Origin of the sequence: Sphingobium algorifonticola, from assembly GCF_004005485.1 — a bacterium.
In the GTDB taxonomy this organism is placed as follows: domain Bacteria; phylum Pseudomonadota; class Alphaproteobacteria; order Sphingomonadales; family Sphingomonadaceae; genus Sphingobium; species Sphingobium algorifonticola.
On record NZ_RZUL01000003.1, the window covers coordinates 457749 to 515419 of the forward strand.

Genomic DNA, 57671 nt, shown 5'->3' on the forward strand with positions numbered 1-57671 from the left:
TGAAAATCTATTGAATTAGCCAATTGGCGTCCGGCATTCCCGATGCGATGAGCTTGGGTTGGATTATCACGAAGCCAATTTATTTTTTCGATCAGATCCGACAGATCTGGCTCAACAGGAACATAATTCTCCCAAGGAACCAACAAATCATAATACCATTGCTTGAATCCAAGTTCAGACTTAACTTTCAATACTGGCGACCCTGTAAGCAACTTCAGAAAAAGTCCGCTCCAAGTATTGGTATTTCCGTCGATATCAACTTGATATTTATAATCCAATATTTTTGATTGAGGCTCGCCGTCGCCTATCAGGCACTCGGACTCATAATAGGCGCGCTTTGCATCGCGGTCTGGCCGAGGCTCAACATCGGTAATCTTCGCATCCAGGATATCGGGATGTCGCAACGCTAGCTTTGCAACTGCAACACGCGGTGCATCATCGATATTGCGATATCGAAATACGCCCGTGTCCGTTCCACGCCAATAAGCTCGATCGAGACGCTGGTGCCAGGGGGCGGCTTGCGCATAAGTTGTACGGGCTTCCGCGTAACCTTGGCTGGCTACAAACATGATGTCGGGCACCAAGAATTGCTCAAGCTGTGACGAAAATCCGAGCACTCTGCCCAGCACAGCTTCATCTCCGAGAGACACGTCAAAGGCGCCGTCGAGATCGCAACGCTCCAAATAAGGTATGATGAAGGGAAACGTGGCGAGCAATCTCGGCGCATAGACACTTGGAAGGCCAGTCATCAAACGACATGTCGCGCCCGAGCCATTGATTGTGAACTCGGCAAGTTCGTTCAACACATGCTCGGTCGATGGCGGGCGAACGAACTCGACACGGACCTTCAGCATCCGTTCCACCTGGCCGTTGCGAAAAGACGCCATGGCACGGATAATGCCGCCTTCGTGCGCCATTTTACCCCAAAGCCCGTCGGGACCTTCCACCGGCAGGGCGCTTTCAAACGCATCCAGAAAGCCCACGGCGGCCGCGCAATCCAAACAAGACTCGGCATAGTCGGCAAGGGCACTGTGAAGGCTCCGTCCCACATGGACCGCAGTGTCGTTCAACAGAAAAAGCGGACGAAGATTCTCGATATCTTCGTGGGACAGTGTTTTTGACAAACGGTAATGCGCTACTTGAGCATCACGGTTCAGGGGATGCGCAAAAACTGCCTTGCGCAGACTATCCCCGTCGCCATCCGCATGTGCAAGAGCATCGGGATGATCGTCACCAAATAGCAGTCTAGCAAGGTCAGTTCTATGTTCCAATTAACGATCCAATACCGCCGTCGAGAAGTAGATTAACTTCAATTATAGTAAAAATGGAAGGCTTCATCCATATCATCAAAATTATAAAGAATACCATCGTGCAAGACCGATAGTCTTTCACACCTATCACGCATAAAACCTGGATCATGCGAAACAAAAATCATGGCATGATTGGCTCTCTTTTCAAATAACTCCACATGACAGCGTTCATGAAACCGATGGTCACCTACAGCCATGACTTCATCAATCAGAAAGCAGTCGAAGTCGATAACCATTGACAATGCGAACGCTAGGCGAGAGCGCATGCCTGATGAATAGGTGCCTAGCGGTTCCCGAAGAAATGCACCAAGTTCAGTAAAGTCCTGCACAAAATCGACGTGCTTTCGCCAGTCTTCTCGATATATCCTGCATATAAACCGGAGATTATCGAGACCAGTCAGCGAACCCTGAAAGCCCCCTGAAAACGCGAGAGGCCACGAAACCGACATTCTGCGGATTATCTTGCCGGCATCAGGCTGCTCCGCACCACTGATGAGGCGTATCAGTGTGGATTTCCCCGCACCGTTTTTACCGATTATTCCTACCTTCTCACCCCGGGCGATCGAAAAATTGACATCCTTCAGAACTGTGACTTGTCCATGAAGCGTCTTGTAGCGCCGCTGAATATGTTCGAGCGTGATCATCCGGGAACCACCCGCTTTGAAACGATACGCAACAGCAGCAGGCCCACGAATGTCATGCCCAAAGTGACATTCACCATGTAACCGATGTCGTAGATACTGTGGACCTTCGATCCGAAATATCCTTCGCGCAACAGCTCAATGCCGTGAACCATTGGCAAAATCAGAACAAATTCCTGCGCTCTGGGCGGCAGCACCTCCACGAGGAACGCCGATCCTGAAAGGGGGAAGATAATATAGGACATTGGATGCCATAGCTTTTCCACCGTTTCCGAAAAGAATGCCATCGTGCCGATGCACAGTGCCAAGGCGCCCCCGAACCACGTCAAGAGCAGCCAGGCCAATATGACCTTCAGAACATCTTCCGGAACAGCGATCAGATCGAGCGAGAGGTAAACAATGCTCAGAACTGTAAAGGACATCGTTGCCCCAGCGCCTTCCAGCAATATGCGGGCAGCATAGACATCGATCAGCTTGACCTGCCGGTGATAAAGCAGCGACTGGTTTGGTTCGATCGCCGAAACACATCGCGCAGGCATGTTTCGCCACAACAAAACGCTAGAATAGCCCGTCAACGCAAATGCCACGATCGGCAGATTCGAACCATGATTCGCGTTAGCGAAATACCACAGTGCCGTGACACCCAAGGTGAACATCATCGGTTCGACGAAAAGCCACAAGAACCCTATGTTATGCCGACCGAAACGCGTGACGATCTCACGCATGAATAGCGCGCCCAGAACACGACCTTGGACGTCAAGGCCTGAAAAAAGGCCCCTGTTTTGCGAGATCGCTTCATCTTTCATATTAGCCATTGTGCTCACGCACACCAACGAGCAGCATCGAGAGGATACCCCAGGTCACTAACCCCAATGCAAAGGTGGCGAGAATGCCACGCATCCTTCTGGGCTCACGTGGCATATCGGGTTTGTTTGGTTGGACTATCCGTTCGACGTAGGCCTGCTTCCGCCGCGCATCGTTTTTCGCGCTTTCGAATGATGCCATCGCCCCGGCAAGTTGTTTGTCAGCGAATTGGCTTTCAAGCTGCAACCTCTGATATTGCGCCACAGCACTCGATAACGACTTCTGATCGCCTGCCGCCTTACCCAACTGCCTGTCAATTTCCTGCGACAGTTCTCGAACGCGCACATCCAATACGCTTATCTGCGGGTTTTCGGGCGTAAACGCACGGAGTTGCAACAATTGCATTTTCGTAGATATCATTTCGTCCTGCAGCTTGGAAACCATCTGCAACTGCACCGTGGCTTGCTGTTCAGGATCGATTATCCCTTCCGAGTTGCGATATCTTGACAAAGCCAGTGCTGCCGAAGCGGCCTTTTTCTCGGCGTCCTCAACCTCCGCCTCGGCAAAACGGATCAAATCCGCCCGAGCGCGCTCGCTAAGACGGTTAACCAGCCCCTCCGATAGCTCCAGCAAGCGGAGATTAATCCTAAACGCATCCTCAGCCGAGTAGGCCCGCACAGTCATCTTGGTAATTGTCGAGGCGGACTCGTGCTCGATTTCGACCTTTTTGCGAAAATACTTGTACAGATTTTCAAATGATCGCGTCTGACCTAGCGATCCATAGCGATCGAAAATGGAAATATCCGCCCTGGTATATGCCTGTTCTATGGCGCCACGCCGATTCAGTTCGGCAAGCGCATCGCGCGATGAGACATAACTTTGCGCTGCAAATATCTCATCGCCGGCATTTCCGAAGCCCGATGACTTGAGCAATATTCCCAGTCCGGTGGGCGCCTGCTTGTCCGGACTTCTAACGACGAATTGCGATTCCGACAGATAGACGTCTGAGGCAAAGATGCCGAAATACAACAATGCACAAGCCGTCGGAAGAGAAACACAGAGGTGAAAAATTGCACCTAAGTGTTTGATTTTATTTATAATAGAGGAAAGCATTTATGAACCGAGCCTACTGATTTAGCTGTGCTGCATAGGGGATAGCCGACACGATGAAAAGGCTAATCGTGCCGCTCTGCTCCATCGGCACACCACTTACAAACAGGCCATTGCGTTGGCGCCAGATCCCGCTACGCCCGTCTAGAAGCACAAACCGGACAGGTGGGTCGGTTGAAAAGGATTTTGTCGGGCCGCGGGATCGTCCGGCAGGATTTACAAAGGGTTGAATGGCGAAGCCCTTTAGAATGCAGGCTCGCTATTTGGTCTTGAGCGATGCATCGACCAACGTGCACGTGATAGTGAACGCATTGATCCATACCGATGGCACGAACGGATGGCTGGTACATGGATAATGGGGCCAGCGGCTATTGCCTCCAGCACCAGAAATCGGCGGACGATGGTAAAGCTGACTGCCGCCAACTCGAAAATTGGGCGGGGCACAAAATGACACCGCATCGGTGGTCCGTCACCGTGCAGCGCAGCACGCCTAATTGTTCGGCCATGCGACGGGAGAGAAAGCGCCGACGCCCAGCGTCACCGCGCGGCGAACTGCTGCTTTTTGGGCAGTGGCGCCGCTTTGGCCCATTTCATGTCGGGCGTGGTCGCCCGCACGAAGCATGCGCCGCCTCTGCTACGGACGATACGGCACATCTGGTCGGCCGCAGCACGATCGGCAAAGCCGCCCAGCGCCAGCCGGTGATACAGTCGCCCATGCACATTGGCGGCGCTGTAAGAGACCGGGAAGCGAGCCAGTTGCGCGTTGCTGCGCGCCATCCGCTGCCACCTCTCCCGTGCCACCGCGACACTATCATAGGCACCCAGTTGCACCGCATAGGCTGTGGTTGCACCAGGCACCGGCAGCATAAGCGCCACTTTGCGCATCATCGTCGTCGCCCGTGCAACCGGGGTGGAACCGATGTCGGCCGTACGCAACGGCGTCACCGGCGCGCGTATGACGGGCACTTCGTCGGCGGAGATTTCGGAAGGTGCGGCGCTCGTCTCGGTGGACGCAGCCGCCAACATAGCCGGCGCGGATTTAGCTGTCGGTTCAGCTGTCGGCTCGGCGACCGGTTCGGCCACTGGCATTTCGGCCTGCGCCACCTGCACGGCGGGCACGTCCGGCGCGCCAAGTGCCAAGCGTGCGGGCAGTCCGCCGTCGTCGGCACGGATGGGTGCGCCAATCAGCGCGGCAACGCGGGCGGGTTCCCCGCCCTGTCCAGCCGTCTGCGCCCACGCGACCACGCGCTGCGTCGCCGCCAGCGGAGCGAGATCCTGCGCCGCCATCAGCCGCGCCTCGCGCCATTGGCCAGCCAGTGCATAGGCATAGGCCAGATTCTGGCGTGTTTTTGCGTCGGCTTCCCGGTCCTGCGCGGCGGCAGTCAATATGCGGATCGCTTCGAGCGGATCGCCCGCCATCGCCATCGCCAGACCATAGTCGGCAGCAGGAACGCTATCCATATGCGTCACCAGCAATGCGCGTCCGTCGGCAGACTTGCCCAGCGCAACTTTGGCGAGGCTGAGGCTGACGATCGTGCGCGCGCCGGTATCGCCCAGCGTCATCGCGTCGGTAAAGGCACTCTCCGCCGATGTCATGCGCCCGTCGCCCAGATAGGCCCGACCCAGCAGTACGCGATAGCCGGCATTGCGCGGATCGAGCGACACGAGCGTTTCCGCCGCAGTGATCGCCGTCGTCGTATCCCGCCTGGCCAGTGCCGCTTCAGCCTGACGGGCGAGCGTTACGAGCTGGCCGTCGGCCTTCGCGCCGCTTTCGCCAGCGCGCGCCATCATGGCATTGCCGCTCGTGCAACCTGCCAGGGTCAGCCCGATGATCAGCGAGGATGCTGCCATGTGCAGCAGGGGCATGTTGGTCATGGATGTGCGCATGGTCCGGTCCACTGTTCAAATGGTCTTGCCGCAGGGGCGCGGCAGTTGATCGGCCAGCGCCTCGATCTGCGGCTGGCTGTCGAGAAAGGCGTCGAGCGCCTGGGTAACGATTTGCTGTGCCGAGCGATTGCCGACGGCGCAGGCGAGGCGCAGTCGCAGATGCCGCTCCGGGTCGAGCCGCAAGGTGAAAGCGGCCTTGGAGCGCGCGGGCATCGCAATGGATACAGGTGCTTCCAATGCAGGTAGTTCTGGAGCCGTCGCGACAGGCGGCGGCGACGTCTCCGCCTGCTGGACACGCTCGGCAAGCGTGCGGCGCTGCTCGACGACGGGCGGCGGCGGCATATCTTCGGCGACGGGCATGTCCTCGACGATCGGCGAGGGCGCGACCGGCAAGGCGCTGGCCCCCATCGGCGTCAGGCCGATCGACGTGGGCGCATCGGCAGCGCGATGCTGATCCTCGCCCATATCGTTCCAGCCCAGGTCATCCTGAACCTGAGCCGGGTCGAAGCCATGATGACTGTTGCCGCCCAGCATCACCTGACGGCGCATTGCGGGCACGGCGGCCCCCTTGCGGGCCAGCAAGCCGGATGTGAGCGAAGCGAAAGGCTTGGGTTCGGCCATGGGATGGTCTCTCACTGGCCGATGACGCGACGGCCGAAGCCGCCGCCCAGGGGGCGCAGCACGCCGCTTTGCGCATTGCCGTTCTGCGGCACGGAAAAGACGGTGCGACGGAAGTTCTTTTCCAGCCGGTCGGAAATGTAGGTCCACAGATGCACCACTTCCTGGGCAGAGCGGCCGTTGGGATCGACTTCCATCACGGTGCGGCCATCGATCATCGATGCGGCATAATCGACGCGATGGTGCAGCGTGATCGGTGCCACCGTGCCATGCTGCGACAGCGCAATGGCGGCTTCGGATGTGATCTTGGCTTTCGGCGTGGCGGCATTGACGACAAAGATCAGCGGCTTTCCCGCGCGCTCGCACAGATCGACCGTCGCCCCCACGGCCCGCAGATCATGCGGGCTGGGGCGCGTCGGCACGACGACGAGTTCGGCGACGGATATGACGCTCTGGATTGCCATGGTGATCGCCGGCGGCGTGTCGATGACGGCCAGCTTGAACCCCTGCTGGCGCAGCACTTCCAGATCGGCGGCAAGACGCGCCACGGTGGTCTGGGCAAAGGCGGGATATTCGGCCTCGCGCTCGTTCCACCAGTCCGCAAGCGACCCTTGCGGATCGATGTCGATCAGAACGACGGGGCCTGCGCCCGCGCGCTGTGCCTGAACGGCAAGATGCCCCGAAAGCGTGGTTTTGCCCGAGCCACCTTTCTGCGATGCCAGTGCCAATACGCGCACGAAATACCCCCGCAACCATGGAATTGGCCACAGGATTGCCATGCGCGCCCCTAAGAAATGGTTAACTCCGCGGCGATGCTTTCATGTGCGTCACAATCCTTTGGACGGCTGGCCTTCGCAACGCTGGCAAAAGTGCCGTGCAGGCGGTAAGCATTCGTTAAGCATATTTCGCGAGTAAGGTCGCTTCACGCATGGTGTCGACCAAAGCTTTCTGGAAGTGACTATGAAACATGTCATCATCGGCGCGGCAGTCGCGCTGGCCGGACCGGTCTCAGCGATCCTGCTCGATGGCGCGATGTTCGCGGCCCCGGCGCAGGCCGATGTCAAGACCGGCGTCGATGCCTGGACCCAGGGCGACTATGTGAAGGCCGTGAATGAATGGCGTCCACTGGCCAACAGCGGCGACGCCGATGCACAGTTCAACATGGGTCAAGCGTACAAGCTGGGGCGCGGCGTTCCGACGGATCTGCCGATCGCGATGGAATGGTTCCGCAAGGCCGCAGAAAAAGGCCATTTGCGGGCGGAGGACAATTACGGGCTGCTGCTGTTCCAGCAGAACCGGCGCGAAGAGGCCCTGCCCTTCCTGCGTCGCTCCGCGAACCGTGGCGAAGCGCGGGCGCAATATATTCTGGGCACCGCGATGTTCAACGGCGAGCTGGTGAAGAAGGATTGGGTCGAAGCCTATGCGCTGATGACGCGCGCCGCTGCATCCGGCCTTGCGCCTGCGGTTGCAAGCCTGACGCAGATGAACAATTACATTCCCGCCGATCAGCGCAAGCAGGGCCTCGCCCGGGCCGATGCGCTGGCCAAGAAGAATGCAATGACATTGGCGGCGGCGACGGAAGATGGCAACCGGCCGGAGCCTGCCCCCAAAGTCGCACCCGCGCGCCCCGCGCCGACACCCGTAAAAACGGCCGCCGTGCCCCCGTCAAAGCCATCGCCAACACCATCGCCAGCGAGTGAAAAGCCGGTCGTCGCCATCGCAGCCAGGCAGCCGGCACCCACAAAGCCGCCAGCGAAGCCAACGACGAAACCGACTGTTGCTGCGCCCTCCGCAAAGGCGGATGCGCCGTCCCCCGCCCTTGCGGCGACCGGCGGCTGGCGTGTTCAACTCGGCGCGTTCAGCGAAGAGGCGCGCGCGTCCGCACTCTGGGCCAGCCTGTCGAAAAAGGTCGACGGTTTGTCCGCCTATCGCCCTTTCTATGTCAAGGGCGGCGCGGTCACACGTCTTCAGGTCGGCCCGCTCGGCAGCGCGGCGGACGCCGAGAAACTGTGCCGCAGCATCAAGGCCGCTGGCACCGACTGCATTCCGAAGAAGGGGTGAAGGGGACGTATTGCCTTCAAACCCAATCGTCATTCCCGCGAAGGCGGGAACCTATGTACCGTCCTGGTGACGGCCTTTAGTTGGAGAGATGGGTTCCCGCTTTCACGGGAACGACGAGATTGTTTTGCTTTGGCAATCGTCTATCTGCGCCAAAGGCCAGATCACCCTACGCCAGTTCGACCGGCGACACTTCATAGCCCGCAGCGCCGATCGCGGCGATCAGCCTTTCCAGATGCGCTGCATCGCGGGTTTCGCATTCGACGTCGAGGCTGAGCCCCTTGGCGGGCAGGTTCGTGAAAATGCGCTGGTGCGACAATTCCAGAATGTTCACGCCCTGCTGATCGAAGATGCGGGCAATTGCGAACAATGCGCCGGGCCGATCCTGCAAGATGATCCGCAGCCGCGCCAGCCGACCCGAACGCGCTAGATCACGCAGCAACACGTTGGCCAGCAGACGCGTGTCGATATTGCCGCCGCACAGCACCAGACCCACCGTGCGCCCGGCAAACAGCGCCTTGTGCTCCAGCAAAGCGGCAAGACCGGCGGCACCAGCACCTTCCACCACGGTCTTTTCGATCTGGAGCAGTAGGCTGACAGCCTGTTCGAGTGACCGCTCGCTCACCAGCACAATGTCGTCGGCCAGCCGCTCGACGAATCGGCGTGTCAGCAAACCCGGCTCCTTCACCGCGATGCCTTCCGCGAGCGTATCGCCGTCGCAGGCGAGCGACGCGCCCTTCAGCACATCATACATCGAGGGATAAAGTTCCGCCTGCACACCGATCAGCCGCATATCCGGCTTCATTGCGCGCGCGGCGGTTCCCATGCCGGAAAACAGCCCCCCGCCGCCGATCGGGATCACCAGCGTATCGATGTCGGGCGCATCCTCCAGCATTTCGAGCGCGACGGTGCCCTGGCCCGCAATGATGTCCGGCTCATCAAACGGATGAACGAACGTCAACCCGCGCTCCTGCTCCAGCATGCGGGCATGGGCATAGGCATCGTCGAACTTTTCGCCATGCAGCACCACGGTGGCGCCATGCCCCTCGGTCTGCATCACTTTGACCGTCGGTGTGGTCGTCGGCATCACGATCGTGACGGGTACACCCAGGCGCGCGCCATGATAGGCGAGGCCCTGCGCATGATTGCCCGCAGACGCGGCGATCACGCCCTTCTGCCGTGCAGACTCGCCCAGCAGGGTCAGGCGGTTGAGCGCCCCACGCTCCTTGTAAGCCGCGGTGAACTGAAGATTTTCGAACTTCAGATAGACGCTTGCGCCTAGCATAGCCGACAATGTCTTGCTGACCAGCGTCGGCGTTCGCACGATCGCGCCGGAAATGCGGGCGCGCGCGGCCAATATATCGTCAACGGTTACAGGCAGCGGCAATGCGCCCTCGATCTTGCTGAGCGTAGTCATGCGCCGCCCCTACCGCATCGGCGCACAAGAAGAAACTGGCTCTTGCCCGAAACTGGCCTTATGCCGGACAGAACAATTCTCCGACTTTCTTCCAAGCAGGTGCAATGGCGAACATAGCTTTTATCGGCCTTGGCGTGATGGGGTCTCCGATCGCCGGGCATCTGGCGCGCGCGGGCCACAGCCTGAGCGTGTTCAACCGCTCGATCGGCAAGGCCAAAGCCTGGGCAGAAGCCTATGGCGGCACCGTGGCGGTAAGCCCGATGCAGGCGGCGGAAGGCGCGGATGTCGTCATCACCTGCGTAGGTACCGACGATGATCTGGCGGCAGTAACGTTTGGCCGGGACGGCGCTTTCCGGGCGATGCGCAAGGGCAGCCTGCTGATCGATCACACCACCGTATCGGCGCGGATCGCCCGACAACTGTTCGTTGAAGGCGAAAGCAAGGGCATTCATTGCGTCGATGCGCCGGTATCCGGCGGTCAGGCCGGGGCGGAAAACGGCAAGTTGTCGATCATGTGCGGCGGCGCGGCTCCGGCGGTCGAAGCGGCGCGGATCGTGATGCAATGCTATGCCGCGCGGATCGTGCATGTCGGTGTCGCGGGTGCGGGGCAGACGGCAAAGATGGTGAACCAGATATGCATCGCGGGCGTGTTGCAGGGCCTTTCGGAGGCGCTGCGCTTCGCGCAGGCCGCCGACCTCGATCTCGACAAGGTTTTCGAGGCGATTTCCGGCGGCGCGGCGCAAAGCTGGCAGATGGACAATCGCTGGAAAACGATGGCGCAGGACAGTTTCGACTTCGGCTTCGCGGTCGACTGGATGCGCAAGGATCTGGGACTGGCGCTTGAGGAAGCACGCTCCAACGGCGCGACCTTGCCGATGACCGCGCAAGTCGATCAATTCTATGCCGACATCCAGGCCATGGGTGGCCACCGGCAGGATACCAGCGCGCTGGTGCGACGCGTGACGCGCGTATGACGCGCATCCGTACATCAGTCGTCAGGCAGAACCTGTTGCAGCTTCCATCAGCTCTGAACTCGCAGGAAAGCGCCATTACAGCACCAACGAATCCTGACGTACGTCAGGCTGACGAGGAGCGAGATGACAGACGCCGGTTCCACCCCAAATGGCATGTCCTTGCCGCGCTTCTGCTGTCCGGCCTCGCCGCTCCCGCCTTTGCTTCAGGCCTCGTCGATGACGTGAACGGCATCGCGCTGGATGACAAGGGCAAGCTGCTGTCGTTCAACGGCCTCGTCATTTCCGACGACGGCAAGGTCGAAAAATTGTTGCAGCCCAAGGACAAGCGGCCGGAGCGGCCGACGTTTCGGCTCGACGGCAAGGGACGCACACTCATCCCCGGCATGATCGACGGCCATGGCCATGTCATGGGCCTGGGCCTTGCGCTCCTTACCCTCGACCTGTCGGACACCCGGTCGCTGGCCGAAGCACAAGCCAAGATCAGGGCCTATGCGAGCGAAAACGCTGGCCGAAAATGGATTATCGGGACCGGATGGAACCAGGAATTATGGGGTCTCGGCCGATTTCCCACCGCCGCCGAACTGGATGCCGCCGTGGCCGATATCCCCGTGTGGCTGGAGCGCGTGGACGGTCATGCAGGCTGGGCCAACAGTGCCGCGATGCAGGCCGCGGGCATAACGGCTGCGACCAAAGCGCCGCCCGGGGGCCGTATCGAAAGCGCCGGGGGTAAGCCGTCCGGCGTGTTCGTTGATGCCGCCAAGGCACTGATCGAGCGCGTCGTGCCGCCGCCCGCGCCGAAGGACCGCGACCTGGCCTTTGCCAAGGCACAGGACAAGCTGCTGTCGCTCGGCATCACGGCCATTGCCGACATGGGCACGACAATGGACGACTGGCAGACATTTCGCCGGTCTGGCGATCGTGGGGTGCTCCGTGTGCGGATCATGGCCTATGCGGCGGGCATCGATCAGATGGTGGCGATCGCCGGGCCGGAGCCTACGCCCTGGCTCTATGACGATCGGCTGCGCCTCACGGGCGTGAAGCTCTATCTCGATGGCGCGCTTGGATCGCGCGGGGCATGGCTCAAGGCGGATTACAGCGACGCGCCCGGCCAGCGCGGCCTGCCGCTGACCGGATCGACGCAATTGCGCAACCAGATGAGCCGCGCGGCGATGGACAATTTCCAGGTCGCCATCCATGCCATCGGCGATCAGGCCAATGCCGAGGTGCTCGACGCGATCGAGGAACTCTCCGGCACATACAGGGGCGACCGACGCTGGCGGATCGAACATGCACAAATCGTGGACCCGGTGGACCTACCCCGCTTTGCCACACACGGCACGATCGCGTCGATGCAGCCGGTGCATGAAGCGTCCGACTGGCGGATGGCCCTTGCGCGTATGGGCGAGGCCCGCCTGCAAGGGGCATATGCCTGGCGGACGATGCTCGACAACAAGGTGCCACTGGCCTTCGGCTCGGACGTGCCGGTCGAATCCGCCAATCCCTTTCCCGGCCTTGCCGTTGCCATGACGCGGGAGGATGCAAAGGGCGAACCCTTCGGGGGCTGGATGCCGCAGCAGCGCATCAGGTTAGAGGAAGCACTGGCGGCCTTCACGCGCGGCGCGGCCTATGCCGGCTTTGCGGAACAACGCTTCGGTGCGCTGGCGCCCGGGCAGCAAGCCGATTTTCTGCTGATCGACCGCGACATCACGCTTGCCCGGCCCACGGAAATCCGGGAGACGCAGGTGCTCGAAACATGGGTGGGCGGTCAGCGGGCCTATGTGCGGCGATAGACGCAGAGCGCTATGCGCAAATGCAAGTGCCGCCGGACGTCATATGTCGGCGGCACTTCTTCCTCCCAAGATAGTTGACCTTCCGAGTCAACGCGCGGCGTAAGTTGTGCGCGGCAGGCGCTTGAGCGCCATTCTGGCGACCGTGCGCGATGAGGCGATGCTGCCGTCGGCCATCTGGAGATCGACCGGCATGGCCTTGATGGCCGCACGATAGGCCGCGTCCGCGTCCTTGATACGGCCCATGCCGGCATAGGCATGACCAAGGTTGATAAGACGCGCGGGATCGCCCGCCGTCGTGCCGTCCAGGCTGTTCAGCCGTGCCGCAGCCCTGTCATATTGACCATCCATCAAGGCGGCGACACCCAGGCTGCCGGTGCCATAGCCGATCTCGGTCGGTGCCGCGGCACCTTGCGCATGGGCCGATACCGGCGCGGAGAAAAGAACCGTTGCGACCGCTGCTCCCGACAGCAGATAGCGATATTTTCCCATAATTTCCTCCAAAAAAACTTTCTAATATAGCCGTGAGTATTTCACTTTTATGACATGTCGGCAATATGAGAAATGTCTAGTCGGATGAAGATTTATAATGCCATTTTCAATGCGTTAACATGACGGAGCTATCGCGCAGATGCAGCATAAGATGTTTGTCATTAAACTGCAACAAACATCGGATCGGTAGTGATTCGCCGTGCGGTGCACGACCGCGATAGCGCAAAACGTGACGCCGCACCCGATCCGAAGCGTGGCCGGCTGCTTGTTCGTTGAGCGAAGATCGGGACGATAGGGTCCGGAGGATTCTGTTGCCCGGCTCCTCCGGAGGCCGCTGTAACCCTTCTGTTGCCCGGTGGGTCCAACCGCGTTCTTTTAGAGTAATCTCGGCCGTTAGGCCTTAATTACGCTGCGAGAGCGAGTGCTTCGTTATCGTTGGCACTTATGGGTTTTGAACAGTTTTACGGCTTACTCGGGCCGGGCGAAAATACCGTCTTTGAACACACGTCGATCCTGGTTCGGCCCCGTCAGGTGCCTCGCCGCAATGCTGCGCCGGGGCATATGGTGGAGCCGGCGGGTACTGCCCCCGCGTCCGCTGCGTCTATTACACGGCACAATTTATCGCCATAGTCGGGCGAACCCGACAGAACTCATATAGGCGCAAATGGCTGAATGAAAAGTGACTCATTGCACGCCGTTCGGCCAGATCGCGATCTGGCAACAAGAAAGGGGCGCAGTGCCATGTCGCACCGCGCCCCTTTGCGGGGATAACGAACGCGCCAGCCGCGCGAACATATTCCCATCCTTACATGGCGTTGTCGGCGCGATCCTCGGCCTTCTCGGCTGCCACTTCGCCCGCCTTGCGCGTGGCGTCGGCCTTCTCTTCCAGCGCCTCGCTCATGTTTTCCGCGGCATCAGCAGCGTTGCCGGTCAAGTTGTCGGCACGATCTTCCATGGCGTCGGCCTGATTTTCCATATTGTCAGCGGCGTTTTCATAGGCGTTTTCCACCTTGTTTTCCTGGGCGGAATCGCAGGCCGCAAGAGCCATCAGGCTGGCGGCACCAAGCACCGTTGCAAAGGTTTTCACGATCAATTCTCCTGTTACGCCCCCTGGGGCTGGCATGGCATCATGGACGAGAGGGGGCGATGATCGCGCACTTCGTCCAAGCCGCAACAACAGGCATCCGTCCTTATGGTTCCACGGGTCGTCGCATCCGTAACCTTGGCAGGGTCGGCAACAGGCTAAACGTCGGCCGCCCCCTTCCGCAGCGAATCGCGGATTTCGCGCAAGAGCACCACTTCTTCAGGCGTCGGCGCTGCCTCAGCTTCCGCTTCTTTTTTGTGCGCGGCTAGCAGAGCATTCACGCCCTTCATCAACAGGAAGATGATAAACGCCAGAATCAGGAAATTGACGACGACCGTCAAAAACGCACCCCAGCCGAGCATGGCGACACCCGCTGTCTTCAGGTCGGCATAGCTATCCGGCGAACCTTTGAAACCCTCTGGAATGGCGCCCAGCCGTATGAAATAGGCAGAAAAATCGACGCCGCCGAAAATATAGCCGACGAGCGGCATGATGAGGTCGTCCGTCACCGACTTGGTGATCGTCGCGAAGGCACCGCCGATGATGACGCCGATCGCCAGATCCAGCACATTGCCGCGTGCAACGAACGCCTTGAACTCGGAAGCTATGCTCATCTGTCATCCTTTTGCTGTAGGTTCGTGCCTGAAAGCGAACGTGAAGGATGGCGAACCCGCCTGCCAAAGTCCAGTTGCGCAAGAACCGTTGCAGGCGGGCAATACAGCGCCTACCTGTGTCGCATCCAGCTTGTGGGGAGTCTCGCCATGTTGCCACGTTCCGTCCGCCGTTTTCTTCCCGCCGCCTTCGCAGCCATTGCGGCGCTCACGCTGGCGTCCTGCGGCATCAACAGCGTACCGACGGCGGAGGAAGCGGCCAAGGCGAAATGGGCCGATGTGCAGGCCCAATACCAGCGCCGGTCGAACCTCATTGGCAATCTCGTCGCAACGGTGAAGGGGGCCGCCAAGCAGGAGCAGGATACGCTGGTACAGGTGACCGAGGCGCGCGCGAAAGCGACATCGGTTCAGGTCAATGCGGCCGATCTGTCCGACCCGGCGAAGGTCGCCGCATTTCAGCAGGCGCAAGGCGCGCTGACGCAGGGTCTGGGCCGCCTGCTCGCTTCGGTGGAAGCTTATCCGGACCTCAAGTCCAACGCCAATTTCCTTGAGCTGCAATCGCAACTTGAAGGAACGGAAAACCGCATTGCCGTCGCGATCCGCGACTATAACGAAGCGGTCCGCGCCTACAATACGCGCATCCGCACCTTCCCCGATGCGATCGGTGCCAAGCTCATCCACGGCGCAAAACCGATGACCCCCTATCAGGCGACGACGCCAGGGGCCGAGGAAGCGCCCAAGGTCGATTTCGGCGGCTGACATCCTTTCCGTGAAACATATCCTGCGCCTGTGCGTCCTCTGGGCGCTGATTGCCCTTGCTCCGGCAGCATGGGCGCAGGATTTTCCGAAGCTTACGGGCCGCGTGGTCGATGCGGCCAACTTGCTCGATCCCGCGCGCGAGCAGGCATTGACCGCACGGCTGGCGCAGCTCGAACAGCAAAGCGGCCGACAGCTCGTTGTCGCCACCGTCCCCAGCCTCCAGGATTATGACATTGCCGATTATGGCTATCGCCTGGGCCGCGCCTGGGGCATCGGCGAGAAGGACAAGAATAGCGGTGCGCTGCTGATCGTCGCGCCAAATGAACGCAAGGTGCGGATCGAATCCGGTTATGGGCTGGAGGGGATATTGACCGACGCGTTGGCGTCCCGGATCATCCGCGAGACGATCATCCCGCGTTTCAAGTCCAATGATTATCCCGGCGGGATAGAAGCAGGCACAAACGCCCTGATTACCCTGCTGACCTTGCCACCCGACGAGGCGCGGGCGCAGGCCGTTGCCGCGGAAAAGGGCGAAAAGCGCGGCGGCGGCGATGGCTTCATTCTGATATTCTGGATCGTCATCCTGCTTTTCTTCATTCTGCCGATGCTCTTCGGGCGACGGGGCGGTCGGCGGCATCGCCGTGGCGGCATGCCCGTCGTGATATGGGGACCGGGCCTGGGTGGCGGTGGTTCCGATTGGGGCGGCGGCGGTGGTTGGGGTGGCGGCTTCGGTGGCGGTGGAGGCGGCTTTTCCGGTGGCGGCGGCAGCTTCGGCGGTGGCGGGGCATCGGGGGACTGGTGATGGCGGACAGGTTCACGCTCACTCCGGCCGATCACGATCGCGTGACACAGGCGGTCGCCGCTGCCGAAGCGCAGAGCGATGGGGAAATCGTCACGATCATAGCGCGCCGGTCAGACAGCTATCATGATGTGGGCCTGCACTGGGCCATTGCGACGATGCTGGCGTCGCTCGCCGGGATCGCCGCCTTCCCGTCTGTTTTCAAAGACCTGTTCCTGGATATTCTCGGATCATGGGACTATTATCTGGAGGACTGGCGCTTTCTCGTGTGCATCCTGTGCGTCTTGATTGCTACGTTCCTGATCGTCCGCTACATCGCCGCCATCCCGCCGGTACGGATGCTGTTGACGCCCAGAGCGACCAAGGCGCGCCGCGTGCGCCGCCGCGCCATCACCCTGTTTCGCGCCGCTGTCGAGGCGCGTACCCGTGCGCGCACCGGCGTGCTGATCTATCTATCGCTCGACGAACATCGCGCCGAACTGGTCGCCGACGCCTCGATCAACGAAAAGGTCGATCCGGCGATATGGGGCGATGCGATGGCTGCTCTCGTGACCCATCTGCGCGCAGGGCGCCCCGGTGAAGGGATGGCGCAGGCGGTCACGCTGGTCGGCGCCGTCATCGCCGAACATTTTCCCCGCAGTGCCGATGACCGCAACGAGCTGCCCGACCGGCTGATCGAACTATGAACGACGACACGCCGGAAGAAATCATGTGGGAAGGCCGCTTCATCACGGCCAAGCGTCGGGGCAGGTGGGAATATGTCAGCCGGGCGCGCGGCATTCGCGCCGCCGTCATCCTCGCGATCGACGACGGCCATGTCCTGCTGGTCGATCAATATCGTGTCCCGCTGGGTCAGCGATGTCTCGAACTGCCGGCGGGTCTGGTGGGCGACGGCGCTATGCCGGATGAGGATGCGGCCATGGCTGCGATCCGCGAACTGGAAGAGGAAACGGGCTATCGCGCGGCGCGCATGGACAGCCTTGGCACCTATTTCAGCTCGCCGGGCATGGTATCGGAGAGCTTCACACTGTTTCGGGCGGGCGGCCTTCGCCAAACCGGCCCGGGCGGCGGTGTGGATGGCGAGGATATCATCGTCCATCGGCTGCCGCTCGCCACGCTTCACGACGAGATCGAACGGATGCGCGGCAAAGGCTATGCGATCGACGTCAAGCTGCTGCTGCTGCTCGGCCCGACGATCCTCGCAGCGGTAGCGCCTTAGCGGAAATTATCCGCATAAGCCTGTAATTTCAGAGTCTTCGGTGGTGTATTGATGACGGAATAGGCGATATTTTCGCGCCTGGCATAGGCTTCCGCAGCCGCCTGCGAAGGGAAACGCAGGACGACCTGTTCGGCAGTGTAGCCCGATCCTGCCCAGCCGGTCAGCGGATCGGCGCGCTTCGGTTCGTCAGGCCTGAACTCCAGTACCCAACTGCTCGTGCGCGCCTTGCCGGACTGCATCGCATTCTTGGGCATCTGGTAAATCCGTGCAGTCACGCTCATCTCCGGTCGTCGGGTTCCGCGTCGGCCATGCCCCGGAACAGCCCGGCCCGTCAAGATTTCCCGCGCGCGTCGGCTCTTTTCGTGCGCAGCGTCGCCGCCGCCGCGGAGGGGTCATCCGGCCAGGGATGGCGCGGATAACGACCGCGCATTTCCTTCGCCACATCCGCCCAGTTGCCGCGCCAAAATCCAGGCAAGTCCCGCGTCGTCTGGATGGGGCGCCCCGCCGGTGACGTCAGGCTCAGGACCAGCGGCACCTGCGCTTCGCCGATGCACGGATGGTCAGACAGGCCGAAAAGCGCCTGAACGCGCAATTCGACACGCGGGCCACCCTCGGCATCATAATCGATCGCATGGCGGCTACCGGCCGGTGACACGAATTCGGCCGGAGCCAGCCGATCGATCCTCTGACGGCCATCCCAGCCAAGACGGTCTTCGAGCATCTGCGACAAGGCGGAAGCTGTTATGTCCGAAAGCCGTCGCTTGTCCGTCAGCAGCGGGGCCAGCCAATCGTCCAGATCAGCGAGCAAAGCGGAATCGCTGAGCCTGTCGCTGCCCGCAAAGACAGCCCGCATGCGCAGCCCCCGTGCGGCCTCCGACCAGGGCAGGAGATTGAGCCCCCCCGCCCTGACCCCGTCCACCAGCGCCGCCACGACCGCGCCGGCATCAGGACTGTCGTCAGACCCTGATGTCAGCCGTACCGCCCCGATCCGCCGTTCCCGCAGCGCCTCGACGCCGCCGGTCTCCTTTCGAAAGCGCACGATGCGGTGCTCCTCCACCCGTCCGTCAAACAGCGCCAATACATCGGTCTCGCGGATCGACGCGGCCGACACTATCCGCGCGCCTGACGCCCGGCCTTGCACCTCGCCGATCGCCAGCCAGTCCTCCCGCGCGAGGGGGCTGAGCGGATCGAGCGTAAAGCCGCGGCCACCGACGCTCGCCCATTGCGTACCATCGGCCGACCGACGCTTCGCCACACGATCGGGAAACGCAAGCGCCAGACACCGGCCAACCGAATCCGGCCCCTCGCTTTCGCCCTTGGGGGGGCCACCCGCCATATCGGCCCAGCGCCGGACCAACCGTCTTCCGGCATCGGCCCGTTGACCGGCTTCCCGGCGCCAGCGCGTAAGCCGCTGTGTCATATCCACATCATTGCCGCCGAGGACACGCTCGCCAAGCAGCAAGGCAACCTCCGCAGCCGTGCTTGCCATCCCGAGCGCGCCCGCGCGCACCAGCATATGCCCTATGCGCGGCGCAAGCGGCAGCTTGGCAATGTCCCGTCCATGCCCGGTGATGCGTCCCTCGGCGTCCAGTGCGTCGAGCGACTGAAGACGCTGACGCGCTTCGGCCAGAGCGGCCTCTGGCGGCGGATCTATCCAGCGCAGGCACGCCGGGTCGGTAACGCCCCATAATGCGCAATCGAGCAGCAGCGCCGAGAGATCGCTCTCGACGATTTCGGGCGGATCGAACGGCGGCATCCCGGCGGTCGCCGCGGCTTCCCACAATCGATAGACGACACCCGGCCGCTGGCGGGCGGCACGACCGGCGCGCTGGGTCGCGGCGGCCTGGCTCGCCTTTTCCGTCGTCAGCCGCGTTACCCCCGCCGCCCGGTCATAGCGCGGTCGCCGGGCAAGGCCGCTATCCACGACGATCCGCACGCCGTCGATGGTCAGGCTGGTCTCGGCAATGCTCGTGGCCAGAATGACCTTGCGCTCGCCCAGCGCGGCAGGTCTGAGCGCGAGGCGTTGCGCGGCCGGGTCGAGCGATCCGTGCAGCCGGTGGACTCGCACCGAAGCGGGCAGCGCAACCAGCCGCTCGGCCGTCCGCTCGATCTCGGCAACGCCGGGCAGGAATACCAGCACGTCGCCTTCGCTTTCCTCGGCCAGCGCACGCTTGACCGCCGCGGCTACACTGTCCTCGATACGCTGTTCGGCGGCGCGCCCGATATGGCGCACGTCGAGCGGGTACATGCGCCCCTGGCTCTCGATCACGGGGCAACGGTCCATCAGTGCCGCAAAGCGCGCGCCGTCTAGCGTAGCGGACATGGCAACCAGTCGCAGATCGGGCCGCAACGCCGCCTGCGCATCCAGCGCAAGCGCCAGCCCGAAATCGCTGTCGAGACTGCGCTCATGCACTTCGTCAAACAGCACGACGGAAACCCCAGACAGCTCGGGATCATCCTGAATACGGTTGCGAAATATGCCTTCGGTCAGAACAAGCAGGCGCGTGCCGGAGGACTGGCGACTGTCCATGCGCGTGGCATAACCGACCGTGCCGCCCGGCGTCTCGCCGCACATCGCTGCGATCCGTTCCGCCGCTGCCCGCGCCGCCAGACGCCGGGGCGAAAGCAGCAGAACCTGCCCGGTGCACCAGTCCTGCCGCAGTATTTCAGGTGCCACCGCCGTCGTTTTTCCGGCACCCGGCGGCGCGACGAGAACGGCATTGCTGCTGGCGCGCAGACTGGCCATCAGGTCGGCCATCACGGCATGGATGGGAAGCGGCGGCAGTTCGGACATCGCTTACTCCGAAAAGCCCCCAACCTTCGTCAAACCGATAAGGCCCGCATGCCGTGCTAACCGGCCGTGACGGTCAATAGGCTCTGGCGATCGCAAAGGCCACAGCCTCGGTCAGCGCGGCTTTCGCCTGTCCGTTGGCGAAGGGGCCAAGCGCGTCGATCGCGCGCTGGCCATAATGGCGGGCGCGGGCCATCGTATCGGCAATCGCCCCGGTTTCCCGCAACAGCCGCGTAGCATGCGCCAGATCGTCGTCCGACGTCTTGTGCCCCGCGATTGCGGCTTTCCAGAAGGCGCGATCGTCCGCGTCGCCGCGGGCATAGGCCAGGATGACCGGCAAGGTTACTTTGCCGTCGCGGAAATCGTCGCCGGCATCCTTGCCCATGGTCGCGCCGTCCGAATCATAATCGATCGCATCGTCGACAAGCTGGAAGGCGATGCCCAGATTTCGGCCATAGGCGTCGAGTGCCATTTCCTGCGCTTCATCCCGCTCCGCCACCACTGCCGATATACGGCAAGCAGCGGCGAACAGCGCCGCTGTCTTGGCACCGATGATATCGAGATAATGGCTTTCGTCCGTCTCGATCCGGCGCTGTGCCGTCAACTGGCTGACTTCGCCCTCGGCAATCACGGCAGACGCGTTCGACAGGATTTTCAGGACCTTCAGGCTGCCATCCTCGACCATCAGTTCGAAAGAGCGGCTGAAGAGAAAATCGCCGACCAGAACGCTGGCGCTGTTCCCCCATATGATGTTCGCGGTGCGCCGCCCGCGCCGCATGCCCGATCCATCGACGACATCGTCATGCAACAGCGTGGCAGTGTGGATGAACTCCACGGCGGCGGCGAGCTTGTGATGGCGCGTGCCGGGATATTGCAGCAACTCCGCACAGGCCAGCGTCAGCATGGGCCGCATCCGTTTGCCCCCGCCCGCTATCAGATGCCCGGCAAGCTCGGGGATGAGGGGAATACGTGATTGCATCCGATCGAGGATCACGCTGTTGACGCTGTTCATGCCGTTGGCGACGAGCGCCATGATCGGATCGAGCGACGGCGCACCGTTGCGGTCGATGGGCACTACATTTCCGGGGGACGTTGCGGTCATGACAGGAGGGTAAGTGGCGATGCGGAAGGGATTCCGCAACAGCTAATTGCCGCAAAGCATGCGCGATGGCACTTGCCACGGCGACGCGATCCGGCAAAAGGCGTCAACCGGTGCCGGAAGGCAAGGCAAGGAGCTGGGCATGGACGAAACGCTGCAACGCTATCGGCAGAGCATCGACAACATCGATGCCGCGCTGGTGTTCATGCTGGCCGAGCGGTTCAAGGTGACGCAGGCGGTAGGCCAGCACAAGGCGCGCCATGCCCTGCCTCCCGCCGATCCCGGACGCGAGGAACGGCAGATCGCGCGATTGCGGCAGCTGGCGCTCGAAGCCGATCTCGACCCCGATTTCACCGAAAAGTTCCTGCGTTTCATCATCGATGAAGTCATCCGCCATCACGAGCGCGCTCGCGACGCGTGAAGCACATCGCGGCCTTGGGTGCCTATGTGTGGCGCCAGCCCTATCTGCTGCTCGGGCTGACGATCCTGTTCTGGTCCGGCAACAGCATCATCGGCCGTGCCGTGCGCGACGATATTCCACCGCTTACCCTTGCGGCGCTGCGCTGGATCGGCGCGACAGCCATCCTCCTGCCTTTTGCCGTTGGTCCTGGTCGTCGCGACTGGCCGGTGCTGCGTGACCACTGGCAAATCATCCTCGTTCTCGGCCTGTCGGGTGTGGCGGCGTTCAATACGCTGCTGTACCTGGGTCTGGGTCGCACCACCGCAAGCAATGCGCTGCTGATCCAGGCTTCGACGCCGCCCTTCATTCTGTTGATCGCCTGGATGCTGGAAGGGCAGCGAACGTCCGTTGCGCGCCTCGTCGGCACAGCGTTGTCGATGGCAGGCGTCATGATCGTTGTCACGCAGGGGCAAGTCGAAACGCTGCTTCATCTGCGCCTGAATGTGGGTGATATATTTGTCTTGATTGCCTCGGTGCTGTGGGCTGTCTACACGGTCCTGCTGCCAAGACGCCCCGATCTGCATCCGCTGAGCTTTCTGTGCGCGACGTTCGTGGTCGGTGTCGCCGTGGTCACGCCACTTGCCGCATGGGAGCTGTCGCATGGCGCGCGGATCGTCTGGACGCCCATGGCGATCGGAGCCGCGTTCTATGTCGCGCTGTTTCCCTCAGTCATCGCCTATGTGTTCTATACGCGCGGCGTATCGCTGGTTGGGGGGGCTGTAGCAGGACAGTTCATCAACGCGATGCCACTGGTGGGTGCGTTACTTGCCGTACTGGCATTGGGCGAGCCGCTCGCCGCCTATCATCTGGTCGGCATGGCGACGATTCTGTTGGGCATTATCTGGTTCACACGAACGCAATAAGCGACCGCCCGCTTAGGCAGCGACCGGCAGACTGAGACGCACGAGCAGTCCGCCCAGGTCCTCGCTTTCCTCCAGCGTCACCGTGCCACCGTATATCTCGGCCACGTAGCGCACGATGGCAAGGCCAAGGCCGGTGCCCGGCTTGCCCGAATCGAGCCGTACCCCACGATCGAAAATGCGTTCGCGGTCGCCCTCCGCTATGCCGCGCCCGTCATCTTCCACCAGCACATCGACCATGTCGCCCGCACGCCGAACAGTCGCAAAAACGCTTCCGCCGCCATATTTTGCGGCATTTTCCACAAGGTTGCCGAGCAATTCATCCAGATCCTGCCGCTCGACGCGCACGGCCGCCGTCTTGTCGCCATCCATGTCGATGCGCACATAGGGATAGAGCCGCGCCACAGCACGCTCGACGGCTTGGAGGCTGGCCCATACTTCTGCCCGGCTCTGTGCCGAACCGCGACGGCCGACTGCCCGCGCGCGCGCCAGATGATGATCGACCTGCCTTCGCATCGTCGTCGCCTCGCGGATCACGGTGTCGGCGAGATCGGCCGCCTGGGCGGTCGCCGCGTTCATGATGACGGTCAACGGTGTCTTGAGCGCGTGCGCAAGATTACCGGCATGGGTCCGTGCCTCTTCCGCTTGCCGCTCATTATGCGCCAGTAGCGCATTCAACTCTTCGACCATCGGCCGCACTTCGGTCGGCATCGGCGCGTCCACGCGGCTCTTGCTGCCCGCACGCATCGCCACGATTTCCAGCCGTACCCGGCGCAGCGGCAACAGGCCGATGAAGGTCTGCAACACCACCATCATAATTAGGCCCGCGCCCAGCAGCGCGAAACTTTTGACCAGCGTCGACCGGAGCGTCTCGATCTGGGCGTCGAGACCCGATCGCGCCTGCGCCACCATGAACATCCAGCGCAGGTTCGATCCGGGCAGGACCACCCGCCGCTCCATCACGCGCAGATCCTCGTCGGGAAACTGTTTGCTGTCATAGACATGATATTCCCGATCGCGATGACCGGCATCGACCTTAAGGGCGCGGTCCCACAACGAGCGGGAGCGCCAATCCTCGCGGCCAGGCGCGCTGATCTGATAATAAAGCCCGCTGTTCGGCTCCAGGAACCGCTGGTCGGCCAGCGGGCGGTTGAACAGCACTTCGCCATCCGGTCCGATTTCCGCCGAGGCGATCATGGCGGTGAGCACATAGCTCATCCCGTCATCGAAATTGCGTGTAACAGCATCACTCAGCACACGATCCAGCGCGATGCCCCCACCTAGCAGCAGCAGCCCGATCCACAGAGCCGCAATGCCGATCATCCGGCGGCTGAGCGATCCGGTGGAGCGTTGTGGGCGCGCGGGGGCAGGTTCGTCAGTCATGAATGCACAGCGTAGCGGTCCGTTCGAACCGGACGAGGCATGATGTCAGCCACTCACCCGACCGGCTCATCAAGACTGTAGCCCAGACCCCGGATGGTGGTGATGACATCGGCGCCCAGTTTCTTGCGGATGCGCGTCACGAACACTTCGATCGTGTTCGAATCCCGGTCGAAGTCCTGATCGTAGATATGCTCGATCAGTTCGGTACGGCTCACCACCTTGCCCTTATGATGCAGCAGATAGGACAGGAGCTTATATTCCTGCGCCGTCAGCTTCACCGGTTCGCCGTTCAGCGTCACCTTGCCCGACCGCGTGTCGAGGCGTACGTCACCGGCCGTCAACTCGCTGGACGCATTGCCCGACGCGCGGCGGATAAGGGCGCGTAAGCGCGCGATCAGTTCCTCGCTCTGAAACGGCTTGGCGAGATAATCGTCCGCCCCCGCATCCAGCCCCGCCACCTTGTCCGACCAGCTATCGCGGGCCGTCAACACCAGAACGGGAAACGTCTTCCCATCCTTGCGCCAGCGATCGAGCACAGTCAGCCCATCGATTTCCGGCAGGCCCAAATCGAGCACCACGGCGTCATAGGCTTCGGTCGAGCCAAGAAAATGCCCGTCCTCGCCATCGGTGGCAAGATCGACGGCGTATCCTGCGCCTTCCAGCGTATTTTTGAGCTGCTGGCCCAGGCTAGGCTCGTCCTCAACGATCAACAGACGCATGATGCCCTCTTTTCTCTCTTTGTCGTATCAAAACCCGGGTCAGCGCGCCCAGCCGATGATGTCGCCGGTCCGTCCGTCCACATCAACCCAGACGACCTTGCCGTCCTTAACATATTTCAAACGATAACGGTTGGCCCCGGCATTGAACTCCGAGCCCAGGTACGTCGCGTCGCCCATTTCGGATTCGACCCGACGCTTCAGGATGGAAAAGGGCATGACATGGCCGTCGAGCATCGCCCGGCGCGCGGCATCCTGCTCGTCGCGGCGGCCCAACGCATGCGCGTCCGGCAGGGCAAAGCCGATGGACAGCATGACGGCAAGCGCAAGGGAAACGGACGACCGGGCAAACATGGACATGCGTCATGGCATAGAGAACCAGCATTGAACAGGTGGTGAATAAGCGCAAAAACAAACATCCAGCCCATCCGATCCGTCGAAAATCGTGCATATTGATCAACATGCCGACCGAATAGTCGACGGATAGGATCGGACATCCACTGGCAGTCAGGCAAGAAGGCTGTTACCTTCAGTTGATGTCTGAACCTAATTTGGCGCCTGCGCCTGGCCGTCCCGGCATTTACGTGCGCGGCACCGAAACTGTTGAAACCATTTTGAAAGCGGCGCTGGCCGTATTGATTGATGAAGGCGCGGGTGCTTTCACGATACGCAGGATCGCGGCAGCATGCGGCGTGAAGGTCGGCAATGTCAGCTATCATTTTCCGCGCAAGGAAATGCTGATTCAGGTGCTGCTCGACGAACTTGTCGACTCGTACGACAAGCTGCTGGACGATACCGTGCGCAAGCCCGGCCTTTCGACCGACGAGCGCCTGCGGCTCATCATCATTCTTTGCCTCGACGACATCGGGTCCAAGCGAACAAGCCATCTGTTCACGGAGTTATGGGCGCTTGCCAATCACAACGCCTTCGTCGCGGAACGCGTCGGCAGCTTCTATCAGAAAGTGCATGATCTCATCGGGCAATATGTCGCCGAACTCAATCCCGCGCTGTCGGCCGAGGACGTTCACAGCGTGGCGCTCTACATCAGCGCGTCGATGGAAGGTGCGACGCCCTTCGTCGGCTATCGCAAGCCCTGGGCGCACAAGATGGGTGCCTTCACGCATATCGCCGTGAAGGCGCTGGTGACCATGGTCAAGACGATCACACCGCAGGATATTGCCGGATTGACACAGCCCGAGCGATAGGAAAACATGCTGACGGGGGATAGGATGGTCTGAACGGCACAGGCGCAGCCATGCGTATTTGTTGCCGTGGGGAATGATGTCCGCCGAACGCCCAGATCAGCGCTGCATCGCAGGAGCCGGCATTGCCGCCGCCGCCCTGGCATGCCTTCAGCCCGGCATCGACCCGGTTTTTCTGACTTTGCTGACGTCTGCGGGCATCGCCGATCCCGCAGATCACGGCTGGATCGTCGGCGCAACGCAGACGGGGATGGCCATAGGCGCGGTCGTTGCGTGGCGCATGAGCGACCGTTTGCCACGCAGCAGTATAAGCTTGGCCGCCATCTGCGCCACGCTCGCAGCACTGGCAACGCTCCAAGCGGCGTCATTCTGGGCGCTGATTGCTCTGCGGACGCTCTATGGTGCTGCAATGGGGCTGATTTATACCCATGTGATGGCCGTCATAGCCGCTGTCCGCCCGACCAGCGCCTATGGGATCGTGTTCCTCGTGCAGCTCGCGCTTTCCACACTCGTGGCGCTGTTGCTTCCGCTGATGGCACACATGTTTTCGCCTTCGGTCGCCATAACGGCCTGTGCATGCGTTCCACTCGCCCTGATGGTGCTAGGGCAAGTCAGGATCGCCGATGAAACACGCCCGCCCGCCATCGATCGGACAGCAGGCCCGCAGCAGGCGACGAAGACGGCCTGGGCACTGCTTGGCGCGACTTTCTGGTTCGTCTGCACCACGATGATCGTTTGGAGCTTCGTCGGCACCTTGGCGATCAATGCCGGTATCGGCGAGACAACCATTGGCTATGCCGTCGCGCTCGGATCGGTCGCGGGCGTCGTTACTGCGGCCATAGTGGCACGCGACCGCCCTTCCCTCCCCCTGACGATCAGCGGCCCGATCGCGGGTATGGCCATGCTCGCGCCGCTTTTCATGACCTATCCAGGCCAGAACGCTGCATTCATATTGTCCGTCATTTTCCTCAACATCGGCTCGACGGCCATGGTCATCCGCTGTTCCGGCGCGGCGAGCGCAAAAGGCGGCACGGCGCTGTTTCGCCGCATGGTCGCCGCCAGCCATAGCCTTGGTATGATCGCGGGGCCGGTGATCGGCGCAACACTCGCGGCACTGCTGGGCCCTGAAGGCCTTGCGAGCGGCGCTTTGGGAACATTCGGCGGGGCCTGTCTGGCGCTGATGGCGGCAGCCCGGTGGACGCGCCTGTCGCCAGTCTTGGATAGTCAGACAGCAGACGAATCGCGGCCTCTGCGCGATGCGCCTTGGGGAGCATGATGATAGCCGACCGCATTCGCCGAAAAAATTGCTGCGCTGCATCGAATCGCTTGACCAATTCTGGACATCTGTCCAGACTTGACAACATCGTTATCGGCAAGGGACAACGCGCATAGCGTAGAGCCTGCGCAACAGGGGGATCAGGGATGAAAACGGTCGCCACAATCTGTCGGTCTTTGCCGGTTCGCGCCTTGGCGCTAGCGCTGACTCTCGCGGGGTCGAGCCTGAGCGCCGCGCCTGCCGATACCGTTGCTTCGGTCGAGCCGGAAGAAGCGAATGTCGCGACGATCCCGCCCCCGGCGCTCAACTGGTTCTATGTCGATGGCGGCTGGGGCACGACCGGCACGTCGATCTTCGATGGCGAAACCGGAAAGATGCGAGGCATGGTGGATACCAGTCATCTTTCCGACATGGCGATCGACCCCGCAGGAAAATATTACTATGTCGCCGAAAGCATCTGGTCGAAAGGCGGCCGTGGCACCCGGCAGGACATGGTTTCCGTCTACGACAGCGCCGAACTGAAGCTCCAGGCTGAAATCGCTATCCCCGAACGCATCTTGATCGGCGGACGCAAACAGACCTTCGTGCTGAGCGACGATGGCAAGATAGCGTTCGTATACAACCTCAGCCCCGCTTCGTCCGTCAACGTGGTCGATCTGGTCAAGCGCAAGTTCGTCCGCAATATCGAATTGCCCGGCTGCGCCAGCTTGATTCCCAATCCGGGCGTCGGCTTTTCCGCGCTCTGTTCGGACGGATCGCTCGCAACCGTCGCACTTGGCGGCGCAAAGCCGCAGATTACCCGCACAGCGCCTTTCTTCGCGGCGACCGACAATCCGATCTTTGACAATTTCGTGTACGACAAGAGCAAGCGCGAAGCGATCTTCCTGACCTACACGGGTGACATCTACACCGCGAAGATGGGTGCCACCCCGGTCATTTCGAAACCTTTCTCACTACAGGCCGCAGCTGGCATTCGCCCCGGCGAAACCAAGCCGCTCGATCTCAACTGGTATCCCGGTGGTGGCCAGATGACGGCGCTGCATCGCCCGACCGGGCATCTCTACGTGCTGATGCACATGGGTGAATATTGGTCGCACAAGGCGGAAGGCACGGAAATCTGGAAAGTCGATGTCGCCGCGCAGAAAGTGGTCAAGCGGATCCCGCTGAAGGATCCCATGGTAAATGTCGCGATCAGCCAGGAGGAAAAACCCCTTCTGTTCCTGAACAACCGCAAGGGTGACGGCATCATCCTGGACGGGACGACCTTCGAAGAAAAGCACAAGATCGAAAACGCCGGAAGCGGTCTCATCACCGTGGCCGAGCCGGGCTGACGATGCTGATCGACACACTCGTCGCCACGATGGCGATGGCTGCATGCACCGGCACGGGTATTATCTTCGTCGCCGCTGCGATCGGCAAGCTGCGGCATCGGGATGTCTTTCCCGGTGTCGTCGCAAATTACCGCCTGCTTGATGCGCGGCTTGTCGGCGCGGTCGCGATGCTTCTTCCGGTCGTCGAGTTGATCGTCGGCTTTGCGTTGATTGCGAACCTCTCCGGCCATGCCGCCGCGGCAGCTATCGTCCTGCTGATCCTGTTTGCCGCCGCGATGGCGATCAATATCCGCCGCGGGCGAACCTATATCGATTGCGGTTGCGGGCTGTCGCATTTGCGCCAGCCGCTCGGTTGGTCGCTCGTTGGCCGCAATCTCCTGCTCGCTGCAATGTTGCTTCCGGCGACTGCGAACACCGTGTCGCTCACACCGGCGGCCAAGGCGGTCGCTTTGGCGGCGGGTCTCGCAGTCGCACTGATATATGTCCTGTTCAATGCAATCGCGGCAGTGGATGCCCATGCCCGTTTGGCTTTCGGGAAACAGATATGATGATGACGGTTCTTGTCGTTTCGCAGCTCTTGTCCTGGGTGGGGATCTTGGCGCTGGGTGTGCTGCTGCTCGCGATCGCGCGCCAGGTCGGCGTCCTGCACATGCGCGTGGCCCCCGCCGGCGCGCTGACGACGGCGGGCGGCCCGCAAGCAGGCGATGTCTCCGCCGCCGTGGAGGCGCGATTGCTGAACGGCGTGACGACGACCATCGGCGGCCCGGCACCAGGCACTGCGCTGCGCTTGCTGATGTTCGTGTCTGCCCAATGCCCGTTGTGCAAGGGGCTTATTCCCGTCGCAAAATCCTTCGCCAGCGATGAGCGTCTTTCGCTTGTCTTCGTTGGGGACGATGATCCGGCCACACAGCAGGCGATGATCGCCCGCCATGGACTGGACGCCTATCCGTTCGTCAACGGGCCGGAAGTCGGCCAGGCTTTCGCGGTCGGCAAGCTGCCCTTCGCGGTGCTGCTCGATGCGGAAGGCACGGTCTTGTCCAAGGGGCTGGTCAACAGCCGCGAGCATCTGGAAAGCCTGATCGTCGCCCATGAAATGGGCATCCGGTCGGTGCAGGATTATATCGCCCAGCGCACCGTCGCTGCGGCCTGAACCTAGTGATTTGGGGGCCTGACATGAAAAAGTTCGATACGGACGCCATCGGCGAAACCCTGTTGCGAAAGTTCGCCGGTCGCACGTCGCGCCGGGGCATCCTCTCGCGTCTCGGCCTTGCGGTGGTGGCTGCGCCGGTCTTCCCGCTGCTGCCCGTCAGCCGCGCCGATGCGGCAAAGCCTGATCGCTCCCCCGAAGCCAAGACCGCCTTCGCCCGCAACGCGCAGACGAAGGACGATACGAAGTGCGATTATTGGCGGTATTGCGCGATTGACGGTGCGCTCTGCACCTGTTGCGGCGGCGGCATGCACACCTGCCCGGCTGGCGCAGAGCCCTCGCCGGTTTCCTGGGTGGGCACCTGCATCAACCCGGATGACGGCAAGGCCTATCTGATCGCCTATCGCGACTGCTGCGGCAAGCCTGCGTGCGGCCAGTGCGGCTGCGACAATACCGATCGCGAAACGCAGATCTACGTGCCGCAGTTCAACAACAATATCATCTGGTGTTTCGGCACGAGCAGCATGGAATATCACTGCTCCACTGCCGTTTTGGTCGGCCCTGCCGGATGATCTCGCCCTTTGGGTGCTGACATGAGACGAAGTGCTGTCCTGCGCGTTGCCCTGGCCGCAGTCGCTCTTTTAGCGGGTGTCGTACCGGTCGTTCGGGCGATATCGGGTGCCTTGCCGGAGCGCCCGCTTCCGGCTGCGATTACCGATCCGGTGCTGGCACGTTCCGACTATCTGGAAAATTGCGGCGGATGCCACGGCATCCATGGCCTGTCGGCACCGGCGCAGTTGCCTGAATTGCGCAATCGGGTCGGCTGGTTCATGTGCACGCCGGGTGCCCGCGCTTATCTCGTCCGTCTGCCGAACATCGCGCACAGCCGAATAAGCGACAATCAGCAATTGGCAGACCTGCTGAATTTCGTGGTTTTCGGTCTGGGCGGGGATAGCGTACCGCCCGGAACGCAGCCCTATACCGCTGCGGAGGTGACGCGGGAACGGCAATTCGCCCTGTCGGCCGCTTCCCTGAAAAAGGAGCGGGCGCGCTATGTCGAGGAGGCGATCCGCATGTGTCGCGCGCCCGTGGCCATGCGGCTGCTCTTTCCACAGGCCGCTGCCGACAAGATACGGCGCTAGGGCCTGCTGAGACGCTATTTTCGCAGCATGAAGGGTTGCGGATCGCTATCCCTGTGCATGTCGGCCGATGTGATGGTCACCGCCAGATCGACCAATGCCTTGACTGCGATGCTGCGGATAACCGGCATGTCATTCTGCCACGGCTTGCCATGGCCAAGAAATGGCGTGGTCCCCTCCATCGACGCGCTGATATAGAGGGCCACCAGGCGCACGTCCTGCGGCGCCAAGGCCGGATTAAGCACCTGGACGAAATCGCCGATGATGGCATGCACCCTGCGGTAAAAGCTCTCTACCCGCTCCGCGATTACCTGGTCATGATTGGCGAGCGCCCACAGCTCGGTAAACAGATGCGTCGTCCGCTTGGTCATGATGTCGTCGAGGCATAATGTAACAATGCGTTCCAGACGGTCCCGCGGCGAGAGCCCAGGCTGACGAACCCCGCTGTCAAGCACCACCTCATAGCTATCCAGCATTTCCTCCAGCATCAGTTGCACCAACACATCCTTGCGCGGGAAATGATAGCTCAGATTGCCTACCGTCATGCCGCAGCGCGCTGCGATACGCCGGAGCGAAAACGCCGATGCGCCTTCGTCGATCAGGACATCCAGTGCCGCCTTCAGGATAAGATCGACCTTCGCCGTACCGCGCGCATAGATGCCCGGTCGGCGCGCCGAAGGTTTTACAGGGTCGGCGGGCATGGCACAGTCCAGTCAAGTCATCGAGGGGACCTTGCAGCTAATGTCGCGAGGCGACCGCTTCAACCCGCGATGCGTCAGGACCAGGTACGTCGGGATAGTTATCGACCAACGACCCTAATGTGGTAATTAGCGGTGAAAGCCATTCGGCATAATGTTTCCATTGGCCCACACCATCGGTGAAAATCGGCTGGCGGACCTGTTCCGAACTGGCGGTGCGCACCGCGCGCTCCGTACGCCAGAAGGCGAGGCACCCTTCCTCGAACGGCAGACCGAGCGCAGCAAGCAGACGCGCGACTTCACCCGGCGTGTCGGCAACCATATGTTCGTAGATCACCCGATGCACACGGCCCGGCAGCGCCCGGTCAAACGCCGCCATGAGCGCCACATAGTCGCGATAATAGCGTCCAATTTCCACCAGATCATAGGAAAACGTCTGCCCACGCGCGAAATGCTGCTTCCATCCCGACAGGCAACAACCGATCGGATGACGCCGCGCATCGACGATTTTCGCTTGCGGCAGGATGAGGTGGATCAGCCCGACATGCTGCCAGTTGTTTGGCATTTTGTCGATGAAGTAGGGGCGGTCGGTCTGGCGATGAATGCGGGTGCGCTCGATATATTCTTCCCCCAGCCGCTGGCGATCGGCCGGGGTCAGCGACGCTACCATCGCCCGGAAGTCCGCAAACTCGCCTTCCTCCACACGCGATTGCAGGCGACTGGCAATCATCATCATGTCGGGCAGTTCCATCGTCCCTTCGATCTGGCTGTGGCTCGCCAGAATCTGCTCGACCAGTGTTGATCCCGATCGTGGCAGGCCCACGATGAAAATCGGATCCGGCGCGGGACATCCGCCCTCCCCGCGCTGCGCGATGAAGGCGCTGGTAAAGACGTCGGCGGCAGCGGCGACCTCGGCGGAAAAGCCGTCTGCGTCATGAAGGATCATGGCACGGCGCAAAGCATTGCCTGCCGCATAATGGCGAAACGATGCCGCATGGTCCTTGGCGTCCTCGAACGCCTTGCCCAGCGAAAAATGCAGGTGGAAGATATCGTCCCTGTCCTTCTCCGCCGTTGCATCGAGGGCGAGCAGCGCCTGTTCCATCGCCGCGATATCGTGCGCATCGAGGCTGACCGTCTTGAGATTGGCGAGGCTCCACCATGCCTCACCCATCGTCGGCTGATAGGTCACGGCCTTGCGATAGGCGTGGATCGCGTCTGCCTGCTGCCCCAGCGTCTTGAGCACATGCCCCAGATTCTGCCACACTTGGGGTTGCTCGGGATGGTGCGCAAGCAATTGCAGGTAAATGGCGCCTGCCTGTTCCTGCTGGCCAAGGCGCACCAGCACAGACGCCTTGATCATGTCATGGCCGGGACTTCTGACCGGAGAGAGGGACAATCTCTCGGCATGGTCGAGCGCCTCGCCCAGACGGTTGGTCTGCATCAGCAAGCGGATCAGAAAATCGCGCGCCATGTCAAAGCCCGGCGCCAGATCGACTGCTTGCTGGACGAGTTCCAGCGCCGCGCTCATGTCCCCCTGTCGCCACCGCGTCTCCCCCAGCAGCCGAAGGGCGGGCGGATCGTCGGGCGACCGCGCCAGCCGCGCCGTCAGCAGGGCCACGCAATCGTCGAGCCGCGCGTCATTCATGGCGATTGCCGCATCGAGCAGTTCGGGATCGCGCGACGCCGCCTGGACACCTGCCAGGTCAGCACGCCAACCGTCCTGCACACGTTTGGCTTTGCGCAGTTCAGCCGCGAGCAGGAACCAGCCGCGCGCAACCATCGGCTGCTGGCGAGTAAGGCTTTCCAGCGCATCGATGGCCCGTCGGCTGTCCCCCGCCTCGCTCGCCGCCTGCGCCAGTTCCCACAGCACCACCGGTGCATGGGGTTGTCTGCGGGCGAGCGCCGAAAGCCGCGATAGCGCCGCCTTCGGCCTGCCAAGCTGCCGCAATGCCTGACAGGCGATCACCTCGGCGGGGGGGAGCCCCGGTGCCTGCCTGAGAATCGCTTCCGCGGCGGCGAGTGCCGCATCCGGTCGGGCTGGCAGCAGAGCCGTCGCCTCCCCCAGTGCGCGGTCGAGTGCGACGCGCGTTGCCGTCATGCCGATCCTGCTCCGCCCAATGCCACACCCCCCTGTTTTCGACCCTTTCAATATCATGAACGCGATTTCGCACATGCGCAATCCTGGGCGATATCGCGGCGATCCGAAGCCGCAAATTACACTATTGACTCCTTGTTGCGTTGCGTCATTATCAAAGTTGGACGATCGTCATGGTTCCCAGAAAACCCGCGACGTCCGGGGGAATTTACACATTTCAGACGATGCCGCGCGATCGCCCGGCAGACGGAAAAACGCGCGCCATGGCAGGCAGCAGCGAAGTGCTGCGTTTGCGAAAAACAGCGCGAAAACGGCGGACGCATGATGATGCGACGCAGCTTCTACCGGTCGCGGCATGGCGCGATCGTAGAAAACGGACGGGAGGGGTCTGGTTTCTAACGAGGGGGAGTCCATCGCAATGACGAAGCTATCCGGTCGCCGGTCTCAATTCATGCGGGCCTTGTGGGCCAGCACGGTTCTTTCAGCTATCGTCGCACCAGGCACAGCACAGGCGGCCGAGGACGCAGCGGCCCAGTCCGAACCGCAGGCGGCGGTATCAGCCGACGATCCTCAGGGCGGCCTGACCGAAATCGTGGTGACCGCAACGCGCACCGCCCAAAGTATCCAGACCGTTCCCATTTCCATGCAGGCTTTGAGCGCCGACGCGTTGCAACAACGGCAGGTGAAGGGCCTGACGGACTTTGTGGCGCTGCTGCCGTCGGTGTCCTTCGAAGGCATCGGGCCTGGCCGGAACGCCGTCTATTTCCGCGGTATCGTGCCGGCGGGCGGCACCTATGCGTCGGTCGGCTATTATCTTGACGACATTCCCATCACCGAAGTCAATCTGCCCGACATCCACGCTTATGATCTGGAACGCGTGGAGTCGCTCGCCGGGCCTCAAGGCACGCTGTACGGCGCGGGGTCGCTCGCGGGCACCATCCGCCTCATCACGCAGAAGCCTAAGCTCAACACGTTCGAGTTCGGCTATGACGTCGAAGCCAACAAATATGGCAAGGGCGATTTCGGCGGACAGATCGAATCCTATATCAACGTTCCGCTCAGCGATACGATGGCGGTCCGCGCCATGGGTTATTTCCGGCGCGATGGCGGCTATATCGACAACACGCCCAACAATGGTCGGCTCAACACCGGCGCACCGGCGGTCTACACGCTGGGTGACGACAATCCGCTCACGTTCCTGAACCTGGACAATTCCGATATCGCGAAGGACGATTACAACACGATCAAGGAATATGGCGGTCGTGTGCAGATATTGTGGGAACCGGCCGACGGATGGCAGATCACGCCCCAGCTCACCGCGCAGCGACAGATCGCGAGAGGCTATTTCGGGTTCGACCCGCGCGTCGGCGACCTGGAAGTGCACGATTATGACCAGACCCGCAACGACGACAGATGGTATCAGGCTACATTATCGATCAACGGCCATATCGGCGACTGGGACATCGTTTCGGCGACCGGCTTCTTCAAGCGCAAGACCGCGACGCTCAACGATTACACTTATTACACCGTGACTTATGACGGCTTCGGTGGCGGCTACGAGAGCTATCTGCAGTTTTTCGATGCAAGCGGCTGTACCGGGTCCGGCGCGTCGCTGCGTTGCACGACGCTGCTCGATCCCACGCAATTTTATCATGCCGACAATCAGCGGAACAAGTTCACCCAGGAACTGCGCCTGACCACGCCAAAAGACTGGCCTTTCGATGTCACCTTCGGCGGATTCTATCAGAGGCAGAAGAACAAGAACAATGTCTATTACGCCATTCGCGGTCTCGACACCGCCGTTGGCTACACGGACACCTGCGCATACAGCGGACCGCAAAGTGGCTGTGACGGTAATACGACGACCTTGGCCGGATTTGGCATACCGACATCACAGGGCGGCACGATGGTCGTGGCGGCACCGGCAGTGAAAGACGACGGGTACTACATCGTCGAGAACAACCAGCTGTACCACGACTATGCGCTGTTCGCCGAAGGGCATTACGACATCACGCCCACATTGAAGATCACGGGCGGTATTCGCTATTTCTGGACCGATTATGCCATTGTTGGCTTTGCTGGCGTCCCCGCCTCGGCGCGAAACACTGTCACTTCGCTTTTTGTACCGACCGGAACGCTTGGCTGCCCGACCCCGCTGCCAGCGGAGCGGCTCCAGTGCCTCAACACCAATTTCCGGGCGGCAGACCAGACGGGCCGATACAAGGAAGATGGCGAAACTCACAAGATCGCGCTCAACTGGCAATTCAAACCTGACAAGATGATCTACGCCAACTATTCGACCGGTTTCCGCCCCGGCGGCTTCAATCGCCCATTGCGTATCCGCAATTTCGGGGAAGTCGATGTCGCGCCGTTCGAATCCGAAACGCTGACCAACTATGAGTTGGGCGTAAAAACGGTCTGGGACAATGTCTTCCGCTTCAATGCGTCCATCTATCTCGAAAAATGGAACAACATCCAATATGGCGTGGTGGTCTCCGGCGCGCAGGGCGCGGGCATAACCGGCAACGCCGGGAAAGCGGAAGTCAAAGGCGTCGAGTTTGAATCCGAGCTGAAACTGGGCAAGTTCACATTCTTCACCTCGGGCGCCTATAATGACGGGAAGCTGACGGGCGATTTCTGCAACTTTGCGCTCGACCGGACGACAAGTACGATCAGCCAGTTGGCAACGTGCCAGGTCGGTGTCGATGTGCCAAACTCCAACCCGCCGACGCCGTCGGTTGCCGCAGCCGATGGCATCCGGCTGCCCCGTCAGCCCAAGTTCAAGGGGACAGCATCGGTACGGTACGACACCGAACTTGGCAGTCTGAATGCCTATGTTCAGGGCGCGGCCCTGTATCAGACGAGCGCCACCCAAGACCTCAACGTCGATAACAACAATCAGTTGGTGTGCCCGGATGTGGCAGAGGAACGCACCCTTGCGGGTGTGTCCTGCACCACAAAGGGCTTTGTGAGCTTCGATTTCTCCGCTGGTATCAAGAAAGACAACTGGAGCCTCACAGTCTTCCTTCAGAACGCCTTCGACAAGCGTGGACAGTTGTCGACCAACACCTTCTGTTCGATCGATTTTTGCGCAAACTCCTCGCGCATATTCACGATCAAGCCGCAGTTCTTCGGTATCCGGTTCGGCCGGAAATACTGATGCGCTGAGGCATCGATGAATCCACAATCCGCCATGGTCCAGGCCATGGCGGATTGTCGACTTCTTGGCATGCGATAGCTAGCGTTTTGCCGACAGCAATATCCGCCTTACCCGATCGAGGCGTTGAGCGTCGGCTTTGGTGTCGGGCATGTCCCGATACAGCGTCTCGAAAGCCCGGGCGGCAAAGCCGGTCATCTGCGCGACGGCAAAGCTGACGCCATACAGGTTGCGCCGTTGCGGTACGCCGGGGATCGGGCGGGGATAGCCTGATGCCCGGAACAGCAGATCCTCCTCTGCTCCCGCGCCAGTGCCTTGCGACCACCGATAGCTCTCGCGCGGACAATCCCAGTCCACGTCCACCCCCAGCACGTCAGGCAAGCCGCCGGGATAGCAAAGCGTCCCTTGCGCATCGCTGGCGGCCGCCACCAGCATCACACCCGCCCGCGCGGCGCGTTCCGCCGCCTCGGCAAAGGCATTTGCATGCGCGGCATTGGTCGATCCCAGGCTGAGATTGACGATATCGGCACCGTGCATCACGCTCCAGTCGATCGCACGCAACAAGGCGAGCGCCGATGTGCGCAGGGCATCATGAAAGACCCGCACCGGCATGCAGATCGCGTCCGGTGCCTTTTCCTGAATTGCCGCGGCCACCGCCGTCCCATGCCCCAGGCGATCACTGCTGTCCGCTTGCGTCGTGCCGTCAGGCAGAATGGCAATCCCCGGCGAAAGGCAGTCGGCAATAATGTGTGGATGCGCAGCCTGCACACCACTGTCGATGATCGCGATGCGGACGCCTGCTCCCGTTGCGCCGCCGTCAGCCATGCGGGGCGGCATCGCGGGCCGCCATATGAACGCGGCCCTCCTGGATAGTGATGACATGGTCGGCCAGATCGGCCAGCGTCGGCTTGTGCGTGATTACGATGATCGTCGCGTCGGGCAGCGTCTCACGCAGGCGACTGGCGATCAGCCGCTCGGTCTCCCCATCCAGCGCGGATGTCGGCTCGTCGAGGATCAGGATGCTCGGACGACGCAGCAGCGCGCGGGCCAGCGCAATGCGCTGCCGCTCCCCGGCCGACAAGGCGAGGCCGCGTTCCCCGGTGCGCGTGGCATAGCCTTCGGGCAGACGCGCGATGAACGCATCCAGCCCGGCAGCGCGGGCGGCGGCAGCCACCTGGTCCGCATCCGCACCGGGCGTTGCAAAAGCGATATTCGCCTCGATGGTGTCGTTGAACAGATAGGGCGCCTGATCGACCAGCAGCACCGCCCGCCGCAGATCGTCGAGGCGAATGTCGCGAATGTCGATACCGTCGATGCGGATCGTGCCTGCCTGCGGGTCGAGATAGCGCAACATCAAATCTGCCATGGTGGACTTGCCGACCCCGCTGGGGCCGAGAATGGCGCAAAAGCTGCCTTGCGGGATCGTCAAGTCGACATCGCGCAACACCATGTCGCGATCGTAGCGCATCGAAACCTGCTCGAATGTCATGCCCGTGCGCACTTCGGGAAGCGGCACGGGATCGGCCCGCTCGGTGATTTCGGCGGGCGTGTCGAACAGTTCGAAGATGCGGCCCAGCGACACCCGCGCGGAAGCGAGGCCGGATGAGAGACCCATCAGCACCTGAATCGGTGCGAACAGCCTGCCGTGATAGGTCATGAACGCCACCAGTGTGCCAATCGTCATGCGGCCGTCGATGATCATCGACCCGCCATAAAGGATCACGGCGGCGGTCGATGCGGTCAGTATCGCGCCCGGCAAGGCACCGGTCATGAAGGAAGCAAGCTGCATCCGCAGCATCGCGCCAATGAAAGCGTCATTCTGGCGCTTGAACCGTGCTACTTCATGCGGTCCCGCCCCCAGCGATGTGACAACGCGCATGCCCATCACCGTGTCGATCAGCAGGCTGCCCAGATCCGCGCCGCGCTCGCGCATTTCGCGGGTCAACGTCGTCAATCTGCGCTGAAAATGCACGAATGTGAGGATGCAGGCGGGGATGAGCACCGACCCGACGAGGAACAGCCGCCAGTTGAGCCAGAGCATCATTACGACGGCACCGAAAAGGAAAAGCAGATTGCTCAGCACCGACAACAGCGTGTCGGCCGCCACCCGCTGCACGTCGCTGACGTCGCTGTTGAGCCGCGACATGATGTCCCCCAGCCTGAATCCGCCGTAGAAGCGCGGCGAAAGCGTCTGGAGATGGCGCAACAGGGCGACACGTATGTCGAAGAGCATTGCAGCGGACAGTTTCACATGCCGGTAGCTGGCAAGCATGTTGACGCCGAACCCGCCCAGCGAAACGACGACCATCAGCCCCGCAACCCACAGCAGGGCGTTCATGTCCTTGCGCAGCAGGCCCTGGTCGATCATCAGCTTGGACAGATAAGGCTGCGCCAGGCCCAATGCGGTCGACAGAAGGCTGATGAGCAGCACCACGACGAGCGCCCCTGCATAAGGCCGCAGATAGGGCAACAACCGCCGATAGGTCGACCATTGCGCGATCGGCGTCGATGGGTACGGCGCGGCGCTTTCGGTCATGCTACCGCTTCTCGCGACACCAGGGCAAAGCCGCGCAGCACATATTGTGGTTCGGGCGTGTGCGCGAGGCGCGCGGTGCACCATTGGTGGCCCTGCGTCAGCGCCGTCACCTGCGCCTGCCACCATATTCCCGTCCCTCCGCTCTGGTAGAAGGGAATGCAGAGCGCCAGATGACGGCGCATCGCCGCAAGCAGCATCGAGTCATAATGGTGGCGCAACGCCTGCGGATCGCCCCCTTGCGCAATCGCGACGAGCACCGCGGACGCCAGTATCGCTTCGCGTACCGCCTGCGCCGTGCCGTCCCCACAGATCGGATCAAAGGCGAGCGCGGCGGTGCCGCCCGCGAGCCAGCCGTCGCCGGCAAGCGCGGGCAGGATGCGCGGGCAGGTGTCGAACGTCGCGCTTTCCGTTTGCACCGCATGGCACAACGGCGCGACATGGCGGCTCTGACCAAGCAGGAGCGCGAGCGGCGCGCCGACCGCGAGCAACCACGCCGGGCCATCCCCTCCGCCGATCAGGAACAGCCAGCCATCGTCTACGGCCTCCACCCAAGAGGCCGCCTCCGGCGCGTTCACTGTTACAGCGACAGCCGTTGCGGCACGGGCGCCGAAGCGATGCGTTTCGCCCGAGGGAAAGGGCGGTGCCATATGCAACGTAAAGTCAGGATGGGCCCTTTGGGTTGTGCCACTGGGCAGGGGCAACGCCGCTGCCATATCTGCTTCGGAAATCAGGACGCCCCCTTGCGGCACAAGCGCAAGTCCCGAGCCGCCCCAAGATACGCGACGATGCGTGATCCGGGGCCGATCAGTGAACAGCGAAGAATCCCCAAACACATCGCGGATCAGTGCCAGCGCCGGATCGCTCAGCAATATGGCAGGGACAGCTTGACGCACCACGGGATCGATCGTGACGGCTACCCCGGCACGCCTCAGCAAATGCGCGCAACACGCCGCCGCTATGCCACTGCCCCTGATCCTGACGTTCATGCTACCCGACTTGGTGATGGTTCACCCGAACCTACACCAATATGGCATTGTGTCACGACACGCCCGCCTCACGGCACCACGACCATACCCGCGCCGGTGGTGTCGTTGCCCAGATCCCATGTCTGTTCCAGCTTCAGCGTCTTGGCATCATAGACTTCGACGTCGTAGCTGGCCCCGTAGATATACAGCTTTTTCGCGTCCTGAGACATGCCGAACTGAAACCGGGACCGGCATTCGAACTCGGCCTTGTCGACCAAGGTCGTGGTCGCCATGTCGAAGCGCCAGATTTCGCACCTTTTGTTGCCCAGGGTGCCGTTGGTGACGACAGTGTACGCATCCTTCCCGTCCGGCGTCACCTGAAGACCGGCCATGGACGCCGGGGCCGGGCCGATCGGCGTGAACGCGAACGCGCGCTTGGCGAGATCGAACCGCGCGACGCCGAATATCTTGTTATGCACATAGGGATCGGCCGCGTTGAACAGCGAGACATATTGCCCCGGCGTGCGGATCGCCTCCACGCCACCCCCGAAGCCGACGTTTTCCATGCCCGTCGTTTCCGGCTTTGACAGATCGATGCGATCAACCACTTTCAGGTCGGCGACGTTGATGACGAAAACCTTGTCGCGGAACAGATAAAGCGACTTCCCATCGTCGGACACCATGAATGTGGTTCGCCACCCGCCGTTCGGGCCAGGCTCATCCTGCGCTTCAATCTCCGCGGTCCGCACAATCTTTTTCTGTTGCAGGTCGATGACCGCATAGCGCGGCTTGCCAACAATGTAGCGGTCGATCTCTTTGTCCATCTGCGTCGCGATGGTGTAAAAATAGCGACCGGTCGGATCGGGAACGCCGCCGTTGAAGCGATAGCGTGTCGTGGGCGTATTGAGGCTGAACTTGTTGACGACTTTGCGTGTCGCGACATCGATGACTTCGATACCGCTGGTCGTGATCGTGGTGGTGTAGATATATTTGCCGTCGTTCGACAGGCGCATGCTGGTAGGCAATCCCGTCTCCAGCTTGATCTCGCTGGTGACGGCCCCCTTGCTTTCGTCGAACACGATCATCGCATTGGGATAAGATCCCATGAACAAGGTGCCCGCCTGCGCTGGTGCGGACAGCGCGACCAAGGACGTCGCGACGGCACATAGGCCCGCTGCCAATTTTCGGCGAAACATGGTCATGCCATCCCCCCTTTTCGCCATCATGGGAACACCAGATCGAGATTGCGCCAGTCCTTCGCCGCTGTTGCACAATTGCTGGCCCAGTCCGGCGAATAGTTGACATGGTCGGGCACCTGCACCGGCCAGAAGCAGGTGACGTAACAATCGTAGATGTCCCGCTCGACAGGTTGGCACAGGCCGGCCGTTCCACCACCGGCGTCCACTTCCCAACCGGGCGAGAAGGAAAGCGAGCAACCCAGCGGAACATGCGGCCGAGGTGCCTGCTGCAACGCGACGACATCCTCTTGCGCCAGCGACGTGACCATATCGTCGATCCGCTGCGCTTTCTTGTTGAGCGGCTTGAGATGCTTCATGACTGCGCCTTTCGTGCGGCAAAGCGTTCAAGAAATTGGGGATTCTGGACACTGACAGCGCCATAGATACGCAGGCAGGTATCGGTCCAGTCGCGGATCCAGTCGCAATAATGCAAGTTGGCGTGGCCAGTGTCGCCATAACGAACGAAGGCCTCATGATGACACCCGCCCGCACAGAGCGGTCGCGCCCAGCATGTCTGGCAGTCGTATTTGGCGTCCACATGCCCCTTCGACAGGAACTCGCCCTGCTTCTGCTTGTCGATGCCCGTGGAGATATGCCCCAGCGTATGCGTGTCGGCATCGGTAAAGCGGTGACACGGCGAAATGTCGCCCGATGGCCCCACGCCCAGCAGGCCGATTCCCGCGCCACAGGGATGCGACTTATTGACGCCCTGGATCAGTTCGCTGATCGTCTCGCTGACGTTCGAGAAACCGTGCATTTCCCCACGCAAGGCATATTCCAGCCATTCGTCGGCGAGTTGATGAAACTGCGCCAGAACGCCGTTCATGCCGCCATCGTCGAGAGAATAGGCCTGATTGTCTGAGGCCGTAACCGGCGCGAACCCCACTTCGTGGAAGCCAAGGTCATCCTTGAGATGGCGATAGATGCGGATAACGTCCGTCACCCCTTCGGTCAGGGTGACGCGGGCGGTGATCGCGCGGGTGCGATGATTGGCGATCAGCGCGCGCAAACGCGGCTCGATCACGGCATAGCTGCCCTTCCCGCTTTTGTAGACGCGACGCTTGTCCTGAAGGTCGGGCGGGCCGTCCATGCTCACCGTCACGCCAATCGCATTGTCAGAGAGAAACGCAATGATCTCGTCGGTCAGCAAAGTCGCATTGGTGGTAAGACTGTAGCCGACCGTCACGCCACGTTCCGCGCCCTTTGCATTGGCGTATCCCACGACATCGCGGAGCAGCGGAAAGTTCATCAACGTTTCGCCGCCGAAGAAGGTGATATGCACGGCCTTGCGGCCGCGCGCCTCGGCAAGCAGGAAATCGACCGATTCCTTGGCCGTTTCCAGCGACATATATTTCTTCTTGCCCGCAGGCGTCGCGATCTTGTCCGCACCGAACTCGTAGCAATAAGTGCAGGCCAGATTGCACTGGTTGGTGATGTTGAGCACCAATGCCTGGAGCGGGAAGTCCTTGGGCGGGGCCGACGGTGCCGGTGCGGGCCGCGCATCATCGGTTACGATCACCTGCGCCTGCCGCAATTCATGAATCATCAGGTCGGCGTCCGACCGGCTGTAGCCACCCTCCACAAGATGGTCGATCAGGGCATCGTGAGAGAGCGGACGGTCGCCCAGGCGCGTCAGCAGCGTCATCGCTGCCGCGTCCAGCTCGAACATCGCGCCTGCCGGGACGAGATAAATGAAATCACGCCCTTCGGCGGCGAACGGATGAAACTCGCCACGACGATAGCTATGCTGGATTGTCACGGTCATGGGCATGCTCATTGGCCGACCTCCGGCTGATCCCAACGTTGATAGGCGGGCACTGTCACCACCAGATAGGACTTGGCCGTCAGGGGCTTGCCGAACTTGTCCTTCTCCGCCTTCGCCGTCGCGACCACCCAGACGTCGCCATAATTGTTGCGTCCGAAGCGGCGGGCCGGATTGGGGCCTTCGGTCGAGGGCGTGAACAGCGCCGCCTGGCTCAGCGTACCGACAAACTTCTTGTCGTCATCATAAGTGACAGCGAGAAACTCTTCGACGCTCCAGTCGACGTCAACGGGGCCAATGGCAAGATCGTCCGACGTGTAAGGTTTGGCATCCGGGCCGTTATCAAAACCGATCGCGTCATATTGCTGATAGCCCTTGGCGAACTTGACGCCGCCAAGCCGCGACACGGATGTTTCGGGCGTCACCTTCAGATAATCGACCTTGCGATAGACCGGCAGCGCCTTTTCCATCGTCGCCCCGGCAATGCCGACATCGCGACGGCCCGCCGTCGCATCCGTCGCCACATCGACGGCGACGACCACTTCGGTCGGGCTGGACGAAAGCACCTGCGTAACCGTCACGCCCGCGCCGACGTCAATGTCGGAGGGCTTCAGTCCCGATGGCAGGCTGTCCCCCAGGATGCGCAGTTGCACAGCCTTCGTGCCCGCCTTGAGCGCATCGGGCACCACGCTGAAGATCGTCGGCGCGCCCGTCGCGCGCGTGAGGGTCACGTCATAGCCAAACTCATGATATTCCCCCCAGAACCAGCGGCCGGTCGCCATTTTCTGGTCGGGTGAGAACCACATCGTCTCGCGCGTGTCGCGCGCTGCATCGGCAGGTCCCGCATCCTTCGGCGCTCCGGCTGTCGAACGGCCACGCCAGGAATAGCCGCCGTAAACGATGCCGCTGCCCTGCCGGATGATCGGCGCGCCCCCGGCAACGGGTTGCAAGGCCACGCTGGTCACGAAACTGTCCTCATCCTTGCCCGCAGCGATCGTCATTTCGCCCACATATCGCCCCTGCCCCGGCACCGTTGCCGACACCAGCCACTTTCCGGCAAGCTTCGCGGGACGGAGGCGCGGCCGCCATGCCGTCCATTCCGGCGTCGCAAGGGGGGCTGTCTTGCTGATATACTCAAGCCCCACTTCACCGGCGGTGCGTGGCTTGGCCGGGGGCGTCTGCCCCGGTGGTGGCTGGTCGCCCGGCTCAACGGAGGGCCGACGATATTGTGCATCCGCCTGGGAATAGAGCGCGACATGCAGGTTCTGAAGCAGCTTCCATTCCACTTTCGACCGGCGCCACGACAACGCCTGGCCAAAACCGTGACAGGCGGCGCAGGATGTACGGACGGTTTCATTGGGAATATTCGTTTCGTCGATCGTGCGCCGTTCGGGCATGTACATGACCGGCTTGGCTTCCTCCGGCGCGAGGCCGTGGGCACCGGAGAGATATTTCACAATCGCCCGCGATTCTTCGGCCGTTATGCTGAGGCCGTTCAGCCGCACCATCCGCTTGATAGCCTGTGACCAGCCCTCCGGGGTCGTGCGTGACCAGGAAATCCGTGATAGATTACCCTTGGCGTCGGCGGCATGGCAGCTTCCGCACTTGGCAATAGTCAGCGAATCGGTGACGGGAATGCCGGTTTCCGTTTCATTCAGCGATGCCAGCGAATCCGCTTCCGGCTTGGCGACCTGCGCCACGACCACCGATGTCGAGAACAGGCCCAGCACCATCGCCCGGCGGATCGGTGCGCGTATGGCCAGGATCGCCGCACCAGCGCGGGATACGCCTTGGTTGCCTGTCGCCCAGAGGCGGGTAAGTCCGCTCAGCTTGCCTGCCATCATGCCCGAATAATTCCCCCTACTTGCCGCCCCGGCAAGATTACTGGAAAGCCGCTCTCGCCCACCAAAGCTGAACGCTTGTCCGGAATTGGTCAAGGCGATTTCGCAGACGCAAAATATTATTTTCGGCGTAGCGGATTCCCCGGGCCGACACGTTTTATGCGTATTTGGTGCCTGCGCTTTCCGGCAAGCGGAGGAGAACGGGCATCACACATAACGCTACCGCCGCGATCATCAGGCCGGGCGCGAGCGGCGATCCTGTCCAGCCGACCAGATTATGGGCGACATAGGGCGCAAGCCCGCCGAAGATCGCCGTCGCGCCGGTTGCTCCGAGGGCAAGGCCGCTCAAACGCCCTTCGCCCGGAAATTGTTCGGCGGTGGTGACAGCACCGACTGCGCTCACCGCACCTCCCAGCAGCCCCAGCGAAACGGCCCCGATAAGCACCAGCCCGGCGTCTCCCCCCGCCATCAGGTGAAACATCGCGACGGGCAGCAGTGCGCCAATGATGCCAAGGGCGATCAGCACAGGCCTGCGACCGACACGATCAGACAATGACCCGGCAACCGGCGTCACAAGGATGACGGCCAGCGCAGCCATGGTGGAAAGCCATAAGGCTTCCCCTTCCCTGACCACGCCGGCTGCGCCCAGAAAAGCGGGAACATAGGTTATCCCGACATAATAAGTGATCGACCCGAGCGCGGAAATGGCAAATCCCCGGCCAATCGCTGACCGATGATGCGCCAGAACATGGCGCAATGGACTGGACGGCACCGATCCGACGCGCTGCTGGCGCTCAAACTCCGGCGATTCCTGCATCCGGGACCGGACAAGCAATACCCCCGCGGCCAGGGCTGCTCCGACAAAGAAGGGTATGCGCCATCCCCAGCCATTGAGCGCATCGGCGGGCATTGCGGTGACGGTGATCGCGGTGACGCCCGCCGCAAGCAACGCGCCAATCTCGCTGGTGCCCGATGCAAGCGACGTGACCAGACCGCGACGGCGGGGCGGCGCGCCTTCCATCAGATAGGCGACGACGCCGGTATATTCGCCACCGACCGAGAAGGCCATGATGCAGCGCAAGCCGAGCAACAGCCATCCGGCCGCAGGGCCGATCTGCGCATAGGTGGGCAGCAGCGCCGTCGCCAGCATCGCTGCCGTCATCATCGCCATCGACAGCAGCATGGTGCGCCGCCGACCGAAGCGATCGCCGATATGGCCGAACAGCACCGCCCCGAGCGGTCGCATCAGATAGGCCAGCGCAAATGCCGCCAGCGTGTCGGTCAGCGATCCCGCGCCGCCGCCGTAGAACACCCGCGCAAGGATCGTGGCCATGTAGAGATACAAAGTGAAGTCATACCATTCGACGACCGTGGAAAAAGCCGCGATGCCAACCGAGCGGGCGGACATGGATTGTTGAGGCCGCTGGTCGTCTGGCATGCCGCATCACGTCCCCATGACTTCACCGAAGTCCGCTTGTGTCCGCTTTGGCCCTGCTCTGCCAGTCATAAAGGGCGGCTCAGCGTTCCAGCGCATATTGCACGGTCAGCGACACAGACGTCGATACCTCGCCCGGTTCTACCGGCGTATATGTTGCCATCTCAACCTTATCAGCCCTCATCAGCGCAGGCATGGGCGCACCGCCGCCGCTGCCGGTTTCGGTGATGGCGATCAGGCGCACCGTGCGATAGCCGGCCTGCTGCGCATAATAGTCCGCTTGCGCCTTGGCCGATCTGAGCGCCGCGCCGCGCGCCTTTTGAAGAAGAGGCGCGGGATCATCGATGCCGAAGGTCGGTCCGTTGATGCTGGTGGCCCCGGCCGCCACCATCTGGTCAAGGAGGCTGCCCAGCCGCCGCACATCGCGCACCTTAACGCTGAAGTGATTGGACGCTTCATAGCCCTGAAACTTCGGCGTCGCCTGCGATCCATCCGGGTTTCGCGCGCTGTAGTCATATTGCGCGCTCAGCCGGATACCGCTGGTCTGCATGTCGCGGGCGGCGATGCCTGCCGTGCGGAGCGCGGCGACAAGGTGATCCATGCGACTGGCATTGCTTGCCATCGCTTCGGTGGCCGTCGGTGCGCGGCTTTCCACGGCTGTGCCGATCGTCGCTATATCCGGCACAGCCTGGATCGCCTCGGTCACGGTCAACGTCAGGACAGGCGCCGTTTCGGCGATCGTCACCTGGGTCTGAGCATGGGCGGCGAGCGGGAGCAGAACGAACGGCAACAGAAACAGGGCGGTTTTCATCGGGCATCTCTCCAGAAACGGCCATCGGCAAGCGAGCGCCAATCACATCCGTTATCGCGCTTATGCGCGCAATGCATGTTAACGGCCGATGAGCCACGATTTATCGAACGGTCGGCCTTGTAAATGATATAGTATCACATAAATGGAACGCATCGTTTCTCCTGAAAGTGCTCCCCCGTCCATGTGCAGTTCCACCCCGTCACGGCGCGCCGGCCTGCTCGACCGTGTCGGCATGATGCTGGGGGGCGTCTGTCTCGTCCACTGCCTGGCGTTGCCCCTTCTGTTCGCGCTGCTCCCCGGCATCGGCGGACTGTTGCCCGGTCATCATTTCGTCCACATTCTGCTTCTTGCCATAGCCATGCCGATCAGCGGCCTTGCTTTGTACAATGGCTGGCGGCGCCGAGGCGACAGGCTGGCACCCGTCATGGGCGGGATCGGCCTGATGGTGCTGTCAGCTGCTTTGATCGTGGGCGAGGCTGGAGAAACGCCCATCACGATGACCGGCAGCCTGCTGCTGGTCGCGGCCCATATCCGCAACTGGCGCGCTTTGGCGCGATAGGCCTGCGGCCTCTTGCCAGCCTGACGCCCAGCGCCTAGCTGCACCGGCATGGCGGCACCGATCCTCAGTTTCGAAAATCTCGGTCTCAATCAGGGCAGCGGCTGGCTGTTCCGTGGGCTGGACATTCAGGTCGGGCAGCGTGATCGGCTGGCGCTGATCGGGCGTAATGGCGCAGGCAAGACGACACTGCTCAAATTGCTGGCGGGCAGCATAGACGCTGACCAGGGCACGCGGGCGATCGTGCCGGGCACCCATGTGGTCATGCTGGAACAGGACCCTGACGTCAGCGCCTTTGCGACGCTGCACGACTTTGCCCTGTCCGGCGACCGTGCGCCCGCGCGCCATGAGGTGGAAGCGATCGCCGATCAGCTGGGCGTCGACCTGACCCGTGATGCGGCGACGGCGTCCGGCGGCGAACGACGGCGCGCCGCGATCTGCCGCGCTTTGGCAAGCGAACCCGACCTGCTGCTGCTCGACGAGCCGACCAACCACCTCGATATCGCGGCAATTGACTGGCTGGAAAACTGGCTGAGCCGTTATAATGGTGCGTTCGTCGTGATCAGCCACGACCGCGCGTTTCTGACGCGGCTGACGAAGCAGACGCTCTGGCTGGACCGGGGCAGCATCCGGCGCGCGGAAATCGGCTTCGGCGGCTTCGACACATGGATGGAGCAAGTCTATGCGGAGGAAACACGCGCCGCCGAAAAGCTCGACGCCAAGCTGAAAATAGAGGCGCACTGGCTCGAACGCGGCGTCACCGCGCGGCGGAAGCGTAATCAGGGCCGTCTGTCGAAGCTGTATGAAATGCGCGAGCAGCGCGCGGCGATGGTCGGGCCGCAGGGGATCGCGAAGCTCGCCATGGCAAGCGACGGCAGCAAGACCAAGAGTGTCATCACGGCGGCCCATGCCGGCAAGAGCTTTGGCGACCGGCAGATCATCCGCGATTTTTCGATCCGTATCCAGCGCGGCGACCGGATCGGGATCGTCGGCAGCAACGGCGCCGGGAAAACGACGCTCCTCAAGCTGCTGACCGGCGAGATCGCACCGGACAGCGGCACGATCACCCTGTCCAAAACACTCGACATGATCTTCATCGATCAGCAGCGCAACCTTATGGCCCCGGAAAAGCGTGTGCGCGACGTGCTGGCCGAGGGCGGAGACTGGATCGACGTGCGCGGCGTACGCAAGCATGTTCACGGCTATCTCAAGGAGTTCCTGTTCGATCCGTCGCTGGCCGAGGCGAAGGTCGGGACGCTTTCCGGCGGCGAACGGTCCCGCCTGTTGCTGGCGCTGGAGTTTGCCCGCCCGTCGAACCTGCTGGTCCTGGACGAACCGACCAACGACCTCGACCTGGAAACCATGGACCTTTTGCAGGAAGTGATTGCCGATTATGACGGCACCGTCCTGATCGTCAGCCACGACCGCGACTTTCTGGACAAGACAGTCACGATGACCTTGGGTCTCGACGGATCGGGCGACATCGACATCGTCGTCGGCGGATATCAGGACTGGGTGAAGCAGCGGAAGGCGCGCATACCCAAGGGCGTGAAGAAGCAAGACGCCGGAGCGCCCCCGCCGCCCCCGCCGCCCCCCAGGGCTGCCAAGCTCAGCTACAAGGACCAGCGCGACTACGAGCTGCTGCCGAAGCGGATCGAGGATATTGCGGCGGCGATCGCAAGGGATGAAGCGGCGCTTGCCGATCCTGCGCTCTATACGAGCCATCCCGACCGCTTCGCCGCACTGACCAGGGCAATCGAACAGGCGCGGGCGGAAAAGGACGCCGCCGAAGAACGCTGGCTTGAACTGGCGGAGAAGGTCGAGGGGTGATTTCCTCTGTTGGTAATGGAATGAAGGGCATCACCCCCCCCATCACCCTGAACTTGTTTGGCGATTACCCCCCTTCAAGCATGTATGCCTTGTTCTCCTGCGAAAGCAGGGGTCCAAGTCCCCAAATGCTATCCCGTGCGACCCTGGACCCCCGCTTCTGCGGGGGAACGGTAACTTATTTGCTGGAAAGGTATAGCTGCCAACTTGTTTCAGGGTTCATTAGCTCAGACCTATGAGCGTCATTGCAAAATCTGAGCTAATGGATGCTGAGCCACAAGGCCAGCGAAGCTAAACGCGTTCAGCATGACGAATTGGAAACCGCGTTCCTAAACCTCAAAACCGTGGCTACCGCCCGGCGTTCCATTCGTCCCGGAGCAGTCCGAAGATCAGGCTGTCGCGTACACCCAGATGCGTCTCCCATTCGCCGCGCAGACGCCCTTCCTCGCGAAAACCCATGCGGCGCAGCAAGCCGATCGACAGGACATTGTCCGGATCAACATCGGCAAAAAGGCGGCGCGCCTCCTTTTCCGCGAACAGATGATCGACCACGCCGCTCACCGCCTCTCGCGCGAACCCGCGGCCCCACAGGTCGCGGCGAAGCAGATAGCCGATTTCCCATACCCCCTTGCGCCGCATGCCAGCGCCTACGCGGCCGATTGCATCACCACCATTCAGGGTGATCGCCCAGGCAAACCAGTCGTCGCCATAGCCGCCATCCGGGGCGATATAGGCGCGCGTTTCCTCGACAGTCGCATGCGGGCCACTCGACCACCACGTCATCAATTCGGGATCGGAAAAGGCCGGAAAAAGCGCCTCGGCATCGGACGCGACCAACGGGCGCAACACAAGGCGATCGGTCGCGACAGTGTCTGGTGCGATCATGATGGGTTCTCTGCTATCGATGGCCGGGTTAACGCTTCAACCAGCGCCTTCACCTTTTTCTGTCGCCACTGGGGCAAGGGCGCAACCAGCCAATAGCCGCGCGCTGCATCATGCGGGTCGCCAACCTGCCGGACATGCCCATCCGCCAGGTCACGCTGCGCGAGAAGCAAGGGTACCGTCGCATGGCCAAAACCACAGGCGGCCGCCTCGATGGCCAGCCCGGCATCGGCGACACGCATATGCGCCTCGCCCTCGTCCCCGCCCTTGTCGAGCGGACATCCCGGCCAGGCTATGCCATGATCCGGCCCGCCAGCGGGTCCCTCTACCGTTACGAACGAGGGGGTGCCGATCCGCACGCCTTCAAGATCGCCCGGCCCGTCGGTCAGGCGCAGGGCGAGATCGAGATTGGCCTCCGTAAAGTCGAGGTCACTGTCAGCAGCGACCAGCGCGAAATGCAGATCCGGCTGCTCACGGACATAATCGGCCAGCTTTGGCTGAAGCCATTTCGCCGTGATGTCACGCGGCGCGGCGATCGTCAGCGACTGGCTCGACTGGCCGACCTGCATGGCGCGTACGGCGTCCTCGAACATCAGAAAGCCGGAGCGGAGCGCATCGAGACCCGCTTCGGTTTCCGGCGTCAGTTCCAGCCCCTTGGGCGTGCGGCGGAACAGGACAACACCCAGCATATCCTCCAGCGCGCGGATCTGCTGGCCGACGGCCGCAGGCGTCACGGCCAGTTCGTCAGCGGCACGCGTGAAGCTCAGATGGCGCGCGGCGGCATCCAGCACACGCAGGCCGTTCAAAGGCAGATGCGTCCGCTTCATTCGGCGATGGCGGGTGCGATCAGCGGAAAATCGGGAATCGCAATGTCGAACATTTCGCCGCTCGCGCCCAGCATCCGATAGCTGCCGGTCATCGCCCCAGTCGGCGTCTGCAACGGGCAGCCGGACACATAATCATAGGATTTACCGGGTTGCAGCACCGGCTGTTCGCCAACCACGCCTTCCCCTTCGACATGATGCTGCGCGCCGCGTCCGTCGGTGATGAGCCAGCGGCGAGTCAGCAACTGGATCGGTTCATGCCCATTGTTTTCTATGCGGATATGATAGGCCCAGAACCAGCGGCCCCGGTCCGGCTCCGACTGTTCGGGCAGGAAGCTGACGGAGACGCGCACGGTGATGTCCCGCGTGGTCGAGGCAAAGGGGAAAAGCGATTTCACGTAGCCAGAATCGCGCAGAGGCGGCGGACAGTCAACGGCCAATCGCGCCAAGCGCCTGATCGAGATCGGCGATCAGGTCCTCGGGGTCTTCCAGGCCGACGTTGATCCGCAGCATGTCCTCCGTAATCCCCACTTCGAGCCGGGCTTCCTCCGCCATGCCATAATGTGTGGTGGAGGCCGGATGCGTCATCAGGCTGCGCGAATCGCCGATGTTGTTGCTGATGTCGATCAGTTGCAATCCGTTGAGCAAGCCGTGCGCCTCCGCCCGGCCGCCGCCGACATAAAGCGAGAAGATCGGCCCGGCCATCACCATCTGCTGCATGGCCAGCATATGCTGCGGATGGCTGGGCAGGCCCGGATAGACGACACGCGCCACACGGCTTTCGAGGAAATTGGCGACCTTGATTGCATTCTCGCTCTGGCGGCGGATGCGCAGGTCCAGCGTTTCGAGACCCTTGAGCACCACCCAGGCATTGAAGGCGCTGAGCGTCGGGCCGGTATTGCGGTGGAACGGAAGGAGCGTGTTGAGAATGAAATCCTCACTGCCGCAGATTGCTCCGGCCAGCACGCGGCCCTGCCCGTCCATCATCTTCGTCGCGCTGTAGGCGACAACGTCGGCACCAAAATCCATCGGCCGCTGCAAGGCAGGCGTGGCAAAGGCGTTATCCACCACAGAGACGATGCCATGCGCCTTTGCCAGGCCGCAGACCGCGGCAAGATCGACCACATCCATCGTCGGATTGGCAGGCGTTTCGAAAAAGAAAAGCTTCGTGTTGGGACGGATCGCGGCTTCCCAGGCCGCGAGATCGCGGGCATCCACGGTCGTTGTGGCAATGCCGAACTTCGGCAGCAGTGTATCGGTGAGCCAGCGGCATGAGCCGAACAGCGCCTTGCCCGCAACGACATGATCGCCCGCCGACAACTGGCACAGCAAGGCCGCCGTCATCGCCGACATGCCGGTCGCGGTAGCGCGGCAGGCCTGCGCCCCTTCGAGCAGGGCGATGCGCTTTTCCAGCATCTCCACGGTCGGATTCTGCAGGCGGCTGTAGGTCATGCCTTGCTGCTCACCGGCGAAGCGCGCTGCGGCATCCTCCGCGCGGTCGTAGCTGTAGCCCGACGTGAGGAACAGGGCTTCGGACGTTTCGCCATATTCCGATCTGGCCGTGCCGCCGCGCACGGCAAGCGTCGCGGGACGCCATCCGGCCGTGATCTTTGGGTCTTGTCCGCTGTGCCGCTTCATCGTCCGTAATCCACTTTTAATACCGTCAGAGCGCGGCGACCACCGCATCGCCGATCTGCGCGGTGGACATCGTGCCACCCAGGTCGGCACCACGCGCGCCGCCGGCCAGCGCGCGCGCCACCGCCGCCTCGATCCGGTCCGCCTGATCGGGCAGGCCGAGCGAATAGCGCAGCATCATCGCGGCGGAAAGGACCGTTGCCAAGGGATTGGCCTTACCCTGCCCCGCGATATCCGGCGCGCTGCCGTGGATCGGCTCGTAAAGCCCCTTCCCCGCACCGTCGAGCGCAGCGGACGCCAGCAGCCCGATCGATCCGACGCACATGCTTGCCTGATCGGACAGGATGTCGCCGAAGAGATTGCCGGTGACGATGACATCGAACTGGCCGGGGTTGCGCACCAGTTGCATCGCTGCATTGTCCACATACATGTGGCTGAGCACGACATCGGGATAGTCGGCGGCGGTCTCGATCATGACGTCGCGCCACAGCTGCGATGTTTCAAGCACGTTCGCCTTGTCGACCGAGCAGAGCCTGCCCCGCCGCGCCTGTGCCGTGCGAAAGGCGACATGCGCGATGCGGCGCACTTCGCCTTCGTTATAGGACATGATGTCATAGCCCTCACGCTGGCCATCGGCAGTGGTGCGCATCGCCTTTTCACCGAAATAGACGTCGCCGTTCAGCTCCCGGATGATCATCAGGTCGATCGCCGAGGCGACTTCGGGCCGGAGAGTGGAGGCGTCCGCCAACTCGGCAAACATCTTGGCCGGGCGCAGATTGGCGAACAGGCCCAGTTCCTTGCGCAGGCCCAATATGGCCTGCTCGGGGCGAAGATGGCGTTCCAGCGCATCGCAATCCGGGTCGCCGACCGCACCGAACAGAATGGCGTCCGCACGCCGGGCAAGATCAAGCGTTGCGGGCGGCAGCGGGTGACCGACCGCCTTGTAGGCGACGCCGCCGACCAACGCCTCTTCATAGACCAATCCCTCGATCGCCAGCGCATCGAGCACGCGACGCGCCTGGGTGATGATTTCCGGTCCGATCCCGTCACCGGGCAGCAGCGCAACGAGCATAGACACTCCACTTTCTTCACGTTCTTCGTTCCCGCCTGCGGGCAAGCGGGGCCGTATCACCTATCCTGTTCGTCACCCTGAACTTGTTTCGGCATGACGGGGCAACTGCATCTGCTTCACGTGGCTTTGCCCTGACAGGCATGACGCGGTTGAACTTGCGCTTATGAGCGCCCTTGCCGTTACGCAACCGCTCTTTTCAGCCGGTCAAGCAGCCGCTCTCGCGCCGCGAGGACATCGCGGCGGCGGTCGACGAAGATACCGCGTTCCAGAAAATGGCCGGTGAGACGCAAGCCGTCCAAAATGTCCGGCCAGCCCGCTTCGCCGCCACGGACCAGGAAAGGCGGCAGCGGCAACAGCCGCGCCTCGTAACCCATGGCCGCGGCGGCGCTGACGGCGGCGGCGCTTTTGGGACTGACGTATCGCAGATCTTCGGTGTCGCCGGTCGCGGCGCAATGGTCGAGATCGAGCCCGAAGCCCAGTTCGGCAAGCAGCAGCAATTCGTAACGCACCAGCGCCACGGCCCATCCCCGTGCAGCAGGCGCCGCCTCCACTGCCGTCAGCACCGCATCGAGCGCCTGATGCAGCGCGGGATAGCCATTCTCCTCCGGCAGGGCAGCGGCGGTCAGCGCGCAGGTCCAGTCGATTGCGGCCGCGGGCAGCGGCTCGGCCAGCAACGGCGCGCGACTGTGGATCATCTCGACCGTCAGGCTCGCAAGCTGATCTGCGGTACGGGACCGGAATGTCGCCTGCACGATATTGCCGGGCTGGAGCACCGGCCGCATGTGCCGCGACCGCCCGCCCTGCACATAGCCCGTGACCAGACCATTGTGCGGCGTCATCACCCGCACGATGGCACCATGTTCCCCATGCGCACGGACGGCGCAGACGATGGCGGAGGTGGCGAGGTGCGGCATGGCCGCCGCAGGACTATCCTACACAGGCAGCAAAGGTAACGCTGAATCGATAGTGCGCACGGAAAACTGCGGAAGATGGCGCGCGCGGCCCACCCTTAAGTTGCGGAAGTTGCGGCGTTGAAACCCGCAGAAAACAGCCAATCCTTGCAAAATGAACGACCCGGCTTGGCATGCGCCATCCGTAGCGAAAGGGGGGCAAGTAGGGCAGTACCATCCCCCTGCTCTTGTGCGTCGGGAAAAGGGCCGCCATCCTGTTCGCGCGGTCACCCGTTCCGGGGGCCAATGCAGGGGAATAATGGCATGATGCGGGCTATAACGATCGGATTGCTGATGCTGGCACAGCCTGTTCCCGGCCTGGCACAGAGCCGCAATTATGCCCCCGTGTTTGCGGACATCGGCAGGGCGGTGCCGGTGCCCGATGCCGACTTCCTGCCGACAGACTCTATGGTGCTGAAGCATAGTTACGACATGGCGGAGAAGGCACCCGACGGCGCCGTGCACCCCGCGTTGCAAAGCGCCGCGCGGTTCATGAACATGACCGTCGGCAACGGCATGGCCGCCAATCGCGTGAAGGTGGCCGTCGTCGTCCATGGCCCGGCGTCGGTCGATCTGACCAACGCGGCATTCTATGCCGGCAAGCGGGAGGGAAAAACCAATCCAAACGTCGCTGCCATCGCCGCACTGACGAAAGCGGGGGTGCAGATCATCCTGTGCGGCCAGGCCGCAGCGGGGCATGGCATCGAAAAGAGCGACCTGTTGCCCGGTGTGAAACTGTCCTGGGCGGCCTCGACCGCGCATGCGATCCTTCAGGCCGACGGCTATTCGCTCAATCCCTTCTGAGATGCGTTGAAGGCGACGCCCCCGCGACCACCTGTATTCTTGTATACATTTTGTGTAAAACCCATACACATTAGTTGCGTTGCCACCCTAGTTCGGGAATAAGGCTTGCGAGGCACGAAACAGTGCGACAACGGCGAGGATGGCATTATGGCGCAGGCGTTCGATCCCTTATGGTCGCCGATCATCGGCCATTATAGCGCCGGACAGCTTGATGGCCCGAGGATCGCCGCGCATGTTGCCGCGCTCCGTACCGATCTGCGCCAGTTTCTGATCGCGGGCACGACCGGTGATGGATGGCAATTGACGCAGGATCAGATCGACCAGTGGCTCGCGCTCTGCGCGACACCGGCGTGGTCGCACACGACATTGCTGATTGCCGCCTTTGGTGCCGATACGCAGGCCGTGATCGCGCGGGCCAAGCATATCGAGGCCCGCATCGCCGAAACACCGCTCGCCGGGCGCTACGCCGGATTGACGATCACCGCGCAGATCGATCCCGACGCGACGCAGGCCGCCATCGCGGCGCATGTGCGCGCAGTGGTGGACGCGACGGAGTCGCCGCTGGCGGTGTATCAGTTGCCGCAGGTCACGGGCTGCACCATAGCGCCGGAGACCTTTGCCGCCCTGATCGCGGATCATCCGCGGATCACGATGTTCAAGGATACGAGCGGGGAGGACGCCGTTGCGAAAGCAGGGTTGCCGCGCGGTGCGGTGCGCTATGTGCGCGGGGCCGAGGGCGGCTATCTGGAAGCGTTGCAAGGCGGCTATGACGGCTGGCTGCTGAGTTCGGGCAATGTCTTTGCCCGCCAGTTGCGCGATGTCGCATCGCTCTTCGCCGTGGGCGATATCGCGGCTGCGCGCGCCCTCTCCGACCGGATCGGTAATGCCGTGACGGCATTGTTCGCCCTGGCAGCCGATGTCGGGACCAATCCCTTTGCCGACGCCAATCGCGCGGCTGACCATATCCGCGCGCATGGTGCCGCCGCCGAGGACCGGCCGTCGGAGCGCCATGACGGGTCGCTGCTGCCGGTCGCCTTCATCGCGGGCGCCCGCGATGTGCTGGAAGCGCATGGCTTTGCAGTGGCGGACGACGGCTATCTGGCTACGACGGTGGTGTGAGCGTTTGAGGCACGCCGTTGGTGACAGGCCGCGCTGACAGCCCCCTCTCCCCGGCCCTCTCTCCGGCCCTCTCCCCCTTCGACTGCCTGCCAATGCAGGCGCTCAGGACAGGCCTGAAGGGGAGAGGGAGAAGTGGGTCAGCCCTCGAAATAGCCGCGCGTAAAGTGACAGGCTTGAACGATAGTGAAACGAGCGGCTACTCCAAACAGAGGGGTCCGTCGTTCTATTTTCGTGGTGGCCTTTTGGGAAATAGTCTCGGGTAAAGGGTGCTGTCCGCACGCTCGTATTTCCGCACCAGTCGAAATGCCCGCGGCCTTCCCGTCGCACGCCGGAAGATTGCGCGTAACAAGCCGAATAGGTAAACAACCCCACCGAGGCCGATCAGTCCGACGCCTATACAATGGGCGAAAAAGAACCCCGGGTTATTCTCCATCGTTATCACGCGCGGCGAAAAAGGAAGTCCTCTGCCACTTTGCCTGATAAGGCCTGC

Annotated in this window: 56 protein-coding genes and 1 other RNA gene (1 of these 57 only partly in view); 22 read left to right on the top strand and 35 right to left on the bottom strand. The window is 62.1% G+C overall.

Features of this window, described 5'->3' with window-relative positions:
• The 7 genes from ENE74_RS11275 to ENE74_RS11305 all read right to left on the bottom strand — a co-directional run.
• Positions 1–1271, bottom strand: the 5' portion of a protein-coding gene (locus ENE74_RS11275) for a glycosyl transferase family 90 (RefSeq protein WP_127691023.1). The gene continues 67 nt to the left of window position 1, outside the view; only the first 1271 of its 1338 coding nucleotides appear in the window; it begins with the start codon at positions 1269–1271; its stop codon lies off the left edge, out of view.
• 38 nt (positions 1272–1309) lie between these two features.
• Positions 1310–1954 carry an ABC transporter ATP-binding protein gene (locus ENE74_RS11280; RefSeq protein ID WP_127691024.1) on the bottom strand — a complete coding sequence of 215 codons (645 nt, stop codon included), beginning with the start codon at positions 1952–1954 and terminating at the stop codon, positions 1310–1312.
• Complete coding sequence (locus ENE74_RS11285; protein ID WP_420902583.1) at positions 1951–2766, bottom strand: ABC transporter permease; 816 nt, start codon at positions 2764–2766, stop codon at positions 1951–1953. Before ENE74_RS11285 ends, ENE74_RS11280 begins: the two co-directional genes overlap by 4 nt.
• Positions 2759–3868: a KpsE/RkpR family capsule polysaccharide export protein gene (locus ENE74_RS11290; protein ID WP_127691026.1), complete on the bottom strand. Its 1110-nt coding sequence runs from the start codon at positions 3866–3868 to the stop codon at positions 2759–2761. Before ENE74_RS11290 ends, ENE74_RS11285 begins: the two co-directional genes overlap by 8 nt.
• Before the next feature lie 534 nt (positions 3869–4402).
• The gene (locus ENE74_RS11295; RefSeq protein ID WP_127691027.1) at positions 4403–5740 is read right to left on the bottom strand and encodes an SPOR domain-containing protein; all 1338 of its coding nucleotides are present in this window, start codon (positions 5738–5740) and stop codon (positions 4403–4405) included.
• A gap of 27 nt (positions 5741–5767) precedes the next feature.
• Positions 5768–6373 carry a hypothetical protein gene (locus ENE74_RS11300; protein ID WP_127691028.1) on the bottom strand — a complete coding sequence of 202 codons (606 nt, stop codon included), beginning with the start codon at positions 6371–6373 and terminating at the stop codon, positions 5768–5770.
• An 11-nt stretch (positions 6374–6384) separates the two neighbouring features.
• On the bottom strand, positions 6385–7107 hold the full coding sequence (locus ENE74_RS11305; protein ID WP_127691187.1) for a ParA family protein: 723 nt from the start codon (positions 7105–7107) through the stop codon (positions 6385–6387).
• A 295-nt stretch (positions 7108–7402) separates the two neighbouring features.
• On the opposite strand from ENE74_RS11305, the gene ENE74_RS11310 reads away from it, so the two are divergent.
• Complete coding sequence (locus ENE74_RS11310; protein ID WP_420902587.1) at positions 7403–8431, top strand: SPOR domain-containing protein; 1029 nt, start codon at positions 7403–7405, stop codon at positions 8429–8431.
• Between the two features lie 166 nt (positions 8432–8597).
• On the opposite strand, the gene ENE74_RS11315 is transcribed toward ENE74_RS11310, so the two are convergent.
• The gene (locus tag ENE74_RS11315; protein WP_127691030.1) at positions 8598–9845 is read right to left on the bottom strand and encodes a threonine ammonia-lyase; all 1248 of its coding nucleotides are present in this window, start codon (positions 9843–9845) and stop codon (positions 8598–8600) included.
• A gap of 104 nt (positions 9846–9949) precedes the next feature.
• On the opposite strand from ENE74_RS11315, the gene ENE74_RS11320 reads away from it, so the two are divergent.
• Complete coding sequence (locus ENE74_RS11320) at positions 9950–10819, top strand: NAD(P)-dependent oxidoreductase (RefSeq protein WP_127691031.1); 870 nt, start codon at positions 9950–9952, stop codon at positions 10817–10819.
• Positions 10820–10989: 170 nt separating this feature from the next.
• On the top strand, positions 10990–12609 hold the full coding sequence (locus ENE74_RS11325) for an amidohydrolase (protein WP_241241970.1): 1620 nt from the start codon (positions 10990–10992) through the stop codon (positions 12607–12609).
• A gap of 87 nt (positions 12610–12696) precedes the next feature.
• Here ENE74_RS11325 and ENE74_RS11330 read toward each other — a convergent pair whose 3' ends face one another.
• From ENE74_RS11330 to mscL, 4 genes are all read right to left on the bottom strand, one after another.
• Positions 12697–13098, bottom strand: coding sequence for a tetratricopeptide repeat protein (locus ENE74_RS11330; protein ID WP_127691033.1), 402 nt, complete (start codon positions 13096–13098; stop codon positions 12697–12699).
• A 333-nt stretch (positions 13099–13431) separates the two neighbouring features.
• Positions 13432–13781, bottom strand: a transfer-messenger RNA (tmRNA) gene (gene ssrA / locus ENE74_RS11335).
• A gap of 122 nt (positions 13782–13903) precedes the next feature.
• On the bottom strand, positions 13904–14185 hold the full coding sequence (locus tag ENE74_RS11340; RefSeq protein ID WP_127691034.1) for a hypothetical protein: 282 nt from the start codon (positions 14183–14185) through the stop codon (positions 13904–13906).
• Between the two features lie 155 nt (positions 14186–14340).
• Positions 14341–14796, bottom strand: a complete 456-nt coding sequence (mscL, locus tag ENE74_RS11345; RefSeq protein ID WP_127691035.1) for a large conductance mechanosensitive channel protein MscL — start codon at positions 14794–14796, stop codon at positions 14341–14343.
• 147 nt (positions 14797–14943) lie between these two features.
• Between mscL and ENE74_RS11350 the strand changes: the two genes are divergently transcribed.
• The 4 genes from ENE74_RS11350 to ENE74_RS11365 are packed head-to-tail and all read left to right on the top strand — an operon-like array spanning position 14944 to position 17570.
• A complete protein-coding gene (locus tag ENE74_RS11350; protein ID WP_127691036.1) occupies positions 14944–15552 on the top strand; it encodes a LemA family protein in 609 nt (202 codons plus the stop codon).
• Positions 15553–15571: 19 nt separating this feature from the next.
• Complete coding sequence (locus ENE74_RS11355; RefSeq protein WP_420902588.1) at positions 15572–16354, top strand: TPM domain-containing protein; 783 nt, start codon at positions 15572–15574, stop codon at positions 16352–16354.
• Complete coding sequence (locus ENE74_RS11360; protein ID WP_127691038.1) at positions 16354–17037, top strand: TPM domain-containing protein; 684 nt, start codon at positions 16354–16356, stop codon at positions 17035–17037. Before ENE74_RS11355 ends, ENE74_RS11360 begins: the two co-directional genes overlap by 1 nt.
• Entirely contained in the window at positions 17034–17570 is a 537-nt protein-coding gene (locus tag ENE74_RS11365; protein WP_127691039.1) for an NUDIX hydrolase, read from the top strand. Before ENE74_RS11360 ends, ENE74_RS11365 begins: the two co-directional genes overlap by 4 nt.
• On the opposite strand, the gene ENE74_RS11370 is transcribed toward ENE74_RS11365, so the two are convergent.
• The 3 genes from ENE74_RS11370 to ENE74_RS11380 form a co-directional block, all read right to left on the bottom strand.
• Positions 17567–17845, bottom strand: coding sequence for an NADH dehydrogenase ubiquinone Fe-S protein 4 (locus ENE74_RS11370; RefSeq protein ID WP_127691040.1), 279 nt, complete (start codon positions 17843–17845; stop codon positions 17567–17569). The two genes, ENE74_RS11365 and ENE74_RS11370, sit on opposite strands and share 4 nt — an antisense overlap.
• Positions 17846–17901: 56 nt before the next feature.
• Entirely contained in the window at positions 17902–20364 is a 2463-nt protein-coding gene (gene hrpB / locus ENE74_RS11375) for an ATP-dependent helicase HrpB (RefSeq protein ID WP_127691041.1), read from the bottom strand.
• Positions 20365–20437: 73 nt separating this feature from the next.
• Entirely contained in the window at positions 20438–21463 is a 1026-nt protein-coding gene (locus ENE74_RS11380; RefSeq protein ID WP_127691042.1) for a polyprenyl synthetase family protein, read from the bottom strand.
• A gap of 139 nt (positions 21464–21602) precedes the next feature.
• Between ENE74_RS11380 and ENE74_RS11385 the strand changes: the two genes are divergently transcribed.
• Positions 21603–21881 carry a chorismate mutase gene (locus ENE74_RS11385; RefSeq protein WP_127691043.1) on the top strand — a complete coding sequence of 93 codons (279 nt, stop codon included), beginning with the start codon at positions 21603–21605 and terminating at the stop codon, positions 21879–21881.
• Complete coding sequence (locus ENE74_RS11390) at positions 21878–22783, top strand: DMT family transporter (protein WP_241241950.1); 906 nt, start codon at positions 21878–21880, stop codon at positions 22781–22783. The genes ENE74_RS11385 and ENE74_RS11390 overlap by 4 nt, the downstream gene beginning before the upstream one ends.
• Positions 22784–22795: 12 nt before the next feature.
• Here the strand turns inward: ENE74_RS11390 and ENE74_RS11395 are convergent, their stop codons facing one another.
• From ENE74_RS11395 to ENE74_RS11405, 3 genes are all read right to left on the bottom strand, one after another.
• Positions 22796–24103: a sensor histidine kinase gene (locus tag ENE74_RS11395; protein WP_127691189.1), complete on the bottom strand. Its 1308-nt coding sequence runs from the start codon at positions 24101–24103 to the stop codon at positions 22796–22798.
• 113 nt (positions 24104–24216) lie between these two features.
• A complete protein-coding gene (locus ENE74_RS11400) occupies positions 24217–24882 on the bottom strand; it encodes a response regulator transcription factor (protein WP_127691044.1) in 666 nt (221 codons plus the stop codon).
• 39 nt (positions 24883–24921) lie between these two features.
• The gene (locus ENE74_RS11405; RefSeq protein WP_420902589.1) at positions 24922–25194 is read right to left on the bottom strand and encodes a PepSY domain-containing protein; all 273 of its coding nucleotides are present in this window, start codon (positions 25192–25194) and stop codon (positions 24922–24924) included.
• A gap of 221 nt (positions 25195–25415) precedes the next feature.
• Between ENE74_RS11405 and ENE74_RS11410 the strand changes: the two genes are divergently transcribed.
• The 7 genes from ENE74_RS11410 to ENE74_RS11440 all read left to right on the top strand — a co-directional run bounded on the left by ENE74_RS11410 (position 25416) and on the right by ENE74_RS11440 (position 30977).
• Positions 25416–26084 (top strand): TetR/AcrR family transcriptional regulator, encoded by a 669-nt coding sequence (locus ENE74_RS11410; protein ID WP_241241952.1) that lies wholly within the window; start codon positions 25416–25418, stop codon positions 26082–26084.
• A gap of 73 nt (positions 26085–26157) precedes the next feature.
• Entirely contained in the window at positions 26158–27357 is a 1200-nt protein-coding gene (locus ENE74_RS11415; RefSeq protein ID WP_127691046.1) for an MFS transporter, read from the top strand.
• A 191-nt stretch (positions 27358–27548) separates the two neighbouring features.
• Positions 27549–28688: an amine dehydrogenase large subunit gene (locus ENE74_RS11420; RefSeq protein ID WP_241241953.1), complete on the top strand. Its 1140-nt coding sequence runs from the start codon at positions 27549–27551 to the stop codon at positions 28686–28688.
• A gap of 2 nt (positions 28689–28690) precedes the next feature.
• The gene (locus tag ENE74_RS11425) at positions 28691–29236 is read left to right on the top strand and encodes a MauE/DoxX family redox-associated membrane protein (protein WP_241241954.1); all 546 of its coding nucleotides are present in this window, start codon (positions 28691–28693) and stop codon (positions 29234–29236) included.
• On the top strand, positions 29233–29838 hold the full coding sequence (locus ENE74_RS11430; RefSeq protein WP_241241955.1) for a thioredoxin domain-containing protein: 606 nt from the start codon (positions 29233–29235) through the stop codon (positions 29836–29838). The genes ENE74_RS11425 and ENE74_RS11430 overlap by 4 nt, the downstream gene beginning before the upstream one ends.
• A gap of 23 nt (positions 29839–29861) precedes the next feature.
• A complete protein-coding gene (locus ENE74_RS11435; RefSeq protein ID WP_127691048.1) occupies positions 29862–30407 on the top strand; it encodes a methylamine dehydrogenase light chain in 546 nt (181 codons plus the stop codon).
• Positions 30408–30428: 21 nt separating this feature from the next.
• Complete coding sequence (locus ENE74_RS11440; RefSeq protein WP_127691049.1) at positions 30429–30977, top strand: cytochrome c family protein; 549 nt, start codon at positions 30429–30431, stop codon at positions 30975–30977.
• Positions 30978–30991: 14 nt separating this feature from the next.
• On the opposite strand, the gene ENE74_RS11445 is transcribed toward ENE74_RS11440, so the two are convergent.
• Entirely contained in the window at positions 30992–31675 is a 684-nt protein-coding gene (locus ENE74_RS11445; protein ID WP_127691050.1) for a TetR/AcrR family transcriptional regulator, read from the bottom strand.
• Between the two features lie 37 nt (positions 31676–31712).
• Positions 31713–33770 carry a tetratricopeptide repeat-containing sulfotransferase family protein gene (locus ENE74_RS11450; protein ID WP_127691051.1) on the bottom strand — a complete coding sequence of 686 codons (2058 nt, stop codon included), beginning with the start codon at positions 33768–33770 and terminating at the stop codon, positions 31713–31715.
• Positions 33771–33825: 55 nt separating this feature from the next.
• On the opposite strand from ENE74_RS11450, the gene ENE74_RS18250 reads away from it, so the two are divergent.
• Positions 33826–34092: a hypothetical protein gene (locus ENE74_RS18250; protein ID WP_164847454.1), complete on the top strand. Its 267-nt coding sequence runs from the start codon at positions 33826–33828 to the stop codon at positions 34090–34092.
• Between the two features lie 126 nt (positions 34093–34218).
• Positions 34219–36927 (top strand): TonB-dependent receptor, encoded by a 2709-nt coding sequence (locus ENE74_RS11455; RefSeq protein WP_127691193.1) that lies wholly within the window; start codon positions 34219–34221, stop codon positions 36925–36927.
• Between the two features lie 78 nt (positions 36928–37005).
• On the opposite strand, the gene qhpE is transcribed toward ENE74_RS11455, so the two are convergent.
• The 9 genes from qhpE to ENE74_RS11500 all read right to left on the bottom strand — a co-directional run bounded on the left by qhpE (position 37006) and on the right by ENE74_RS11500 (position 47512).
• The gene (qhpE, locus tag ENE74_RS11460) at positions 37006–37749 is read right to left on the bottom strand and encodes a subtilisin-like serine protease QhpE (protein WP_127691052.1); all 744 of its coding nucleotides are present in this window, start codon (positions 37747–37749) and stop codon (positions 37006–37008) included.
• A complete protein-coding gene (locus tag ENE74_RS11465) occupies positions 37742–39460 on the bottom strand; it encodes an ABC transporter ATP-binding protein (protein ID WP_127691053.1) in 1719 nt (572 codons plus the stop codon). The genes qhpE and ENE74_RS11465 overlap by 8 nt, the downstream gene beginning before the upstream one ends.
• A complete protein-coding gene (locus ENE74_RS11470; RefSeq protein WP_241241956.1) occupies positions 39457–40395 on the bottom strand; it encodes a hypothetical protein in 939 nt (312 codons plus the stop codon). Before ENE74_RS11470 ends, ENE74_RS11465 begins: the two co-directional genes overlap by 4 nt.
• Before the next feature lie 119 nt (positions 40396–40514).
• On the bottom strand, positions 40515–41627 hold the full coding sequence (locus ENE74_RS11475) for a YncE family protein (RefSeq protein ID WP_241241957.1): 1113 nt from the start codon (positions 41625–41627) through the stop codon (positions 40515–40517).
• A 20-nt stretch (positions 41628–41647) separates the two neighbouring features.
• Positions 41648–41980: a quinohemoprotein amine dehydrogenase subunit gamma gene (gene qhpC / locus ENE74_RS11480; protein ID WP_127691055.1), complete on the bottom strand. Its 333-nt coding sequence runs from the start codon at positions 41978–41980 to the stop codon at positions 41648–41650.
• Positions 41977–43428 (bottom strand): quinohemoprotein amine dehydrogenase maturation protein, encoded by a 1452-nt coding sequence (gene peaB, locus ENE74_RS11485; RefSeq protein WP_127691056.1) that lies wholly within the window; start codon positions 43426–43428, stop codon positions 41977–41979. Before peaB ends, qhpC begins: the two co-directional genes overlap by 4 nt.
• Before the next feature lie 8 nt (positions 43429–43436).
• Positions 43437–45362 (bottom strand): quinohemoprotein amine dehydrogenase subunit alpha, encoded by a 1926-nt coding sequence (peaA, locus tag ENE74_RS11490; RefSeq protein WP_241241958.1) that lies wholly within the window; start codon positions 45360–45362, stop codon positions 43437–43439.
• Positions 45363–45423: 61 nt separating this feature from the next.
• Positions 45424–46674 carry an MFS transporter gene (locus tag ENE74_RS11495; protein ID WP_127691196.1) on the bottom strand — a complete coding sequence of 417 codons (1251 nt, stop codon included), beginning with the start codon at positions 46672–46674 and terminating at the stop codon, positions 45424–45426.
• 109 nt (positions 46675–46783) lie between these two features.
• On the bottom strand, positions 46784–47512 hold the full coding sequence (locus tag ENE74_RS11500; protein ID WP_127691057.1) for an SIMPL domain-containing protein: 729 nt from the start codon (positions 47510–47512) through the stop codon (positions 46784–46786).
• A gap of 181 nt (positions 47513–47693) precedes the next feature.
• Between ENE74_RS11500 and ENE74_RS11505 the strand changes: the two genes are divergently transcribed.
• Together ENE74_RS11505 and ENE74_RS11510 are read left to right on the top strand one after the other, a co-directional pair.
• Entirely contained in the window at positions 47694–48071 is a 378-nt protein-coding gene (locus tag ENE74_RS11505) for a MerC domain-containing protein (RefSeq protein ID WP_206517692.1), read from the top strand.
• A 48-nt stretch (positions 48072–48119) separates the two neighbouring features.
• On the top strand, positions 48120–49898 hold the full coding sequence (locus ENE74_RS11510; RefSeq protein ID WP_127691058.1) for an ABC-F family ATP-binding cassette domain-containing protein: 1779 nt from the start codon (positions 48120–48122) through the stop codon (positions 49896–49898).
• A 345-nt stretch (positions 49899–50243) separates the two neighbouring features.
• On the opposite strand, the gene ENE74_RS11515 is transcribed toward ENE74_RS11510, so the two are convergent.
• From ENE74_RS11515 to recO, 6 genes are all read right to left on the bottom strand, one after another.
• Positions 50244–50780 (bottom strand): GNAT family N-acetyltransferase, encoded by a 537-nt coding sequence (locus tag ENE74_RS11515; protein ID WP_127691059.1) that lies wholly within the window; start codon positions 50778–50780, stop codon positions 50244–50246.
• Positions 50777–51604, bottom strand: coding sequence for a LysR family transcriptional regulator (locus tag ENE74_RS11520; protein ID WP_127691060.1), 828 nt, complete (start codon positions 51602–51604; stop codon positions 50777–50779). Before ENE74_RS11520 ends, ENE74_RS11515 begins: the two co-directional genes overlap by 4 nt.
• Positions 51601–51999 carry a Co2+/Mg2+ efflux protein ApaG gene (gene apaG, locus ENE74_RS11525; RefSeq protein ID WP_127691061.1) on the bottom strand — a complete coding sequence of 133 codons (399 nt, stop codon included), beginning with the start codon at positions 51997–51999 and terminating at the stop codon, positions 51601–51603. Before apaG ends, ENE74_RS11520 begins: the two co-directional genes overlap by 4 nt.
• A gap of 31 nt (positions 52000–52030) precedes the next feature.
• Positions 52031–53239, bottom strand: coding sequence for an O-succinylhomoserine sulfhydrylase (gene metZ / locus ENE74_RS11530; protein WP_127691062.1), 1209 nt, complete (start codon positions 53237–53239; stop codon positions 52031–52033).
• Positions 53240–53264: 25 nt separating this feature from the next.
• Complete coding sequence (leuB, locus tag ENE74_RS11535) at positions 53265–54308, bottom strand: 3-isopropylmalate dehydrogenase (protein WP_127691198.1); 1044 nt, start codon at positions 54306–54308, stop codon at positions 53265–53267.
• A gap of 179 nt (positions 54309–54487) precedes the next feature.
• Positions 54488–55222, bottom strand: coding sequence for a DNA repair protein RecO (recO, locus tag ENE74_RS11540; protein WP_127691063.1), 735 nt, complete (start codon positions 55220–55222; stop codon positions 54488–54490).
• A 300-nt stretch (positions 55223–55522) separates the two neighbouring features.
• Between recO and ENE74_RS11545 the strand changes: the two genes are divergently transcribed.
• Positions 55523–56062 carry a DsrE family protein gene (locus ENE74_RS11545; protein ID WP_164847455.1) on the top strand — a complete coding sequence of 180 codons (540 nt, stop codon included), beginning with the start codon at positions 55523–55525 and terminating at the stop codon, positions 56060–56062.
• A 105-nt stretch (positions 56063–56167) separates the two neighbouring features.
• A complete protein-coding gene (locus tag ENE74_RS11550) occupies positions 56168–57181 on the top strand; it encodes a dihydrodipicolinate synthase family protein (protein WP_164847456.1) in 1014 nt (337 codons plus the stop codon).
• Positions 57182–57671 lie beyond the last annotated feature (490 nt).

Coding starts and splice junctions, on each gene's coding strand:
- ENE74_RS11380 (WP_127691042.1), bottom strand. CDS start 21,463: ATGACCGCAACGTCCCCCGGAAATGTAGTGCCCATCGACCGCAACGGT.
- qhpC (WP_127691055.1), bottom strand. CDS start 41,980: ATGAAGCATCTCAAGCCGCTCAACAAGAAAGCGCAGCGGATCGACGAT.
- ENE74_RS11515 (WP_127691059.1), bottom strand. CDS start 50,780: ATGATCGCACCAGACACTGTCGCGACCGATCGCCTTGTGTTGCGCCCG.
- ENE74_RS11315 (WP_127691030.1), bottom strand. CDS start 9,845: ATGACTACGCTCAGCAAGATCGAGGGCGCATTGCCGCTGCCTGTAACC.
- ENE74_RS11360 (WP_127691038.1), top strand. CDS start 16,354: ATGGCGGACAGGTTCACGCTCACTCCGGCCGATCACGATCGCGTGACA.
- ENE74_RS11435 (WP_127691048.1), top strand. CDS start 29,862: ATGAAAAAGTTCGATACGGACGCCATCGGCGAAACCCTGTTGCGAAAG.
- hrpB (WP_127691041.1), bottom strand. CDS start 20,364: ATGTCCGAACTGCCGCCGCTTCCCATCCATGCCGTGATGGCCGACCTG.
- ENE74_RS11450 (WP_127691051.1), bottom strand. CDS start 33,770: ATGACGGCAACGCGCGTCGCACTCGACCGCGCACTGGGGGAGGCGACG.
- ENE74_RS11430 (WP_241241955.1), top strand. CDS start 29,233: ATGATGATGACGGTTCTTGTCGTTTCGCAGCTCTTGTCCTGGGTGGGG.
- ENE74_RS11300 (WP_127691028.1), bottom strand. CDS start 6,373: ATGGCCGAACCCAAGCCTTTCGCTTCGCTCACATCCGGCTTGCTGGCC.
- ENE74_RS11445 (WP_127691050.1), bottom strand. CDS start 31,675: ATGCCCGCCGACCCTGTAAAACCTTCGGCGCGCCGACCGGGCATCTAT.
- ENE74_RS11400 (WP_127691044.1), bottom strand. CDS start 24,882: ATGCGTCTGTTGATCGTTGAGGACGAGCCTAGCCTGGGCCAGCAGCTC.
- ENE74_RS11520 (WP_127691060.1), bottom strand. CDS start 51,604: ATGAAGCGGACGCATCTGCCTTTGAACGGCCTGCGTGTGCTGGATGCC.
- ENE74_RS11545 (WP_164847455.1), top strand. CDS start 55,523: ATGATGCGGGCTATAACGATCGGATTGCTGATGCTGGCACAGCCTGTT.
- ENE74_RS11280 (WP_127691024.1), bottom strand. CDS start 1,954: ATGATCACGCTCGAACATATTCAGCGGCGCTACAAGACGCTTCATGGA.
- ENE74_RS11365 (WP_127691039.1), top strand. CDS start 17,034: ATGAACGACGACACGCCGGAAGAAATCATGTGGGAAGGCCGCTTCATC.
- qhpE (WP_127691052.1), bottom strand. CDS start 37,749: ATGGCTGACGGCGGCGCAACGGGAGCAGGCGTCCGCATCGCGATCATC.
- ENE74_RS11415 (WP_127691046.1), top strand. CDS start 26,158: ATGATGTCCGCCGAACGCCCAGATCAGCGCTGCATCGCAGGAGCCGGC.
- metZ (WP_127691062.1), bottom strand. CDS start 53,239: ATGAAGCGGCACAGCGGACAAGACCCAAAGATCACGGCCGGATGGCGT.
- ENE74_RS11320 (WP_127691031.1), top strand. CDS start 9,950: ATGGCGAACATAGCTTTTATCGGCCTTGGCGTGATGGGGTCTCCGATC.
- peaB (WP_127691056.1), bottom strand. CDS start 43,428: ATGACCGTGACAATCCAGCATAGCTATCGTCGTGGCGAGTTTCATCCG.
- ENE74_RS11295 (WP_127691027.1), bottom strand. CDS start 5,740: ATGACCAACATGCCCCTGCTGCACATGGCAGCATCCTCGCTGATCATC.
- ENE74_RS11425 (WP_241241954.1), top strand. CDS start 28,691: ATGCTGATCGACACACTCGTCGCCACGATGGCGATGGCTGCATGCACC.
- ENE74_RS11405 (WP_420902589.1), bottom strand. CDS start 25,194: ATGCTGTCCATCGGCTTTGCCCTGCCGGACGCGCATGCGTTGGGCCGC.
- ENE74_RS11465 (WP_127691053.1), bottom strand. CDS start 39,460: ATGACCGAAAGCGCCGCGCCGTACCCATCGACGCCGATCGCGCAATGG.
- ENE74_RS11410 (WP_241241952.1), top strand. CDS start 25,416: ATGTCTGAACCTAATTTGGCGCCTGCGCCTGGCCGTCCCGGCATTTAC.
- ENE74_RS11395 (WP_127691189.1), bottom strand. CDS start 24,103: ATGATCGGCATTGCGGCTCTGTGGATCGGGCTGCTGCTGCTAGGTGGG.
- ENE74_RS11440 (WP_127691049.1), top strand. CDS start 30,429: ATGAGACGAAGTGCTGTCCTGCGCGTTGCCCTGGCCGCAGTCGCTCTT.
- ENE74_RS11290 (WP_127691026.1), bottom strand. CDS start 3,868: ATGCTTTCCTCTATTATAAATAAAATCAAACACTTAGGTGCAATTTTT.
- recO (WP_127691063.1), bottom strand. CDS start 55,222: ATGCCGCACCTCGCCACCTCCGCCATCGTCTGCGCCGTCCGTGCGCAT.
- ENE74_RS11285 (WP_420902583.1), bottom strand. CDS start 2,766: ATGGCTAATATGAAAGATGAAGCGATCTCGCAAAACAGGGGCCTTTTT.
- ENE74_RS11475 (WP_241241957.1), bottom strand. CDS start 41,627: ATGACCATGTTTCGCCGAAAATTGGCAGCGGGCCTATGTGCCGTCGCG.
- ENE74_RS11500 (WP_127691057.1), bottom strand. CDS start 47,512: ATGAAAACCGCCCTGTTTCTGTTGCCGTTCGTTCTGCTCCCGCTCGCC.
- ENE74_RS11495 (WP_127691196.1), bottom strand. CDS start 46,674: ATGTCCGCCCGCTCGGTTGGCATCGCGGCTTTTTCCACGGTCGTCGAA.
- ENE74_RS11310 (WP_420902587.1), top strand. CDS start 7,403: ATGTTCGCGGCCCCGGCGCAGGCCGATGTCAAGACCGGCGTCGATGCC.
- mscL (WP_127691035.1), bottom strand. CDS start 14,796: ATGAGCATAGCTTCCGAGTTCAAGGCGTTCGTTGCACGCGGCAATGTG.
- ENE74_RS11510 (WP_127691058.1), top strand. CDS start 48,120: ATGGCGGCACCGATCCTCAGTTTCGAAAATCTCGGTCTCAATCAGGGC.
- leuB (WP_127691198.1), bottom strand. CDS start 54,308: ATGCTCGTTGCGCTGCTGCCCGGTGACGGGATCGGACCGGAAATCATC.
- ENE74_RS11385 (WP_127691043.1), top strand. CDS start 21,603: ATGGACGAAACGCTGCAACGCTATCGGCAGAGCATCGACAACATCGAT.
- ENE74_RS11350 (WP_127691036.1), top strand. CDS start 14,944: ATGTTGCCACGTTCCGTCCGCCGTTTTCTTCCCGCCGCCTTCGCAGCC.
- ENE74_RS11455 (WP_127691193.1), top strand. CDS start 34,219: ATGCGGGCCTTGTGGGCCAGCACGGTTCTTTCAGCTATCGTCGCACCA.
- ENE74_RS18250 (WP_164847454.1), top strand. CDS start 33,826: ATGAACGCGATTTCGCACATGCGCAATCCTGGGCGATATCGCGGCGAT.
- ENE74_RS11330 (WP_127691033.1), bottom strand. CDS start 13,098: ATGGGAAAATATCGCTATCTGCTGTCGGGAGCAGCGGTCGCAACGGTT.
- ENE74_RS11505 (WP_206517692.1), top strand. CDS start 47,694: ATGTGCAGTTCCACCCCGTCACGGCGCGCCGGCCTGCTCGACCGTGTC.